General features: G+C 53.7%; 46 protein-coding genes, 1 tRNA gene and 1 pseudogene (1 of these 48 running past the window's edge). 30 read left to right on the forward strand and 18 right to left on the reverse strand.

From position 1 onward, the window contains the following. Positions 1–91: 91 nt before the first annotated feature. The 5 genes from QN378_RS10315 to QN378_RS10335 form a co-directional block, all read right to left on the reverse strand. The gene (locus tag QN378_RS10315) at positions 92–577 is read right to left on the reverse strand and encodes an SRPBCC family protein (RefSeq protein WP_322205900.1); all 486 of its coding nucleotides are present in this window, start codon (positions 575–577) and stop codon (positions 92–94) included. A gap of 20 nt (positions 578–597) precedes the next feature. Then, positions 598–4068, reverse strand: coding sequence for a non-ribosomal peptide synthetase (locus tag QN378_RS10320; protein WP_323551075.1), 3471 nt, complete (start codon positions 4066–4068; stop codon positions 598–600). Then, positions 4065–5024, reverse strand: a complete 960-nt coding sequence (locus tag QN378_RS10325) for a diiron oxygenase (RefSeq protein ID WP_322205898.1) — start codon at positions 5022–5024, stop codon at positions 4065–4067. The genes QN378_RS10320 and QN378_RS10325 overlap by 4 nt, the downstream gene beginning before the upstream one ends. Beyond that, on the reverse strand, positions 5021–5797 hold the full coding sequence (locus QN378_RS10330) for a DUF3050 domain-containing protein (RefSeq protein WP_322205897.1): 777 nt from the start codon (positions 5795–5797) through the stop codon (positions 5021–5023). The genes QN378_RS10325 and QN378_RS10330 overlap by 4 nt, the downstream gene beginning before the upstream one ends. Positions 5798–6621: 824 nt before the next feature. Continuing rightward, positions 6622–7359 (reverse strand): GntR family transcriptional regulator, encoded by a 738-nt coding sequence (locus QN378_RS10335; protein WP_322205895.1) that lies wholly within the window; start codon positions 7357–7359, stop codon positions 6622–6624. A 370-nt stretch (positions 7360–7729) separates the two neighbouring features. Here QN378_RS10335 and lapG point away from each other — a divergent pair, with 370 nt between their 5' ends. After that, the gene (gene lapG / locus QN378_RS10340; RefSeq protein WP_323552983.1) at positions 7730–8389 is read left to right on the forward strand and encodes a cysteine protease LapG; all 660 of its coding nucleotides are present in this window, start codon (positions 7730–7732) and stop codon (positions 8387–8389) included. Positions 8390–8401: 12 nt separating this feature from the next. Beyond that, entirely contained in the window at positions 8402–10348 is a 1947-nt protein-coding gene (gene lapD, locus QN378_RS10345; protein WP_322205893.1) for a cyclic di-GMP receptor LapD, read from the forward strand. A gap of 23 nt (positions 10349–10371) precedes the next feature. On the opposite strand, the gene QN378_RS10350 is transcribed toward lapD, so the two are convergent. The 3 genes from QN378_RS10350 to QN378_RS10360 all read right to left on the reverse strand — a co-directional run bounded on the left by QN378_RS10350 (position 10372) and on the right by QN378_RS10360 (position 12837). Further along, the gene (locus QN378_RS10350) at positions 10372–10710 is read right to left on the reverse strand and encodes a tryptophan synthase subunit beta (protein WP_322205892.1); all 339 of its coding nucleotides are present in this window, start codon (positions 10708–10710) and stop codon (positions 10372–10374) included. 213 nt (positions 10711–10923) lie between these two features. Beyond that, positions 10924–11931, reverse strand: coding sequence for an aldo/keto reductase (locus QN378_RS10355; RefSeq protein ID WP_322205891.1), 1008 nt, complete (start codon positions 11929–11931; stop codon positions 10924–10926). Between the two features lie 219 nt (positions 11932–12150). Beyond that, the gene (locus QN378_RS10360; protein ID WP_322205890.1) at positions 12151–12837 is read right to left on the reverse strand and encodes an HAD-IA family hydrolase; all 687 of its coding nucleotides are present in this window, start codon (positions 12835–12837) and stop codon (positions 12151–12153) included. A 115-nt stretch (positions 12838–12952) separates the two neighbouring features. Here QN378_RS10360 and QN378_RS10365 point away from each other — a divergent pair, with 115 nt between their 5' ends. Together QN378_RS10365 and QN378_RS10370 are read left to right on the forward strand one after the other, a co-directional pair. Next, the gene (locus tag QN378_RS10365) at positions 12953–14446 is read left to right on the forward strand and encodes a YdgA family protein (protein ID WP_322205889.1); all 1494 of its coding nucleotides are present in this window, start codon (positions 12953–12955) and stop codon (positions 14444–14446) included. Positions 14447–14586: 140 nt separating this feature from the next. Beyond that, complete coding sequence (locus QN378_RS10370; RefSeq protein WP_322205888.1) at positions 14587–15525, forward strand: LysR family transcriptional regulator; 939 nt, start codon at positions 14587–14589, stop codon at positions 15523–15525. On the opposite strand, the gene QN378_RS10375 is transcribed toward QN378_RS10370, so the two are convergent. Then, a complete protein-coding gene (locus QN378_RS10375) occupies positions 15522–16874 on the reverse strand; it encodes a PLP-dependent aminotransferase family protein (RefSeq protein ID WP_322205887.1) in 1353 nt (450 codons plus the stop codon). The two genes, QN378_RS10370 and QN378_RS10375, sit on opposite strands and share 4 nt — an antisense overlap. Positions 16875–16968: 94 nt before the next feature. Between QN378_RS10375 and QN378_RS10380 the strand changes: the two genes are divergently transcribed. Continuing rightward, positions 16969–17931 (forward strand): threonine dehydratase, encoded by a 963-nt coding sequence (locus QN378_RS10380; RefSeq protein WP_322205886.1) that lies wholly within the window; start codon positions 16969–16971, stop codon positions 17929–17931. A gap of 187 nt (positions 17932–18118) precedes the next feature. Here the strand turns inward: QN378_RS10380 and cysC are convergent, their stop codons facing one another. Further along, entirely contained in the window at positions 18119–18718 is a 600-nt protein-coding gene (cysC, locus tag QN378_RS10385) for an adenylyl-sulfate kinase (protein WP_322205885.1), read from the reverse strand. Beyond that, positions 18711–19406 carry a sulfotransferase family 2 domain-containing protein gene (locus tag QN378_RS10390; RefSeq protein ID WP_322206965.1) on the reverse strand — a complete coding sequence of 232 codons (696 nt, stop codon included), beginning with the start codon at positions 19404–19406 and terminating at the stop codon, positions 18711–18713. Before QN378_RS10390 ends, cysC begins: the two co-directional genes overlap by 8 nt. 816 nt (positions 19407–20222) lie before the next feature. Here QN378_RS10390 and QN378_RS10395 point away from each other — a divergent pair. Next, complete coding sequence (locus QN378_RS10395) at positions 20223–21953, forward strand: EAL domain-containing protein (protein WP_322205884.1); 1731 nt, start codon at positions 20223–20225, stop codon at positions 21951–21953. 27 nt (positions 21954–21980) lie between these two features. Continuing rightward, on the forward strand, positions 21981–25844 hold the full coding sequence (locus QN378_RS10400; RefSeq protein WP_323549455.1) for a CHASE domain-containing protein: 3864 nt from the start codon (positions 21981–21983) through the stop codon (positions 25842–25844). A gap of 122 nt (positions 25845–25966) precedes the next feature. Here QN378_RS10400 and QN378_RS10405 read toward each other — a convergent pair whose 3' ends face one another. Beyond that, positions 25967–26899 carry a cation diffusion facilitator family transporter gene (locus QN378_RS10405; protein ID WP_322205882.1) on the reverse strand — a complete coding sequence of 311 codons (933 nt, stop codon included), beginning with the start codon at positions 26897–26899 and terminating at the stop codon, positions 25967–25969. Between the two features lie 449 nt (positions 26900–27348). Between QN378_RS10405 and QN378_RS10410 the strand changes: the two genes are divergently transcribed. Then, positions 27349–27891 carry a cytochrome b gene (locus tag QN378_RS10410; RefSeq protein WP_322205881.1) on the forward strand — a complete coding sequence of 181 codons (543 nt, stop codon included), beginning with the start codon at positions 27349–27351 and terminating at the stop codon, positions 27889–27891. 218 nt (positions 27892–28109) lie between these two features. Beyond that, on the forward strand, positions 28110–28508 hold the full coding sequence (locus tag QN378_RS10415) for a c-type cytochrome (RefSeq protein ID WP_322205880.1): 399 nt from the start codon (positions 28110–28112) through the stop codon (positions 28506–28508). 140 nt (positions 28509–28648) lie between these two features. On the opposite strand, the gene QN378_RS10420 is transcribed toward QN378_RS10415, so the two are convergent. Together QN378_RS10420 and QN378_RS10425 are read right to left on the reverse strand one after the other, a co-directional pair. Then, complete coding sequence (locus QN378_RS10420; RefSeq protein WP_322205879.1) at positions 28649–30016, reverse strand: ATP-binding protein; 1368 nt, start codon at positions 30014–30016, stop codon at positions 28649–28651. After that, positions 30013–30675 carry a response regulator gene (locus tag QN378_RS10425; RefSeq protein WP_322205878.1) on the reverse strand — a complete coding sequence of 221 codons (663 nt, stop codon included), beginning with the start codon at positions 30673–30675 and terminating at the stop codon, positions 30013–30015. Before QN378_RS10425 ends, QN378_RS10420 begins: the two co-directional genes overlap by 4 nt. Before the next feature lie 350 nt (positions 30676–31025). Here QN378_RS10425 and QN378_RS10430 point away from each other — a divergent pair, with 350 nt between their 5' ends. Beyond that, on the forward strand, positions 31026–31568 hold the full coding sequence (locus QN378_RS10430) for a cytochrome b (RefSeq protein WP_322205877.1): 543 nt from the start codon (positions 31026–31028) through the stop codon (positions 31566–31568). A gap of 214 nt (positions 31569–31782) precedes the next feature. Here the strand turns inward: QN378_RS10430 and QN378_RS10435 are convergent. After that, positions 31783–31859 (reverse strand) — tRNA-Arg (locus QN378_RS10435). Between the two features lie 351 nt (positions 31860–32210). On the opposite strand from QN378_RS10435, the gene gabD reads away from it, so the two are divergent. The 3 genes from gabD (at position 32211) to QN378_RS10450 (ending at position 36379) form a co-directional block, all read left to right on the forward strand. Beyond that, a complete protein-coding gene (gabD, locus tag QN378_RS10440; protein WP_322205866.1) occupies positions 32211–33653 on the forward strand; it encodes an NADP-dependent succinate-semialdehyde dehydrogenase in 1443 nt (480 codons plus the stop codon). 139 nt (positions 33654–33792) lie between these two features. Continuing rightward, positions 33793–35073 (forward strand): 4-aminobutyrate--2-oxoglutarate transaminase, encoded by a 1281-nt coding sequence (gabT, locus tag QN378_RS10445; RefSeq protein ID WP_322205865.1) that lies wholly within the window; start codon positions 33793–33795, stop codon positions 35071–35073. Positions 35074–35167: 94 nt separating this feature from the next. Next, positions 35168–36379 carry an HDOD domain-containing protein gene (locus tag QN378_RS10450; RefSeq protein ID WP_322205864.1) on the forward strand — a complete coding sequence of 404 codons (1212 nt, stop codon included), beginning with the start codon at positions 35168–35170 and terminating at the stop codon, positions 36377–36379. A gap of 28 nt (positions 36380–36407) precedes the next feature. On the opposite strand, the gene QN378_RS10455 is transcribed toward QN378_RS10450, so the two are convergent. Together QN378_RS10455 and desA are read right to left on the reverse strand one after the other, a co-directional pair. Next, positions 36408–37400, reverse strand: a complete 993-nt coding sequence (locus QN378_RS10455; protein ID WP_322205863.1) for a sensor domain-containing diguanylate cyclase — start codon at positions 37398–37400, stop codon at positions 36408–36410. 137 nt (positions 37401–37537) lie between these two features. Beyond that, positions 37538–38719, reverse strand: a complete 1182-nt coding sequence (gene desA, locus QN378_RS10460; RefSeq protein ID WP_322206964.1) for a delta-9 fatty acid desaturase DesA — start codon at positions 38717–38719, stop codon at positions 37538–37540. 156 nt (positions 38720–38875) lie between these two features. Here desA and dibA point away from each other — a divergent pair, with 156 nt between their 5' ends. From dibA to QN378_RS10480, 4 genes and pseudogenes are all read left to right on the forward strand, one after another. Continuing rightward, positions 38876–40795 (forward strand): phosphodiesterase DibA, encoded by a 1920-nt coding sequence (dibA, locus tag QN378_RS10465; protein ID WP_322205862.1) that lies wholly within the window; start codon positions 38876–38878, stop codon positions 40793–40795. Between the two features lie 84 nt (positions 40796–40879). Continuing rightward, positions 40880–41167, forward strand: a pseudogene (locus tag QN378_RS10470) (TOBE-like domain-containing protein); the annotation flags it as partial. Between the two features lie 68 nt (positions 41168–41235). Continuing rightward, positions 41236–41919 carry a Crp/Fnr family transcriptional regulator gene (locus tag QN378_RS10475; RefSeq protein ID WP_322205861.1) on the forward strand — a complete coding sequence of 228 codons (684 nt, stop codon included), beginning with the start codon at positions 41236–41238 and terminating at the stop codon, positions 41917–41919. A 37-nt stretch (positions 41920–41956) separates the two neighbouring features. Continuing rightward, positions 41957–42619: a response regulator gene (locus QN378_RS10480; RefSeq protein ID WP_322205860.1), complete on the forward strand. Its 663-nt coding sequence runs from the start codon at positions 41957–41959 to the stop codon at positions 42617–42619. 134 nt (positions 42620–42753) lie between these two features. Here the strand turns inward: QN378_RS10480 and QN378_RS10485 are convergent, their stop codons facing one another. Beyond that, positions 42754–43761, reverse strand: coding sequence for an AraC family transcriptional regulator (locus QN378_RS10485; RefSeq protein WP_322205859.1), 1008 nt, complete (start codon positions 43759–43761; stop codon positions 42754–42756). Positions 43762–43887: 126 nt separating this feature from the next. On the opposite strand from QN378_RS10485, the gene QN378_RS10490 reads away from it, so the two are divergent. From QN378_RS10490 to QN378_RS10550, 13 genes are all read left to right on the forward strand, one after another. Continuing rightward, positions 43888–44961, forward strand: a complete 1074-nt coding sequence (locus tag QN378_RS10490) for a fatty acid desaturase (protein WP_322205858.1) — start codon at positions 43888–43890, stop codon at positions 44959–44961. A 353-nt stretch (positions 44962–45314) separates the two neighbouring features. Then, the gene (locus QN378_RS10495) at positions 45315–45827 is read left to right on the forward strand and encodes a DUF3304 domain-containing protein (protein WP_322205857.1); all 513 of its coding nucleotides are present in this window, start codon (positions 45315–45317) and stop codon (positions 45825–45827) included. 520 nt (positions 45828–46347) lie between these two features. Continuing rightward, a complete protein-coding gene (locus tag QN378_RS10500; RefSeq protein WP_323549454.1) occupies positions 46348–48381 on the forward strand; it encodes a DUF2235 domain-containing protein in 2034 nt (677 codons plus the stop codon). A 208-nt stretch (positions 48382–48589) separates the two neighbouring features. Continuing rightward, positions 48590–49171, forward strand: a complete 582-nt coding sequence (locus QN378_RS10505; protein WP_323549453.1) for an alpha/beta hydrolase — start codon at positions 48590–48592, stop codon at positions 49169–49171. A gap of 84 nt (positions 49172–49255) precedes the next feature. Further along, positions 49256–50194 carry a sigma 54-interacting transcriptional regulator gene (locus QN378_RS10510; protein WP_323549452.1) on the forward strand — a complete coding sequence of 313 codons (939 nt, stop codon included), beginning with the start codon at positions 49256–49258 and terminating at the stop codon, positions 50192–50194. 196 nt (positions 50195–50390) lie between these two features. Further along, a complete protein-coding gene (locus QN378_RS10515; protein ID WP_322205853.1) occupies positions 50391–51173 on the forward strand; it encodes a MetQ/NlpA family ABC transporter substrate-binding protein in 783 nt (260 codons plus the stop codon). Positions 51174–51484: 311 nt separating this feature from the next. Then, entirely contained in the window at positions 51485–52381 is an 897-nt protein-coding gene (locus QN378_RS10520; protein WP_322205852.1) for a TauD/TfdA family dioxygenase, read from the forward strand. Between the two features lie 16 nt (positions 52382–52397). After that, complete coding sequence (locus QN378_RS10525) at positions 52398–53279, forward strand: ABC transporter ATP-binding protein (RefSeq protein WP_322205851.1); 882 nt, start codon at positions 52398–52400, stop codon at positions 53277–53279. A gap of 40 nt (positions 53280–53319) precedes the next feature. Then, positions 53320–54174 (forward strand): ABC transporter permease, encoded by an 855-nt coding sequence (locus QN378_RS10530; protein ID WP_322205850.1) that lies wholly within the window; start codon positions 53320–53322, stop codon positions 54172–54174. A 122-nt stretch (positions 54175–54296) separates the two neighbouring features. Then, the gene (locus QN378_RS10535; RefSeq protein ID WP_322205849.1) at positions 54297–55316 is read left to right on the forward strand and encodes an ABC transporter substrate-binding protein; all 1020 of its coding nucleotides are present in this window, start codon (positions 54297–54299) and stop codon (positions 55314–55316) included. A 167-nt stretch (positions 55317–55483) separates the two neighbouring features. Continuing rightward, entirely contained in the window at positions 55484–56602 is a 1119-nt protein-coding gene (locus QN378_RS10540) for an efflux RND transporter periplasmic adaptor subunit (RefSeq protein ID WP_322205848.1), read from the forward strand. After that, positions 56599–57669: an efflux RND transporter periplasmic adaptor subunit gene (locus QN378_RS10545; RefSeq protein WP_322205847.1), complete on the forward strand. Its 1071-nt coding sequence runs from the start codon at positions 56599–56601 to the stop codon at positions 57667–57669. The genes QN378_RS10540 and QN378_RS10545 overlap by 4 nt, the downstream gene beginning before the upstream one ends. Next, on the forward strand, positions 57666–57671 hold the beginning of the coding sequence (locus tag QN378_RS10550; protein WP_322205846.1) for an efflux RND transporter permease subunit. The gene runs 3069 nt beyond the window's last position; the window shows 6 of its 3075 coding nt (coding positions 1–6); its start codon is at positions 57666–57668; the stop codon falls past the right edge of the window. Before QN378_RS10545 ends, QN378_RS10550 begins: the two co-directional genes overlap by 4 nt.

The following is a 57671-nucleotide window of genomic DNA, read 5'->3' on the forward strand; positions in this document are numbered from 1 at the left end:
TGTGAGAGTAGGTCATCGTCAAGATTAAATTCCAGAACCCCTGATCGCTTACGCGTTCAGGGGTTTTGTTTGTGCGCCTAATAAATTTAGCTCATGAGAATAGCTTGAGTACGTTGTTCATTGCATCGTCGGCAAACCCCTGCAAGAACGCTTGAAATGCTACAGGCGAATCAGGCCAGTCAGCAGAGGGTTCGCCCACGATGCTCCAAGTTGCGATGCAATGCTCATCCCCTTGTGGTATTACCGACATGGACGCCCAAAGGTTGCCGACGGGCAATGTGGTGTAGATCAAGGACCACGTCATAAAAAGCGCTACATCGTCACGTGAATTGAGCTGCTCAATGACTACATTGCCGTCCTTGAAAAGCTTTTTGCGCACAGAGCGAACGCCAGTGCCGTTCATCTCGCAAGAATCGAGAGCTGGGATAAATGCTGGAAATCCTGCGAAGTTGCCGACAACCTCCCACACACTTCGCGCATCGCTCGGGATGCTTACAGCAGATACTACTCGCTCATTATCCAGATTTTTGATCAGCGTATCGGGCCGCAGAAGGCCTAGACTATTGATCTGATTCATTTTTTTCTCCATCAGAATGATTAGATAAAGTCGATTTCTTTCAGGTAATCGCAGCCTTTGCGCAACAGCGCATCGGTCTTCAACGGATAACGCTCGCCCATCTCCTGTATACCGGCTTGAGCGTTCTCGTACTTGATCGTGGAAATGTCGCCGATGTCTTCTTCAAAGCCACCGAGATAGAAGCCCAAAACGCCGAACAGCGCATTTTGGCTATCCACTCGACGCAGCTGTTGTTGCCATTGGGCGACACCCACCATTTGGAAATCTCGGCCTGCCGCGCGGAATGCAGCCACATAGCGACTCCAGCTCAGAGGCTCAGGATTATGCAGATTGAATATCGCGTGATTGGGCTGATAGCGCCCGGCTTGGAAGCCGATAAAGCGAGCAAGAAAATCCACCGGCATCAGGTCGAAATTCATGGCGAACTCTGGAACCTGGCCAAGCTGGATTGACCCTTTAAGCATGAGCATGAGCCGATTTTTATGAGGCTGACAAACGCCGGTTACACTGTTGAACGCAATATTGCCCGGCCGGTAAATATTCACCCAAGCCCCTTGGTCCCGAGCACTTTGAAGAATGCGCTCAGCAACCCACTTAGAAAGGTTATAGCCGTTCTTGATATAGATAGGCGGAGTGCTAGCAGCTGCCTGTTCTAGTACATTGCCTACTGTGTCGACTGCACTAGACGCCGAAAGCGTCGATATGAAATTAAAGATCTTCTTGCTGCGGCCCTCACACAACCGCAAGCATTCAAAAATGGGTTCGACGTTGTCTTTGATCAGCGCTTCATAGTTCTGGACATGGTTAACATTAGCCGCGCTATGCACCAAAACCCCGAAGTCACAATCAATGCGCTCATACACTTCAGGACTTAGGCCCAATAGCGGCTGCGTAATGTCAGCGGGGTAGACAGTCACTCTGCTGAAGTCCAGATGGTCCAAGCGATTTTCCCTTAGCGCCTGCGCGAAGCGTTCCTGGGCGTCTAGCCCGCCGCTTTCACGGACTAAGCACACTATCCCGGAGGCTCCCCATGCCAATAGCGCTTCTACAATGTGTACCCCGAGAAAACCGTTAGCTCCCGTGACCACAACCTTGTGTACATCGCCTAACTGACTAACGGGCACACTCGTCAATTCAAGGTCAGGATTGGCGTCTCGCAGCGCTCGCGGGCTGACGGTATAGCTAGACGATTGGGTGCCATCGTTATCGATAAGCGCTGCTAACGTGAGCAACGTAGGAGCCTCAATAAAGCGATTGATCGAGACACTGCGTCCAAACTGTTCGCGAATGTCCAGTAGCATCTGTGACAGCAGAATCGAGTGACCTCCAAGGGTAAAGAAACTTTCATCAGTGGAAATGTCGCCCGCTGGCATCTCCAGCAAATCAGCCCAGAGATCCAACAACTGTCTTTCAACCAATGTCTGCGGCAAACGCCGCGCCAATCCGTCAACGAAACTCACGGGTAGCTCCAGCAACGCTTTGCGATCAACTTTACCGTTGCTGGCGAATGGCATGTTCATCAATTCGGTGTAGGTCGTGGGTCGCATGTAATCCGGTAATTGCTGTTCAACATGTGTTCTGAGCGATTGGCGAGAAGGTTCTGCCTCGCCTTGAGGTTGCGCGACAAACGCCAGAATGCGTTGCTGCGCATCAATCACCACCGCAATCTGTCGATACAGCTGACTGGCGCGCAGGCAATGTTCAATCTCTTCAGGTTCGACTCGAAAACCGCGAATCTTCACTTGATTGTCGCGCCTGCCGCACAGCTCGATACCCTCTGCAGTCCACCTCCCGATGTCACCGGTGCGATATACCCGTACATTTCGGCCGTCCGGCATTCCAAGCGTAGGATAACGATCTTCGGTTAATGTCGGATTGTTCAGGTAGCCCAGACATACCCCAGGTCCAGCAATAAACAGTTCGCCAGGCGTATTTTCCGGTACTGGCTGAAGTTGCTCATCGAGGATGTAAATTTGGCTGTTTGCTATCGGCTGGCCCAAGTTTCGATTGCTGCTTCCCGGCTCGAAGAGCCTCGACGTAATCAGCACTGTTGCTTCGGTGGGGCCATACAGGTTGTAGAAACGGCATTGCCCGGCGAGCCGCTCAATGACGTAAGGCTCGCAGACGTCCCCCCCAGTCATGAGGTGCTCAAGACCCAGCGGTTGATCCAGCGGAAGGATGCTCAGCAACGCAGGTGGTAAAAAAGCATGGCTGATGCCTTGCTTAATCAGGTTGATCAGCAACAACGGATCGCGCCGCTGATCTTCGCTGGGTACCACCAGTTCCGCGCCACTGAGTAGAGTCGGAAAAATGTCGATCACCGATGAATCGAAACTCAGCGTCGAGAATTGAAGCACGCGGCTATCTTCGGACAGGCTCACATGCTCGGCGTACCAGGCTGTGAAATGGCTAAGATTGCGCTGACTCAGCAGCACGCCTTTGGGGTGCCCGGTGGTGCCGGAGGTATAGAGCGCCATGCATGGCGCGTTGGAGGCGGGTCTTTGGCGCATGAGTGAGCGAGTAGGATCGGTGTCGTCTGCTCCCAATTGGCTTATATCTAATCCCGGCCATTGATCACTCAGGGCACAGTGCCCGTCGTGCAGTAACAATATTGCGCCCGCATTTTCCAAGATATAGCGCTGACGTTGGAGTGGTTGACAGGGGTCTAGTGGCAAGTACACAGCACCGCTGCCAAGAATCGCGAGAATACCTGCAAACAATGCCGGTGACTTCGGCAAGCAAATGCCAACCACGGGTGGGCTTTCATCGGGCGCCAACATGCGTTTTGATAACAAGGCCAGAAGCCGTTGCTGGATTGCCAGGCTATGCGCATGCAGGGTGCCGTATTTGATTTTACGGCCTGCGATGTCCAGCGCGGTCCGCTCGGCAAACCGTAAGAAACTCTGATCCAGTCGCTCCACTAAGGGTATTTCGGCTAGGGCCAACAGGTGCAGTTGATCGGTGCGGTTGAAGTGATGATCGAAGGCGAGCTGCTCAAGCATCTTTAAGCCGTGTTGTTCCGCTAAGTGCGAAGCTCCGGCTAAAGGTGCGCGAAGAAAATACCCCCCGTCACGGGCCAAACGACCGATATCTACCGCGACCGTATCCACCAGCGTCGCAATGGCTGAGTCGCGTAGCATTCGGCCATTGCCCGAGCAATCAGCTGTAAGTGGAATTCGCGATATCAATCGTTGCGCCTTGGCCGTACCGAACCAACAGAGCAATTCCAGCCGCGGTAAACCTTCCTTTTTGAGCGGGCCCACACCGACGCGGAGACTCAAACGGGCCTGCGCGGTGAAAGCTGTTTCCTGCGCTAAAGTCAAAATAAGGCTCTGGTCTTCAATGAGCAGGCACCCTTCGCTAAAAAGGCAATGATCAAGATTTTGCTCTGCCGTTAGGCGGTATACACAATGCCCATGCTGCTCCAACTCCATAGCTAACTCATTCAAAGCCAGGCTATGACCTAAGAGTGCAATCTCCAGACGTTTCATAGCGGGCTCCCTTGGTTAACCGAGTGGCTTGGCAGATAATCCTTTAGCGCTCGCCGGACGCAGGGCGCATCCAGCATCGAGCTGCTTTTGAAGAAGCGCACAATGTTGCCCACCATCGGGTGATGGCGATTAATCGGAAAGGTCACTGCCTGGGTTTCGTTTATGAGTTGTTGCTTGATCATGTCGGCAATGGGCAGATGATCAATCAAGTCGTAATCGAAGCCTTTCTGGATGTCGTTGATCAGGTATTGCCGGATAAAGACCGGCATGATCTGTGCGATGCATTCGCGATCCAATTCTGGTGTAGCGTTCCAATAAATGCTCACCAGTCGCGACCAAAAACCGGAATGTCTACCTTCGTCGAGCAAATGGTCAGCCATCAGCCCCTTGATCGATTGCTTCACTGAGTCGTCTTTGGCAAAGGCGGCCACATCGTTGGTCACCGTATTCTCGGCGATGGCCACGCAAATCAGTTCTACGGCACCGCGCAGGTGTTCGGGGGCTAAAGCCAGTGCACTCGGAATGGCTCTGCTCAATTCAATTTCACCTGGCAAATCGATCGGCTTAATACCGGTCAGGGCAATGGTTTGTTGCATGAAATCCATCGCGACCAACGCGTGGTAATCCTCATCCACTACAACCGTCATTGCGTCGTAACGGCATGCAAAGGGGAATCGAATCGGAAAGCTATTTTTGGCGATACAACGGGCTGTTTTATCGACGATTTCCGTCTCGAAAATCACAACATCGTTAATAAATTTATAGAGGCTCTGCACCAACGCAAAATCACGCAGGTGAGGACATTCGCGGCTAAACGTTTCACTGAGTACTAAGGGCTGGCGGCTCAACGGATAAATCAGTTTTTCGTCGTTTTCGACCACTCGGCGGGGGCGTGTGCGAATCGTTGCGCGCGCCTCCCAAGTATCGGCGAATGACACATAGTTTTCGGCGTTCATGCGTTGGCCTCCATTTGTTCGGTGCGCATGCTGACGCGCAGCCTGTCCCAAAACACGATCCGGCTCTCTACGGCTGCAATGGCCGATTCGTAAACCTCGCGCTGACGTTGCTCGTCGCCGTCAATCAGGCTTGCTAACAGTGCTTCGGCTGCCGGGCCGTGGTCTTCGGCGTCGACTTCGATGTGGCGTTTCAGGTAATAGCGCAAGGTGGGTGCTTGCTCGGCGGTGATGTTCCAGTCGTCGAGGATGCGCTTGAACATCAGCGGAATGACGCTCTCCCGGCCATGTAAGAAAGCGGCGGCGACATGGTGGACAGGGGCACGTAACGCAGTGTTGAGGGTCTGTTTGACGAAGCCGCATGCGGCTTGCCCTGCATTGACACTACGCAGCGCAGCTTCATAGCCGACGCCCTTCTTTTGCAGCTCAACAAAACGCTCAATCGGGTGAGTATTGGCGCCGACCTCCCGCATAGCGTCCAGGTACAATTCGAAATGGCTACAGTGACCTTGGGTCAGCGTGTTGTCCGACTCCTCACCCAGCACGATCTCATTGATCAGTCGCGCAGCCTTCGGGTCTTTCGGAGGTAACCACGGCAGCTGCATACACGTCAGCTCTTGCTGCAGCCGCTTGGTCAAAGACATGAAGTCCCACACTGCAAATACATGCGTTTCCATGAAACGTCTTAGTACAGCGATCGAGTCTATTTCCGAAAAAATAGGGTGAGTGCCAAGTTCCGATTTTTTACAATCGAGAATATATTTTTGTCCAGTCATGAAAGAGTCCTTAGTTGGAAAGACAAGTCACTACTAAACCAGGTAGTCATAACAGCGTAACGATACCTGTCCATGTTAGGGGCAAACTAAACTATTAGGGCATTACCCTAATATAAACTGTGGGCTCGCGCAGTACCCTTATCTAGAGCCTTGCCAGTATTGCATAACGTCGAAACGGTACGGTTCGCTGCGAAGCTTTACTAACTACGAATAAAACTTAAAACACTTTAAAAGCGGCAGGCAAGTATTTTTTAAATTATTTTTTATTCGATGTTTTTCGAATGATAGTCCCCTAATAAAATCAATTGGCTTGGTTTTATTTGGGTGTGAGCCTACCTTCCGACGTATTAAAGTCAGAACAGTTATTAATGAGTAAATACTGCACCCATCATTGCTCAGTGGCGAAAAGTTATATTTTGATATTTCGGGCGACTGGCTTTGCCCGTTCGACAAGCTCCTTGGATGTCTCCATGTGTTTGAACATCCTGCGGGGTGCCAGCGAAATCTGCCTGTAGGCAATTACCCTCTGGCTATCCATGCCTTTTATTACCAAGGTCCAATCTTTGTCTGATTGCGGGCACACGCTTTCCTGCACCGGAATAAAGGCTGCGACAGTAACGAATGGATCGGAGTCGCAATGTCGCCGATAAAGAAAGGCGTGCAATGCTAAATGTAAAGACGACAGTGAAGCTTATTTATCGGCGGGGCGCCGTAAATATGGGGGCGTCCCGTGATTCCCCGGTTCGAGAACCGCAACCAACCCGGCGGGCTCTGTCTATCGCCAGCTCCGTGCAAGCATCAATATCGTCTCCGGGCGCAAACAGTCAGATACGGTTTCCTTTGCGCTCGCCGACAGTTCTCGCAGACACCGGAAGATTGTCCTTTAGGTATCGATTAATCGCGTCCACGCCACGATTTAGGTGGCGCTCCAACAGATTCACAGCTTTATCGGTCGCCTTTTCAGAAACGGCATTCAACAGCGCCCAATGGTCGTCTTGCGCCAGTTTTCCTAGGCCCATGGCCGAAAGATTGAATCGCAGAAACCGCTCCTCTTCTTTGAGGCCTTCATCAATCAGGCGTAACAGTTTCGTATTAGGCGCTTTGGCATAAAGTGCCATATGGAAAAGACGGTTTAATCGGCCCATCTGGCTGTAGTCGATTTCGACTTCAAGCATCTCGATAAAACCACTTGCAACGGCGATATCGTGCTTGTCCAGCAACGGGATCGATAGCCGCAGTGCTTCGGACTCCAGCAATCGTCGCAGTCCATACGCCTGCGTCGCGTCGTCGCCCACCAGTGGAGCGACGACGGCACCTTTATGTGGTTCAACGCGCAATAGTGATTGCGCTTCCAACTGACGTAACGCTTCTCGAACCGGCATGCGGCTAACGCCAAATAACGTAGCCAATTCTTGCTGGCGTAGAGCCATGCCGCTGGGAATGCGGCCATCCAGAATGGCGTTGCGCAGCTTTTCCTCAATGACGGTTCTGGCTAGGTGAGACGGCGGTTGCTCATGTCCCAGGATGGAACTCAAATAGGTCTCGTTGTCAGGTTTTTGCATACCCATACTCCTATAGCAATGGGGTCAGTGGATCGATCCTCACTAGGAAGTGCCAGGATGCTCGTAGAGCTTTTTAAAAATAGCCGGTAAATGGTCGGCAGCTCGATTTTATTTGAGCGTTTCTGATTCAGAAAAAATACAGAATCGTTTCCGCTCCGGCTAACCGCGTGATCAGGTGCGAAAAATAGTTTACAGCGCGTTTTTAAGCCCTCGCACACTAGACATCTGGTGAGCGCTGATTGAGCGATGCCATTGTTTTCTGCAGGGCAAACCCGCACCATCCAGCAGTTACCGGTACCGTACGGACTAACTCCAAGTGGCGGCAAGTTTTCCTTCTAATTGGTCGAGAGGCGCCCGACGTTTTGGGTGTTTGACCTTCTTCGCGCTGCTTCTGGTCGGTGCAGTCTGGGCGAGCGGCCTGGAAGTCGATTGGAATTTTCGCGCTATCAGTCGTAATGCTGAAACGTTATATGGTCCTTTAGGTGAAGGTCGTTATCGAATAGACGCTTGGCAGCGGCTATTGTCGACAGAGAAACAAGCCAGTGAAAAAGAAAAACTCGAAGTAGTTAATCAATTTTTTAACCATCAGATCCGTTACGTAGAAGACATTGATAATTGGCACCAGGTCGATTACTGGGCTACCCCTATTGAGTCGCTTTGGAAGGGCGCCGGTGATTGTGAGGACTATGCGATCGCCAAGTATTTCAGCCTTCGGCGCTTAGGAGTGCCAAACGACAAATTGCTGATTACCTATGTTAAAGCCCTGCGCTTGAACCGTGCACATATGGTGTTGACATACTACTCAAGCCCTAATGCCGAACCGCTAGTACTCGACAGTCTCATCAATGAAATCAAACCAGCCAGCCAACGAATTGACCTACTGCCGGTCTATGCCTTCAACGCCGAAGGTCTTTGGTTGCCAGGCGTCAAGGGTAATAAAAGGGTGGGTGATACGAAACGATTATCACGCTGGCAAGATGTGTTGAGAAAGATGCACGCCGAAGGTTTTCCGGCCGAGCCTGATCTCTAGGGGAGAGTCCTGATGTCTCTGTTTAAACAGTTAATGCTAGCAATCTGCCTTTTTCTGGTCGTCGCCTTTAGCGGCAGTTTCATGGTCAGCGTTGAAAGTTCGCGGGCGCAATATGTAAATCAATTGCGCTCCCATGCGCAGGATGCTGCGACTTCTCTGGCGCTATCGCTGACGCCTAATATAGACGACCCAGCAATGATTCAGTTAATGGTCACTTCTATCTTCGATAGTGGCTATTATTCGAGTATTCGTGTCATAGACCTCGCCACCGAAAAGGTCATCGTTGAGCGCTCCGGCGTAGCCGACAGCGCCTCCGTACCGACTTGGTTCGTCAAGCTAATAGGTCTTGAAGCAGCAGGCGGTGATGCCATTGTCAGCCGTGGCTGGCAGCAAGCGGCTCGCGTCGAGGTTGTTAGCCATCCGATGTTTGCATTGGCCAAACTTTGGGACAGTGCGCTGGGTAGCCTTGGTTGGTTACTGGCCTGCGGTCTGGTCAGTGCGGTGTTGGGCGCTTTATTATTACGCCGACAGCTTAAACCCCTCGATTACATGGTTGCGCAATCTCACGCCATCGCTCGACGTGAATTCCTGAGCCTGCAGGAACTGCCGCGCACCCCCGAGCTGCGTAGAGTGGTCCAAGCCATGAACCAAATGGTTGAGAAACTTAAAGCGCTGTTCCAAGAAAACACTGATCGCAGCGAAAAACTACGTATTGAGTCTTATCAGGACAGTCTTACAGGCCTAGCCAATCGTCGCTATTTCGAAATGCAGCTCAACGCTCAACTCAGCAATCAGGAGGACGCCCGCTCGGGTTATCTATTGTTGTTACGTATCCAGGACCTGGCCGGCTTGAACCAGCGAATGGGCGGCAAGAGCACGGACCAGCTGCTTCAGGCGGTCAGTGAGCAACTTATTCGGCAATGCTCACATTACCCGGAAACCACGAACCGGATTACCCGAATTAGAGGGGGTGAGTTTGCCGTCTTGGCCCCCGGCATGATGAGGGCCGAAGCCCTGCAATTGGCGCAAGATCTGGAAGGCTCGCTGCTAAGTCTCCAGGCCACCGGAGCATCGGACGTTAGTCCCGTGGCTCATATTGGTCTGGCGCCCTACAGCCCTGGCGACTCGCCGCAAACACTGCTGGGACTAGGGGATCAAGCGTTATCTCAAGCCGAAATCGAGGGTGAGCGCAGTTGGAGTTGTATCGAACACAGTGCAGTCGTCAGTTTGGGCGACGATCAGCATGCCTGGAACTCGTTGCTAGATCAGGCGCTGACTCAGCGGCGTTTTCAGCTGTTTTTCCAGCCTGTCGTAAGCAGCGGCAATCCGGAACAGGTGCTGCAGTACAAAGTGCTGTCCCGTCTGCTGGATGACCAGGGGCAGACGATTTCCGCTGGGCGGTTCCTGCCGTGGCTGGAGCGCTTCGGCTGGTCGATGCGCCTGGACCAGCTGATGTTAGAGCTAGTTCTGCAGCAGATGCCTCAGCATGAGCAGGCGCTGGCCTTAAACCTCTCAGCAGCGACGTTGGCTGATCCTGTGGCGCTGAATAAAGTATTCGAAACATTGAAACAGCATTCGCGATTAGGAGACAGATTGACGCTTGAGGTGGGTGAGGAGCAATTGCCCTCGCAAGAAGTGCTTGAGCAACTTTCCCGTCGCCTGCGCGAGTTGGGATTCTCACTGGCGGTGCAGCACTTCGGCGGTCGTTTTAGCATGATTGGCAACTTGGCCCAGTTGGGACTTGCTTACCTGAAAATAGACGGCAGCTATATTCGTGCCATTGACGAAGAAAGTCACAAGCGTCTGTTTATCGAAGCCGTTCAGCGTGCCGCGCACAGTATTGATTTGCCACTAATCGCCGAGCGTGTTGAAACTGAGGGGGAATTCAGGGTCATTCGCGAGATGGGTATACAAGGCGTACAAGGTCAGCTATTTGGACGGCCGGCGCCATGGAGTTAAACGCCACGAGGATTGACCCCCTATCAGATCAAACCTGTCTCATCATCGTTTATTAAATGACTCAAGCCGCCGAGGGCTTCGCGGGCCTGGGTCCGATCCATCACCTTGGCTTGTGCAGCTGGCGGTAAATCGGTGACACGAATTACCCCCTTGCGGGTCAAAACCTGAATTAAGTCATCAAGTACCCGAATCATCTCCATGTCGCTTTGCTTAAGTTGACTCAAGCGACTATCTACCACTTTGTTAGCGTACCAAGCTTGGATTACATGGTCGTCGGGCGGCAACATATCAGTCGATTCGGCAAACGGCGCAGCCTCTACACGAACAAGTACACCCTGAGCATCGCGTTGAACGTAGAGCATTGGAAATCCCTCATCGAATTGAACAGATGACCGCGTCGGTGCTTACAGCATAGGCGTTTGGCGCAAAGATGCTGAGTCGATGCACGAGGGGTAGGAATGATACTTTTTCTGCGGGGGCCAATTTATTCGAGAAGGGAAAGCGCGCTATACCTCACTCACTGCGCTGCTGTTTCCGAATAAGCTCGGCCCCATAGACGCCGAATCATTAACCTATCAACGCACAACTCGACCCGACACAAAATGCGCAACGTCGTTGTAGCCCGGTGTTGATGCGTGCCCTGGTGTCACCAGCGAATCAATGAATGCTTCGTCTTCCGTGGTGATTTTGACGCTATGGGCTTTGATGTACCCGTCCCACTGTTCCTCGGTGCGCGGCCCAACGATGGCAGACGTAACCGCCGGATTATTCAGCACCCAGGCTATAGCGAACTCGACGATGCCGACGCCTTTCTCTTGGGTGTACGCCTGAATTTTCTGCGCGATACGCAGCGACTCAACCCGCCACTCGGTTTCAAGAATGCGCTTGTCCTGACGTCCCGCTCTGCTGTTGCTGTCAGGCGTGACATTCGGTGCATATTTGCCACTCAGAACTCCACGGGCTAAGGGGCTGTACGGTACGACACCAAGACCGTGGAAGGTGGCTGCCGTAATTTGTTCAAGCTCGGCCTGGCGATTGGTTATGTTGTAGAGCGGCTGGGTGATCACCGGTTTATCCACGCCCAATCGCTGGGCGATATTAACGATTTCAGCAATACGCCAGCCTCGGAAATTGGACACGCCCCAATAGCGGATCTTGCCTTGACGCAGCAAGTCGCCGATGGCCGAAACGGTGACCTCCAGCGGCGTAGTGTGGTCCTCGCGGTGCAGGTAATAGATGTCCACATAATCGGTGCCCAACCGGCTCAAACTAGCGTCGATGCAGTTGAATATATGCTTGCGACTCAAGCCGCTGTTGTTCGGCGTGATGCCGGGGTGAGGGGATCCGACCTTGGTTGCCAAGATCCAGTCGCTGCGGCGTGACGCAATGGCCTCACCGACGATCTCCTCAGAACGCCCATTGTTATAAACGTCCGCTGTATCAATGAAATTGACACCTTGATCCCAGGCTTTGTCGATAATGCGCAGGGACTCTTCGGTGCCGGTTTGCTCACCAAACATCATCGAGCCTAGGGTCAACGTGGACACGCGTAGGCCGGACTGGCCGAGAATTCGATAAGTCATGCTCAAGATCCTCTTCAAATGGTGTTTAAAGGAGGCAACGGAGTTGCGGCGGATTATCGTAACCACCGTCCTCAATCCTTCTACCTTTGTCAAATACCGCAAAGCGATGCTGACTATCGATTGCTATATCGCATTTTCCTATCGTTTTAAAATGAGCCGGGCAGACGCCTCGGGTTGAAGGCAATGCAGATACTGGGATTATGAGCTGACGATATGTTCTTAAAACTCAGGCAAACCCCACGCTGCTAGCGGAAACTCCTCAAGCGACTGCAGGCACAAATCGGCATGACGGTATTGCTCGATAGGCATATGTGAGTCAGGCACCGCGACCGCAAACATCCCCGCAGCTTTGGCCGCCGTTACGCCAAACGGAGAGTCTTCGAACACCAAGCAATCCATTGGGTCCACGCCCAGGCGGCGGGCCGCGACCAAGAAAATATCAGGCGCAGGTTTAGCGGCACCGACTTCCGGGTCGTCAGCAGTCACAACCGTTTCGAACAGCTCGAACCATTGGCGGTGCAAGGTGGTTTTAGCGTTGAAATAATGAATCGATGAGCTGGTGCCTACCGCGATAGGGATGTTGTGCGCCGCCAAGTGACGGACCAGCGCCTCGGCACCTGCCATAGCGGCGGCGTGCGGAAAACGTTCGTCCAGCAGCGGTTCGCGAACGGTCAGGAACTCATCGATGGACAGCGGTAAGTCCAGGGCGCCAATTACGTAGCTGGCAAAATCCCGCGCGCCACGGCCAATGGTGTTCTGCTTAAGTGTCCAGTCAAACGAGCGACCGTAGCGGTTTGCAATCATGTCAGTGACTTCGGTGTAAATTCCCTCGGTATCCAACAGCAGACCATCCATATCGAAAATAACAGCCTTGATGGAGCCAAATTTCTGGAACTGCTGAGTCATTTCATCTGATCCCGTTTTCAAATCCGGACACCAGCCTACCTTCCGGGGGAAGACCGTGGCTAGCGGCGGATGATAATCTGCTCCGCTTACCGATAGCCAAGCACGCGGGAGAAAGATGAAAAAATCAGTGAAGATTGCAATGGGCGTTGTCATCGCGGTTGGTGCATTGAGTTCTGCCGGGGCTTGGTACACCGGTACTCAGCTGGAAGGCGTTTTGCACACGGCAATCGCCGAGGCCAATCGCCAGATTAAATCCTCCCTTAACGGTTTTGATGGCAGCGTGACGCTGGAACTGGTCTCCCTGGATCGCCATGTGTTTAACAGCACAGCGCACTACCGGGTAAATATCAAAAGCGCAAAGCTGGGCAAAGGTAACGAAAATATTGAGCTGTTGTTCGTCGACAATGTCGAACACGGGCCGCTGCCATGGTCGCGGGTGAAGTCGTTAAACCTGATGCCGATCATGGCGGCCAGTAATTACGAGATCGAGAAAAACTCGGTTACCGAAAAATGGTTCGCCCTGACCAATGGGGCCGCACCGCTTAAAGGTCACACCGCTATAGGCTATAACTACTCCACTGAAGGCACGCTTGAGCTTCTGCCTTTGGATATTGATTCGAAGAGCGGCACGTTTAAATTCTCCGGGATCAATCTGTGGTTGCAGGCCAGTGCCAACGCCGAAAAAGTTAAAGTCACGGGCCTACTCGACAGCTTAATAGCCAATATGCCTGCGGAGCAGGGCCAGGTAAGTTTCAATATTCACAACTTATCCTTTAATACAGGCGGGACCAAAGGCGCTTCAGGTTTCTACCTGGGACACAGCGACTTTAAAATTGCCCAGTCAGGCATCCAGATCGGTGATAAACCGCCGGTGGAACTCAAGAATTTTGTCAATACCAGCTTGGTGCAGGAAGAGGGCGGTAATCTTTCTGCGCAAGTGGCCTACGATATCGACATGATTAACTATGGCGGCAAGGACTTTGGTACAGCGCAAATGTTGTGGAAGTTCGGCAACTTTGACGTAGCATCGACTCAATCGCTTTACACGCTTTACCAGAAAAAAATTCAGCCGCAACAACAAGCCGCCGCCATGGCTGGCGTACCATTAAAGTTGCAACTGAGCGATGCTGACCAGGCGCAGATGAATACTGAATTGGCGAAACTGTTGGCCGCCAAGCCGCACATTGAGCTCGAAAAAATCTCACTTAAAACTGCCAATGGCGAAAGTCATTTAAGTGTTGCTATGGACTTGAATAATCCAGGTTTGCTTGACCAGCCGGTGCCTGATCTGGTCAATAAAATGCTCACCAAACTGGATGCCAAATTGCTGTTGTCCAAACCGATGATCAAGGATCTGGCCACCCAGGTAGCCGCCCTCAACGGTCGGACCGATCTGAAGGTCATCGAGCAACAGGCGCAGGGAGCAAGTGAGGCTGTGGGCGTTATGGCAGTCATGTCGCAGTTAGCCAAGGTCGAAGGTGAAAACGTAGTCTCCAATTTGCACTATGCCGATGGCATGGCGGACTTTAACGGCCAGAAAATGACGGGCATACAGTTGGTTAATTTGATCGGGAGCAAATTTACCGCAATGAGTGGCGCAGGGCAGTAAGCGATACGCAAGAACTCCTGCGGGGGTGGAGGTGAACCTTGTTTTTTGCAAGGCCATGGGCTGGCGATACGCCTTAGGTATTAGTGTCAAAAGCTGTCTCGTCAGGTAACATTTTCCCGCGTTCGACTTACGGGATTCCGATGGACACCTTTCAAAATATGCGTGCTTTCAGTTTGGTTGCCCAGACAGGAAGTTTCACCGCTGCAGCAGAGCTTATGGACAAAACAACGGCCAATATCTCCAAGGCCGTTTCCCAATTAGAGGCTCACCTCCATACCCGTCTCCTCAATCGAACCACTCGGCGAATAGCCCTGACGGAAGCCGGAAAACGATATTTGGCTCGTTGCGAGCGCATCCTCGAAGACATTCTAGATGCTGAAACCGAAGCCAGTGTCGCTCAAGCCAAGCCGGCCGGAAATCTGAAAGTGCATGCCATGTCGGGCGTCGGCACCCATTACGTGATTGCTGCCATTGCGCGCTACCGTGAGACTCATCCAGAAGTAACTTTTGATCTGACCCTTTCCAATAAGCTCCCGGACTTGCTGGAGGAAGGCTTTGATGTCTCGATTCTGATCGCTAGCGACCTACCGGACTCTGGCTTCATTTCGCAGCGACTCGGCATTACCTATACTATTCTTTGCGCTTCACCCAGTTATATTGAAAAAAATGGTCAGCCGAGCTCGCCTGCAGAGTTGCTTGAACACGATTGCTTGCGCATTGTTAACGCTGCGATTCCTCAGGAAAAGCTGATTTTCAACGGCCCGGATGGCGAGGAAACGGTGATCATTTCTAGGTTTCCGTTCCATGTAAACACTGCTGATGCCATGACAGTGGCCATTCAAAGCGGCATGGGCATCGGCGTTCAGCCGGTCTCTTCGGCGATTGATGGCCTGCGCAACGGAACGCTGGTTCGGATCCTGCCTAGGCACCGGTTGCAAGAGACGAACCTCTATGCGGTCTACCCGTCACGGCAGTTTCTGGATGCGAAAATCAAAACCTGGGTCGAGTATCTGCGTGAGTCGGTCCCGCTTTTTTTAGCTGCACATGAAGGCGACTTGAAGACTCACACGGTCTATTAGGCAGGCTGTCTTGCGACAATTCTCGCGACCCGTTCCAGCGCAATTTTTAGCTGCGACCTGTCACTCGCGGCACACAAGCTGATGCGTATCGCGTGAATGTCGTTTTGCTTTACCGCGAACACCTCCGCTGGCACTACGTCGACGAGGTCTGCGCGGCAGGCTTGGGTTAGCGTCATCGACGGCAGGTCGCTAGTGATCCATACATGGGGAGAAGGGTTTAGTTGCTGGTACAACGCGTCCCCAAGAATTTTCTTCGCTAAACGCCAACGCTGGATAGTTTCTTCTGTCTGCCACTTCAATCGGCGCTGTGCGGTACCGTCGCTTATCCACTGACTGGCGATGCCCAGACACAGCGGTGAAATGCCCCAATGAGTGGCCTGTGCGTGGGGATCGATTAGTTCGAGAACCGATAGGTCGGCCGCCATCCAGCCGACGCGCAAACCGGGCGCCACTGTTTTTGACAAGCTGGTGACCAGCAGGCCGCGCTTGCCCAGCAGTCGGATCAGTGGCGGCGTAGTGGTCAGTGCGCCGTATACATCGTCCTCAATAATCAACAAGTCGTGCTGGTGTGCGACCTCGGCGATTTCCAATTGGCGTTGTAATGACATGATGGTCGATGTCGGGTTCTGCAGCGTGGGTGTGAGTACTACGACTTTTGCGCCGGTCGCGCGCGCCATGCGATCAAGCTCGTCTGGGATGATGCCGTGGCGATCAAGGGCAATTCCATGCAGCGGTAAACGTAATTGGCGACCCGCCGCCTTGATACCTGGTGCAGTGAACGCCTCCACTAACACCGGCTCACCTGGCTGACAAAGCGACAGCAATGCCATGAACAACCCGTGCTGAGCTCCGTTGCAGAGCATGACGTTCTCCGGCGGCACGTTCAGGCCCCGAGCGTTCAGCCACGCCGCGCCTTGAGCTCGACCGAACGCTAAATGGTCTGCACTCAGGTAATTTTGTAGCTGTTGAGCTCGTCTGCCGTTGATAAGGTTGGAGAGGGCAGCCACTTCGTCCTGGCTGTCCTCATTGGTGACTGGCACGTTGGTCGATAAATCAATCACGTCCGAGCGCTCGCTGGGTTGCTTAAGCCGAAACAGCGTCGCTTCCTTGCTCCCGGCCAGCACATAGGTGCCTCGTCCTACTTCACCCGAGACCAAATGCCGACGCGCCGCCTCGCGATAGGCTTGCATCGTCGTGCTCGGGTTTAACCCCAGATTCCAAGCCAAACGTCTTTGCGGTGGCAACCGTTCACCCACGGTAAGCTCACCGCTTTCTATCGCTTTGGTAATTGCCTCCACCAACGCCAAGTATTTTGGTTGGCCTGAATCCTTTAGAGTCGGCGTCCACATTTATTGTTGCTCATGCAATATAAAATTTAACCCATACAATGCTCTGCGCCTAAGATCAGGTCAACCCGCCTCACTTACCTAAGCACGGTGCTCTATGTTTGACCTTATCGCGTTGCGCCAAGCTGCACATACTATCCGCCCCTTTATTCCTGCGACCCCGCAGTACGCCTGGCCACGCTTGGCTGAACGTTTGGGTTGCGAGGTGTGGGTCAAACACGAAAACCACGCACCGACTGGCGCATTCAAAGTGCGTGGTGGTTTGCTCTACGTTAAGGGCTTGCTCGCGCGCAAACCAAACGTGACTGGGTTGGTGACGGCCACCCGTGGCAACCATGGACAAAGTTTGGCGATGGCGGCCCGAAACGCAGGTCTGCCAATCATAGTCGTCGTACCCCTAGGCAACTCCCAGGAGAAAAACGCCGCCATCCGCGCTATGGGCGCACAGTTGATTGAATACGGCCAGGACTTCGATGAAGCCCGCACCGAAGCGGCACGGCAGGCAGAACAACACGGTTACGAAAGCGTCCCTGCGTTTCACCCGGATTTAATCCGAGGCGTTGCGACCTACGCACTGGAATTGCTGGAAGCAGTACCGAATTTGAAAACTGTCTACGTCCCCATCGGCATGGGTTCGGGCATTTGCGGGTTGATCCAGACGCGGGATTTGCTGGGTTTGAAAACCGAAATTGTCGGCGTCGTCTCCGAACATGCTGACGCCTATGCCCTAAGCATTGAGCAAGGGAAAATTATCGCAACCGACACGGCCAATACCTTCGCCGACGGTATAGCCTGCCGCATCCCTTTACCGGAAGCATTCGAAATAATCCGCAACGGTGCGGCACGGATCGTTCGCGTCAGCGAACATGACATTGCCAGCGCTATCTGCATTTTTCACGAAGACACGCATAACACCGCAGAAGGGGCCGGGGCAGCGGGGTTGGCGGCGCTGGTGAAAGAGCAGAGTCGGCAGAATGGGCAGAAGGTTGCCGTGATATTGAGCGGGGCGAATATTGATCGTGAAGTTTTTGGGCGGGTACTGGGTGGCGCAGTGAACTAACTTCGCCGCCTATTGAAGCTGCTGCGCAGCAGATACGGTCCCAGTGAGGCGGGCTTGCTTGCGATAAACTGCGTAACAATCGTAAATCAAGTCGCTTGATTTTCAGTTGGAGCTGGCTTGTGTGTTCGGGGCGACGTTGTTCTGTCGCGGTTAAGTTCGCCCCTAAACCAGCTTGTAAGCCTGTTATCTAAAGCCCGACATCCAACTGCTTTGCCAGCTTTTCAATAAACTCAATACAGTCATTTGAGCTGGTATCAACTACAAACTCTGGCGTCAGAGGCGCTTCGTATGGGCTGTCGATCCCGGTAAAGTTTGTGATTCGTCCTTCTTTCACTGCTCGATAGAGACCTTTTGCATCACGGCGGGCACATTCGGAAAGAGGGGTGCTGACGTGAACTTCATAGAACTCATTGTCGGCAAAGCCTTGCCTGCTAGCGTCCCGATCTGCGCGAAATGGCGAGATGGCAGAGACAATAACAATCAGACCTGCGTCCACCATGAGTTTGGCCACTTCACCGATGCGCCGCACGTTTTCATGGCGATCTGCGTCAGTCATGCCCAAGTCTTGGCAGAGTCCTTGGCGCAGCCGATCACCATCCAATAGATAGCTGTGCATGCCACGGGCTTGTAAGGCTTGATCCAGTTGGTTGCCCAATGTGGATTTGCCCGCACCGGACAAACCGGTAAACCAGACGCAGCAAGCGCGTTGCTGCTTCATGCTCGCCCGAAGTGCTTGGCCGACAGCCAGTTTGGGCGCGATGATCAGGGGTAATACATTATTATTCATAGGAGAAAAGTTCGTAATCACGGGCGTATACCTCGCGCACTTTGCGCCGGGATGCAGCAGAGCAAAAGTCGCGGTTTTCGTCGTGTTTTCCTGGGCTACGGTTGATATGCTGGAGCTCGGCTTTAACATTCAAGTGTTCGCACAGCGACAGAAAATCGGGGATGAGGCTTTCTTGCCGGCCAATGAAATCAACGTCTATTGAACCTATCGAGTTTTCTAAAAAACGATGCTGTGGGACGAAATGTATTTGTTTTGAAATGTTTTCCGGGTGCAGCCAATTGTCGATAAACGCGTCGAAACTGGGGTATTTATTGACCAGCTCAAAGGCGGCTTTATCACGCCGTTGAGTATTGTTTAGCAGGTAATTATAAGCCGACCAAGCGCGTTGCAACGGATCACGCACGAAGCCAAATTTTAGATAGTGCGCGTAACGTTCTGGGAATTGCTTCTCATACCAATACAGCGGCATGTGGCCGGTAGGGGTGTCGCCAAAAAGCGACATTGCGACGCTGCTGCCCGCGCATTTGGGGACGTGGATGAACACGCATTTAAGCTCGTCGAAGACCTGAGGAAATCGGATTCTGCCAGAAAGCGCTTTATCCACGACCTGCCTGTCAATTATCGAAAGCCGCTCAAGCAATAATTCTCGCTGCACCTTTGGAATCAACTTCCAAAACAAGCGGGTCATAGCGGTGGCCTGTAACTTCGGATTAATTAGTCGCCATGATACAGGCAGGAAATTCCGTTCGGTAATATTTGCACACAATTTACACTCAAATTGTAGCCGGCGGAAAATGTGAATTTTTCGTCAAAAAAATATTAGTAATTGTAGGCATTAGTGAGCGACATCGGCCGTCGCTGCATCGCCATCGTAGACGGTTTTTGTCGCTGCTTTGATCACATCAGGTTGCTACCAATGGGCCGAGGACGCTGATGGCTCATGTGTACCGCATCGGGTTGTGAGTCCCCGGAAGGGGCACGATTTACCGAATCTTACGGGCAAAGAATGGGCGTTATTTGAGGAGTTGCAAGATTAGCCGGATTCGGGGCGGGTTGTGATTGAAGCAGTAATGGGGTTGGATGTGTAGAGCTGGCGTTGCGCGAGCGGTGTGATTGCTTTGAGCGTGTTCGTCACCGTAGACGCTGCAGAAGACTGCTATGGTGGTGTGCCACTCAACAGACCATTCGCTCTGTGGATACTGCTCAAGTTACTGAATTCACTGATATGTTTCCTTTGAAAGAACCGCCGAGCTGACGTGTACAGATGGCGCTGCCGGTTGTCGACGAAAGGTCTGAATCGTCAATCACGCACATGCTCGTTTGGATACCTAAACCTATGAATGCGCTGTGCAGCATGCTATTTATGATCAAGAAAATTAAGTGATATCAAAATGGCATCATTCTAGAGGTGAGCCTTTTTGCCTGCTATTCAGCTGTACCGACAAACACTCACGATTAATTTATATCCGCGACGGCTCTTCGGGTCCGAGTCAGGAGCAACTGCATGCGCAATAAAATATTTGGCGAACCAGTCATTCTGGTGGTTGACGATCAAGCTACCGACATCAGAATTCTGACAGAGGCGGTGCGCGATCTAGGTCAAGTATATTTTGCTATCGATGGTTGTTCCGCATTGGAAGCAGCCCGGCGCTGGCGACCCGATGTCGTTTTACTCGACATCCAGATGCCAGGTATGAATGGTTTTGCGGTGTGCAAAGCGCTCAAGTCCGACCCGAAGACCTGTGACAGTGCTGTTATTTTCGTGACCTCCCACACGCAAACTGAAAACGAGCTAAGGGCCCTCGATTACGGCGGTGTCCATTTTTTGCAGAAGCCGCTAAACATTCCGGTAGCTCGTGCGCACATCAAGGCGCATATCGCACTTCGTAGTGAAGCAAAAAAACTCGCCAACCATGATGCGTTGACTGGACTTCCCAACCGTACCTTGTTGTACGACCGCACTGATCAGGCGATGCAGCAAGCTCGGCATAGCGGAGGACAGGTCGCCTTGCTAATGATCGATTTGGATAATTTCAAAGCGATCAACGATGCTGTCGGCCATGCGATCGGTGATGGGGTATTGCAGGTGATCGCCACTCGCTTGAATGACTATGTGCGGTCGATCGACACGGTTAGTCGCGAAGGCGGGGACTCGTTTATGGTCCTTATGCCGGAAGTCGAGAATTTCGATGCGGTGGGTGATTTTTCTGCGCAGCTGCTCTCGATCATCAGCAAGCGGATTTGTGTTGAGGATCTGTACTACGAAGTCTCGGCGAGTATTGGCATTGGTTTGTTCCCAGATGATAGTGACACGCTGGAGTCGCTGTATTGGCATGCCGATACAGCCATGTATCAAGCAAAGCAACAAGGTAGAAATCGCTACTGTTTCTTTTCGGCAGAAATCGAAATCAGTATGCGTACCAGGCACCGGCTTGAGCTCAGTATGCGAAGCGCTCTAGAAGATGGTGACTTTCAGGTGTTCTACCAAACTAAGGTGGACGTCAGGACCCGCCAAGTAGTTGGCATTGAGGCGTTGGTTCGATTGTGCCGTAGTGGCGTCGTTGTGCTTCCAAATCAATTCATTCCGCTGGCAGAGGAAACGGGATTGATCATTCCCATTGGGGAGTTTGTTCTCAGGCAGGCCTGTTACGACACCAAGTCGCTGTTCGAGCGCGGTCACGCAATTCCGGTTAGCGTCAATATTTCAGCCAAACAATTTCAGGTCCGCTCATTCCTTGAGACGGTTAAGGCCGTTCTCGAAGAGTCGGGGCTGGAGCCCAACATGCTGGAACTGGAAATAACAGAAGGTGTTTTAGTCCAGGATATCCATACCACCTGCGAAACACTGTCGGCGCTGAGGGATATGGGGGTACGCATTTCGGTGGATGATTTCGGTACGGGATATTCAAGCCTCGCGTACTTGAAGCGCTTTCCTGTAGACACTTTAAAAATTGATCAAAGCTTCGTGCGGACCATGATGGAGGACAAAAGCGATGCAGCCATCGTTGCCACGATTATCAAGCTCGCCCAGGTCCTTGGGCTGGAGCTGGTCGCGGAGGGTGTAGAAACCGAAGAGCAGGCGCAGGCGCTCTTATTGTTGGGCTGTCATGTCATGCAAGGCTATCTCTATTGCCGTCCTATACCGTTTCTCGGACTGTCTGTTCTCCTCGAAAAGGCAAATAGTGGAGACGGTCAAGGCCCCGCGCTTGCTCATGAAAAAGGGCCTGCGCAATGACGACGGTTTCTGTTGGAATCCAATAAGATGAACAAGAGTAACGGCGTGGCCCTCATCAGCCTTGGGGGGTTCTTGACGCTGTTGATTGGGTTATTGACGACGGCTTTATGTACGTGGGGCTTACGCGAGGCCAATGACACTCAAACGCGAGCAGCGGTCCAGTTTGAAGCACTCAAAGCAGCCGATGCGGTGTCGGATCGATTGAGGCTCTATGAGTACGGCTTACGCGGCGCGCGCGGGGTCGTGTTAACTGCGGGCGAGCATCTGATTACATACGACGCGTTCCACCGTTACAGCCGGACGCGTAACCTGAGCGCCGAATTTCCAGGAGCAAGAGGCTTTGGCTTTATTCGTAGGGTTCCGATGGCGCAAGAAAAAGCATTTCAGGCGGCGGTAAGAGCCGATGGACAGCCCAACTTTTTAATCAGGCAGCTTATCCCCCAGCCAGATGACCGTTTTGTAGTTCAGTACATTGAACCTTTAGATCAAAACCGGCGTGCTCTTGGCCTTGATATCGCTTCAGACCCTAGTCGTCGTGAGGCTGCGTTAGAAGCTATCCGTACCGGCAACGCGCAGCTCACTGCACCTATTACGTTAGTTCAGGCTAATGACAAGCAGCATCAAGGTTTTCTGATGCTTATGCCCATCTACCGAGATACGTTGATTCCTTCTAGCATCGCTGAGCGTGAGCAGAGTGCATTTGGCTGGAGCTATGCCCCATTGGTGATTGCCGACGTACTGGCAAGTTTCCCCGGACAGAATGATTCGGTCCATTTAAGGTTGATCGATATTACGGTGCCGGGGCAGGAGATAATGTTCTACGACAGCGGCACCGATTCGCCAGGTACACAAAATTTTGTCGCGTATAAATCCCAACTTAATCTGTACGGACGTCATTGGCGGCTTGAAATTACTCCTCACCCTGCATTTATTCAAGGGTTGCATTTAGTATCGCCTAACTTGATATTGTTCCTTGGGGTGTTCATTACCTTGTTGTTCACCGTACTCGTTGGCCTTGGTAGCGTAAGCCGTCAGCGGCGATCGTTAGTGGCTGCCCAGCAGACTTGGTTAGCGGCGATAGTTGAAAGCTCCTCAGATGGCATCATCGGGAAGACTCTTGACGGCATTGTGACAAGCTGGAATAAAGGCGCCGAGCAGTTATTTGGCTATACCTCTTTAGAAGCGGTCGGTCAGCCGCTGGCCAAGCTGATTATGCCAGACGGTTATGAGCGAGAGAAAATCGATATTCTAGAAAAAATCAGGCGGGGAGAACATATATCGGGCTTCCAGACTAAACGTCTGCGCCAAAATAAAAGTTTGATCGATGTCTCGTTGACCGTCTCCCCTATCCGTGATGAAACCGGATTAATTATTGGGGCCTCTAAAACGGTACGTGATATCACCGCTGAAAAAAATACCGAAGCAAAAATCTTAGAGTTGAACTCAAGTCTCGAAGAGCAGGTCATCCAACGCACATCACAATTGAGCGAGTTAAATATGCTGCTCGCCAGTGTTTTAGACTCCGCGTCTCAAGTGTCGATCATCGCAACGGACCTTGATGGCGTTATCAAGGTATTCAATAAAGGTTCCGAGAGGCTATTAGGTTACAAGGCCGAGGAGATGGTCAACAAGCACACACCATCGATCATTCACGTGCCCGAGGAAGTTGCGGCCCGCAGTTTGGAGTTAAGCGCGGAGTACGGGCAGTCTATAGATGGTTTCCGTGCACTTGTGTACAAGGCGAAAATCGAAGGGATAGCGCAAACCGATGAGTGGAGTTATGTACGCAAGGACGGTTCGCGTTTTCCGGTGATATTGGTCATAACCGCGATGCGCGATGTTAACGGTCAGCTCAGTGGCTACTTGGGTATTGCGATAGACATCACCGTCCGGCGAGAGTTGGAATCCAGCTTACGGCTCGCGAAGGAACAAGCGGATACCGCCAGTGCCGCCAAATCTTCTTTTTTGGCAAATATGAGCCACGAAATACGCACGCCGATGAATGCGGTATTGGGCATGTTGCAATTGGTGCTGCACACCGAAATGAATGTTCGCCAATACGAATATGTGACCAAGGCACAGACTGCCGCCAAGTCCTTGCTGAGATTGCTCAATGACATCCTTGATTACTCGAAAATTGAGGCCAACAAGTTACAACTGGACCTGCACCCCTTCGAGCTTGAGACGCTATTGTGCGATCTCGCCGTGGTATTGGCGGGCAACCAAAAGGTGGAAGCGGTCGAAGTGATGTTCGATCTTGATGTCGGACTACCCAAAGCGTTAATTGGAGACAGTTTTCGTCTACAGCAAATCTTGATCAACCTGGCGGGTAACGCCCTTAAGTTTACTTCCAGCGGTCAGGTAGTCATTAGCGTCAAAAAACTTAGTGACTCGTTGGAGGGAATCTGTCTACGGATTGCGATTACTGATACCGGAATTGGCATTAGTCCAGAACAGCTCGAACGAATATTTGATGGGTTTACGCAGGCCGAGGCGTCTACTTCTCGCCGTTTTGGTGGAACCGGATTGGGGCTCGTGATCTGCCAAAACATGATCAAACTCATGGGTGGCGTACTTAGAGTGGACAGCCAGCCAGGTATAGGCAGCCGCTTCTGGTTTGATGTTGCGCTGGATATCGCAAAAGGGACTGAGCTGCTGGCCGAAGAGGTTGTCGGCATCCCCACAATGCGTATTTTAATTGTCGACGACAACGCTATTGCCTGCGAAATACTGATGCATACCGTCACCGCTTTGGGATGGCAGGCGGATTGCGTAATGGATGGGGCGCTTGCAGTTGAGCGTGTCCGGGAGGCCCGAGAGCAAGGGCAAGGTTATGGCGTCGTCTTGATGGATTGGCGTATGCCGGGAATGGACGGTCTAAGCGTGGCTGAAGTCATTCGTCGCCAAGGTAGCAATCAGCCTCTGCCTATCGTGATTATGATCACCGCCTATGGTCGGGAGGCGCTTAACGATATCTATCAAGAGGGCAATGCACCTTTCGTTGGGATGCTTACAAAACCCGTAACGCCTCGGCAGTTGATTATCGCAATTACGGATGCGGTCAATGGAGCTCGGATGCCACACCCGGGAGCTTATTTTCCGGTATTTAAAAGTTCGACGCGTCTGGCGGGACTTCAGTTGTTGGTCATAGAAGACAACATGATCAATCGACAGATTGCTGAGTCGCTGTTTAGTAACGAAGGCGCTACTGTTAAATTGGCCGAGAGCGGCATTGCAGGCGTCAACCGGGTAATTGCAAATTCTGAGGTTTTCGATGCAGTGTTGATGGATATGCAGATGCCAGACATCGACGGCCTTGAAGCCACCAGGCGTATCCGTGCGGACCCGCGGTTCGCTAATCTACCCATCGTAGCGATGACGGCGAACGCGTCGAGAGCTGATCGAGAGCTGTGTCTTGCGGCGGGCATGAATGAACATGTGGGCAAACCCATAGACCTTGAGCAATTAATTGCGACCTTGTTATCTCAGACCGGGAAGTTGCCTGTTGGGGCGATCATGGAAGCGAAGTTAGAACATGACTGCATCCTGGAATCACGCGCGTCCGTGGCTCGGCGCATGGGGGGTAACCTTGAGCTGATTAGAAATGGACTAAAAGATTTTGGTTATGACATGCACCAGCAATTAGCGAAACTGCAATGCCTAGTTGAGAGCCAAGACACGACAGGTGCAAGGTCGGTCCTGCACGCTATCAAGGGCAGTGCGGGGACTATGGGCGCAATGGCACTATCATTACGAGCGGGACAGTTGGAGTCTCAGCTCCAGCCAGATGTTCAAGCGCTGAGCGATGTCCTGACAGTCTCGGGGCTTGAACAACTGCACGAGTTGATGATCCTTAGCCTTACACAAATGAATGTCCAATATGCAGGATGAATTTTCATTTTAGCGCCTGTCACCACGGACTTTCCTCCGCCTGTTAGTCAACGTCGCGGCAGTTGAAGAACCCGAGATGAAACTGCAGTCGTTGGTACACGCTATAATTAAGTTCAACTGAATCAATGGTCCAGATCTGGGCGGCTCCACGGGTCAACATGGGTCATCAAATTCAATACCCGATGGCGCTGCATTACATTCTGCCTCGCCGCTACTGCAATGGCGTGACCTTGCTCAACCGTTAATGAGGCATCAACTTCAATATGCGCATCTACCACGATCATATCGCCCATTTTGCGGGTGCGTAGATCATGTACGCCTTTGATACCTGGCGTTTGTACTAGCGTCTGGCGGATAGTGGTGACCTCCTCTTCATCCGCGGCACGATCCATCAAGTCATGCAGGGAGTCCCACGTGAACTTCCACCCCATACGTGCAATCATGCCCCCCACGATAAGGGCTGCAATAGGGTCGAGGATGGGATAGCCCGCCAAGTTTCCGGCAATACCGATACCGACCACTAGCGATGAAGCAGCGTCAGAACGCGCGTGCCACGCATTTGCAATTAATAAGCTCGATTTTACTTTTTTGGCGACAGTCAGCATGAAGCGAAACAATAGCTCTTTTGTGATCAGTGCAGCCCCGGCGACCCATAAGGCTGCAACATGCGTCGTTGCGATAGACTCAGGCGTTTCAAGCTTTAGCACGGCAGCCCCAATCATCCCGATTCCCACCCCAAGCAGCAGTATGCCTAGAACCATCGACGCTGCGGTTTCAAATCGCAAATGCCCATAGGGGTGACCTTCGTCGGCGGCGTCCTTGCTCTTGCGGCTTGCGAACAACACAACAAAATCAGCGATCAGGTCTGATAAAGAATGTACCCCATCGGCAACAAGGCCTTGGGATTTCGACAAAATGCCTACCGCGATCTGAGTGAACGAAAGCGCTATGTTCACGACGACGCTTACCCATGTACATCTAGAGGCCGCCGCCGCTCGCTCAGCAGAGCTATACGAATCATCCTCATGATCGTTAGAGAAATCTCTATAGTTCATTGCTTCGTTTTCCGTTTGAAAATGATACTCATCCCGTGACGACGGGGAGTAATGAATTAGGTAATGGAGGGCTTTTGTTTTAATGTTCCATTAAGCCTAAAGCGTGAGAGTAAGTTTGCGCAAGCAAATATCCACGTCTGCGGGTAAAAATAATTCGCCTCGTACATTAAAGAAAGCGCGAGTATTCAGGATGTAAATCTTAATATTTCTCATGCCTTGTTCTATGGGCGCCACCGGCGGCGTTATAACGCGTATTGGACGATGTAAATTTAACCAATATGAGTGGTGCTACATAGTCGTGGGGTTAAAGAGTAAGGGGTTGTCTTAGTTGCGATTAACTAAAGAATCGTGGGCACCCTCGTCTATAGATCGGAATTTCCAGTCTTAAGGTGCGCTTAAGGTTGGGCTGCGAGTTTGGTGTCATGTCCGACCGCACTTGAGGCAAGATCATGAACAATAACGCCCGGTATCATGACCTGACCATCGCGATGCACTGGGCAACGGCCTTGTTCATCGTGCTGGCCATAGGTTCGGTATTGCTCAGAGACACTGTCGAAGACGATGACTGGCAAAGCTTCTTGCTTAACCTGCATCGCTCCATGGGTGTAGCAATACTGTTGTTGGCGATTGTTCGCCTGTTAACCCGCCTGATCGCAAGCTCCAGCAGCGTTAACGCCGGGTTGCCAAAATCCGTTCGCCTTGCCGCTAAAGCAGGTCATGGCGTCCTGTATCTTTTTTTGTTGGCCCTGCCTCTTACCGGATGGTTGCTAACCAGCGCCCAAGGTAAAACTTTAAGTTTTTTCGGGGTGTACGACCTGCCGATGCTCGTTTCTAAAAACCGTGATCTTGCGGACCAATTAGGTGGAATCCACGAAACTGGCGCTTGGATTTTTATCGCTTTAATTGGGATGCACATATCCGCTGCGCTTTGGCACCACTTCTGGCGTAAAGATCAGGTGCTGCGCTCCATGCTTCCCGATTCGTCCCAATGACGCTGCCATCAGCAACAGTGACTGAGAAACTTCATGGAAAATAACGATGGCAACCGTCTACGTGCTGGTTCGCGCCTAGGCGACGGTACATTGCTGCTGCACACCCAATACAAAAGCAGTGATATTAACTATCACAGCACGGGTCGAAACCCATCAGAGAATAACATGGTGCTATTGATGATAAGGGCGGCCCTTTGACGACTACGGGAGGGACGAACATGCGCCATTCGAAAGCTAAAAACCTATGGCCTATGTTAGCGGTAGCTTGGCTAGCCAGTGCGGGGTTGACCCCCGTCGCACGCGCAGCCGATATAAGCGCCGGCGCTGATTCCTACGATGCCCACTGTGCAGATTGTCATAGTCTCGCTAATCCGATGAGAAACAAGAAAGGCCCTGGGCTTTTCGGCGTCATCGGGCGAACGGCGGGCACCGTCCCTGGTTACGCAAAGTATTCCGACGCCTTGAAGACTGCCAATCTTAGATGGACGCCCGACAAGCTCGACGCTTACATCACCAATTCAAAAGCAACGGTGCCTGGTACAACCATGAAGTTCAGGGGCATAAGAGACGCGAAAGAACGCGCCGATTTGTTGGAGTTTCTCTCGACGCAAAAATGATTGGCTAGGCAGCGTCATTGAAAAACCGGCTCTGAGTCGGGAGCAGTTGCCGTTTCGGTAAGTTGTGCTGAGACGGTAACGATCCTTACTCAGCGCACTCGTGGCCTCACAGATTTCGCTTTAAGTCGTAATCGTCAATATCAACCAATTGGTATTTTCAAGCTCGCGCGAAGTCCACCGGCCGCCAGGTTGTCGAGGCTTATTTCACCGCCGATAAGCAGTGCAACTTTCGTCACAATGGCCAGCCCGAGCCCCACGCCCTGATCATTGCCTCGACTGTAGAAGGGTTCAAACAGTCGCTCTTTTTCCATTTCATCGATCCCGGGGCCCTGATCGTCAACAGTCAACCGATAATGATTATCTGAAAAAGACAGGCCCACCGTAACCTGACCGTTTTTAGGCGAAAAGTTAACTGCATTGGTGATGAGGTTGTGCAGGGCGATATCGATGGCCGCAAAATCAACGCGTACTTCGCGTGTTTCACCGACGCATTCATAGGATAGCTCCAGCCCTTTGTTCAGAACCCAGGGTGTCAGCTGGACGAGACTTTCGCGCACTGCATTCACTAGGTCCACGGGCGTTTTGCTGACCGGCGATGGATTTGGCTCCAGGCGGGCGATGGTAAGTAATTGATTGATGAGCCGGGTGGTACGATCGACGCCAATGATCAGGTAGCTTAGCGATTCGCGCCGCTGTTCTTCGTTGCGAGCCTCCAGTACGTTTTGCGCATGAACCCTGAGAATTGCCAATGGAGTGCGCATCTCATGGGCAGCGTCGGCAATCAGTCGCCGTTCACGGTTGAGCAAGTCCTGAATTTGCCCTAGTAACCTGTTCAAGGCGGCCTGCATCGGTTCGAGTTCGCTTGGCAGTGGCGATAGGCGCAGCGGCTGTAACGAGCCCGAGTGTCGCTCCCTGAGGGTGCTGGCAAAGTTGGCCAACGGCTTGAGCCCCCACCCGATTGCGAGCCAGATTGACACGATGAGCAGTAGGCTACCGATTAGATTGAGCCATACCGTGTGACGGACGATGCGGTTGACCAAATCCGAACGAACATCATCCCGTTCTCCTACCCATATTTGCAGCCCTTGTTCTGGATCCTTCAGCACAAAAGCGCGCCACTCATGTTTGTTGATATCAACTATGGCGCTGAAGCCGGTTCCTTCCGGAGGGCCGATAAAGTCGGGCGAACTGGCGGTTTGTACCAGCAAGTTGCCGTCTTTGTCCCATACTCGAAAGGCAATCTTGCTTTCGTAAGGGTGCCCGTTGCCTCTTGGCTCGGCTTGGGCCAGCGCCTGGTTGAATGCCTCATAGAGTTGCTCAAGCTGCGTATGCTCCAAGGGCATGCGCATGACGCCCTCGAGCAGCCGCGCATTTTGCGCCAGTTGAGCATTGTAAATTTCGGCAATTTCGTGGTTGCTATCATGCGCGTTGAAGAGGGTCAGGACCAATAATCCGGCCAGCAGAAGCCCGATGATCAGGGTTAGGGTGCGCTGACGAATCGAGTTCAAGAGCGCTCCTCCACGAGATAGCCGACACCTCTAATGGTACGAATCAGATCGCTTGAGAATTTTTTGCGCAGATGATGGATATGTACTTCGAGAGTGTTACTTTCGGCCTCCTCGCTCCAGCCGTACAACAATTGCATCAACCGTTCGCGAGTCATCACGCGACCCGGTGGCGAGAGCAGCTCGTATAGCAACTGGTATTCTTTGGGCGTTAGTGCGACCGGCTCGTTATTGTAGCTAACCAGTTGTGTGCTGGGGTTAAGGCTTATGCCTGCGTGCTCAATCAGCAACTTCGCCCGGCCAGCACTGCGACGCAATAACGCGCGTAACCTCGCCTTCAGTTCAGAGACGTCGAATGGTTTTACCAGATAATCATCGGCGCCAACGTCCAATCCTGCAATCCGATCTTCGGTAGCTTCGCGTGCAGTGAGAATGAGTACTGGCAGATTCGAGCCGCTATGGCGCAGACGACGCAGCACCTCAAGGCCATCAAGTTTTGGCAGGCCAAGGTCGAGAACTGCCAGATCAAATGTTTCGCTGAGCAGTGCATGCAGAGCGCTACTTCCATCTTTGAGCCAGTCGACGGTATAGCCCTCTCGACTAAGGGCCTGATGGATACCTTCGCCAAGTGCAACGTCGTCTTCGATGAGCAGCAAACGCATGGTATCTCCGTTATTTGAGCTTCTTGTTTACATCGGCTAGCAATAGCGGTCTTCTATTTTGCACCCAGCATCTACCTGCTCATGACCTGAGCGGCACTGCGTCTGGAAACGATCAATGCGTTTCGAGCGTCAGCATAGTGCCCTTGAGTTACCCCAGAAATGAAGCGTGTCGATCTTTCAGGAGTTAAGTCTGAACCTTTGCGCAGATGCTTGTTGCGCTTTGCCGGAACCATCATAGCCAAATGCCCGTTAGGTTCGTAATCCCTGAGTGCGGTCTGGCTGTGTCTTCAGACAGCCTTAAGACTGTGCGCGGATAATACGTTTTACTTTTAACCTACCGAGTCTCACCTATGAAGCAAGCCGCAATTTCATCACGTTATGGAAAGCTATCAATAACGCTGCATTGGTTAATGTTGGCGCTATTCGTAGGCGTTTATGGTTGTATTGAAATCAAAGGCTTACTGCCAAGAGGAGACGCGTTGCGAGGGCTTTTTCTGGGTCTGCACGGGCTTTTTGGGCTGTCGATTTTTGCGTTGGTCTGGATTCGGCTACTGGGGCGGTTGAGCCCTGCGCCAAGCATATCGCCTACGCCGCCTCGGTGGCAGACAAGCGTTGCTCACCTTATGCACCTGGCCCTTTATGCATTGATGATTGCAACCCCAATCCTTGCCTGGCTGATGCTCGCAGCAGCAGGTAAGCCTGTTCCGTATTTCGAATTTTTCCTCCCGGCGCCAGTGGCCGTCGACCCGGCGTTCGCCAAGCAGCTCAAAGGCTGGCATGAACTGCTCGGCAATGCCGGTTACTGGCTGATTGGCTTGCATGCTGCGGCAGGGCTGGCTCATCACTATCTGATAAAAGATGACACGCTCGAACGCATGCTCCCGAGGCGTTAATCCTGACGTGGATTTTCCAAGGCTTTAAGCTGGGCGGCATAGCTTGTTATGGCAGATCTGTGCTGCTCAATGGCCTTTGTAAGGCAGGCTGCACTTTTTGATGGTTGCCATTTCGACCATTCTCGCCACTCATAAGTGTGGCAAAAACGACTTTCAGGACTAGGACAGGTTTCTGTCAGGAGCGCTATCCCCTTGTAATACAAGGGAAAGAAGATGGTGCACCAGGCGGGATTCGAACCCACGACCACTGCCTTCGGAGGGCAGTACTCTATCCAGCTGAGCTACTGGTGCGACGCGGGCGCCATGATACTCATCTGGCTGCCGGGCGTCCATGCTGGCGAGTGTTGTTGTTGATATCGCACGTTACCGGATGTAAGGGTGACGCTTATCCGAAAATTTCGACGTTTTTCGCGTTTTCGTTCTTTTTTTCGAACAGACTATTGTCCTTTACCCCAGTAGACCCTAGGATTCGTTTGAGATTTCAAACGCTTTTGGCTGGATGCTGAAGCGCACGGTCTACACAAGGTGCGCGCTGAGTACTGAGTACGGTGAATGATTTCCTGGCGGCAGCCTTTATATAGGCGCCTTTGAACAATCAAAAAATTCGCTCCGCGTCTGCGCGGCGCTGTTTAGGAGGCCGATATGCAGCTTAAAGATACCCAATTGTTTCGCCAGCAAGCGTTTATCGATGGCGTTTGGCTGGATGCGGACAATGGTCAGACGATCAAAGTGAACAACCCGGCCACTAACGAGATTCTCGGGACTGTGCCGAAGATGGGTGCTGTCGAAACCCGTCGTGCGATTGAAGCGGCCAACAATGCGTTGCCGGCCTGGCGTGGACTGACCGCCAAGGACCGTGCGAACAAGCTGCGTCGTTGGTTCGAATTGATTATTGAAAACCAGGACGACCTCGCTCGCCTGATGACCCTTGAACAGGGCAAGCCGCTGGCCGAAGCCAAAGGCGAAATCGTTTACGCCGCCTCCTTTATCGAATGGTTTGCCGAAGAAGCCAAGCGTGTCTATGGCGACGTGATCCCTGGTCACCAGCCCGACAAGCGCTTGATCGTGATCAAGCAGCCGATTGGTGTGACCGCTGCGATTACCCCGTGGAACTTCCCGGCGGCGATGATCACCCGTAAAGCTGGCCCGGCGTTGGCCGCCGGTTGCACTATGGTTCTCAAGCCGGCTTCACAAACTCCGTTTTCGGCGTTGGCGTTGGCTGAGCTGGCGCACCGTGCTGGCATTCCTAAAGGCGTGTTCAGTGTTGTGACCGGCAGTGCCGGTGACATCGGCGGTGAGCTGACCAGCAATCCGATCGTGCGTAAATTGTCCTTCACCGGCTCCACCGAAGTCGGTCGCCAGTTGATGGCTGAATGCGCCAAGGACATCAAGAAAGTGTCCCTGGAATTGGGCGGCAACGCGCCGTTCATCGTGTTCGACGACGCCGATCTGGATAAGGCCGTCGAAGGCGCCATCATCTCCAAATACCGTAACAACGGCCAGACCTGCGTCTGCGCTAACCGTTTGTACATTCAAGACTCGGTTTACGACGCGTTTGCTGAAAAACTAAAAGTCGCAGTGGCCAAACTCAAGATCGGTAACGGTCTGGAAGACGGCACAACGACTGGTCCGTTGATCGACGAAAAAGCCGTGGCCAAGGTCAAGGAACACATCGCTGACGCCATCAGCAAAGGCGCCACCGTTTTGCTAGGCGGCAACAGCATGGAAGGCAACTTCTTCGAGCCGACCATTTTGGTCAATGTGTCCAAAGATGCGGCGGTGTCCAAAGAAGAAACTTTTGGCCCCTTGGCACCGCTGTTCCGATTCAAAGACGAAGCTGAAGTCATCGCCATGGCCAACGACACTGAGTTTGGTTTGGCGTCGTACTTCTATGCCCGCGACCTTAGCCGCGTGTTCCGTGTATCCGAAGCGTTGGAATACGGCATGGTCGGCGTCAACACCGGGCTGATCTCTAACGAAGTCGCGCCATTTGGCGGGATCAAGGCGTCGGGCCTGGGCCGTGAAGGCTCCAAGTACGGCATCGAAGATTATCTGGAAATCAAATACCTGTGCCTGGGCATCTAATTCTGTCAGCACAGTAGCGTCACGTACTGAACGGGTAGCCGGGAGGATGCAGCAGTCGATCATCGAATGCTGCTGCGCCCTCAAACTGGCTACTTAATCCTTGAACCACGCCGCCCGATGAGCGGTGAATGAGGAAATCATGTCCCAAACTAACGAATCCTTGATGCAACGTCGCAACGCCGCTGTGCCGCGCGGTGTTGGCCAGATCCATCCGATTTTTGCTGCCTCGGCGAAAAACGCCACAGTCACCGACGTTGAAGGACGTGAGTTCATCGACTTTGCTGGCGGTATCGCGGTACTGAACACCGGTCACCTGCACCCGAAAATCATTGCGGCTGTACAGGCACAACTGACCAAGCTGACGCACACCTGCTTTCAGGTTTTGGCTTATGAGCCATACGTAGAGCTGTGTGAGAAAATCAACGCTCTCGTGCCAGGCGATTTCGCGAAGAAAACCCTGCTGGTTACTACCGGTTCCGAAGCGGTAGAAAACGCCGTCAAAATTGCCCGCGCCGCCACCGGCCGCGCCGGTGTGATTGCGTTCACCGGTGCTTACCACGGCCGCACCATGATGACCTTGGGTCTGACCGGTAAAGTCGTGCCGTACTCGGCGGGCATGGGCTTGATGCCAGGCGGCATCTTCCGCGCATTGTTCCCGTGCGCACTGCATGGCGTGACGACTGACGACTCCATCGCCAGCATCGAGCGGATTTTCAAGAACGATGCCGAGCCACGTGACATCGCCGCGATCATCATTGAGCCAGTCCAAGGCGAAGGCGGTTTCTACGTCGCGCCGAAAGACTTTATGCTGCGCCTGCGTGCGCTGTGCGACAAACACGGTATTTTGTTGATCGCTGACGAAGTGCAAACCGGCGCTGGCCGAACCGGCACGTTCTTCGCCATGGAACAAATGGGCGTTGTTGCTGACTTGACCACTTTTGCTAAATCCATCGCTGGCGGTTTCCCACTGGCGGGCGTTTGCGGCAAAGCTGAGTACATGGACTCTATCCTGCCTGGCGGTCTGGGCGGTACTTACGCCGGTAGCCCGGTTGCTTGCGCCGCTGCACTGGCGGTTCTGCAGGTGTTTGAGGAAGAACACTTGCTGGATCGTTGTAAAGCCGTCGGCGAACGCCTGGTGACGGGTTTGAAGGCCATTCAGGCCAAACATCCGGTAATCGGTGAAGTGCGGGCCCTCGGTGCAATGATTGCGCTGGAGTTGTTCGAAGACGGCGACTCACATAAGCCAAACGCTGCGGCTGTTGCTCAAGTCGTCGCCAAAGCCCGCGACAAGGGTTTGATCCTGCTGTCGTGCGGAACATACGGCAATGTGTTGCGTGTTCTAGTGCCGCTCACTGCCGATGATGTGTTGTTGGACAAAGGTTTGGCGATTCTTGAAGAGTGCTTCGCCGAACTCGTGTAAAACGTGTTCGAGTAGACAGAAAAAACCCGCCGCGGCGGGTTTTTTCGTTTCAGACGTTTGCTAAGGCACAGATTCCGTCATCGGAGAGTATTGAATGACCGCTGTAGATTTGCCCGCTGCACCGCGCGTATTGATCGCGGATGCAGACCCCGCGGTGCGTAATGCGTTGATTGAACTGGTCCTGAACGTGCGCGGTGATGCGAGCTTGGAAGTATGCGCAGATGGACCGCGTGCGTTGGAGTGGCTTGACCGTCACCCCGTCAACCTGATCATTGCCGATTGGGATTTACCGGGCACCGATGGTTTGAGTTTGTTGCGCGGAGTACGACAGCAGCAGCAATGGCCGGCTGTCCCTTTCATATTGCTTAGCAACCGCAGCGACAGTGCCAGTGTGCGCGAAGCAGTTCTTCATTCGCCCACGGCTTATCTGACCAAACCCCTGAACCTGAATGGCTTGCGTCAGCGCCTCGAAAGTTTATTGCTGCCCGCAGGTGAGTACATTACCCCCGAAGCTCGCGCGCTCATCCGCGGTATGACCCTGTCTCAATTTCTGGAAAAGCGCCGTGAAATTGCTGACGGCGCGCCGTTGTCGTTGAATGTGCGCGAAGCGGTTTCAAGCAGCCAAAATAAGACGGGTGTTGATCTGATACTGCTGGAAAAAGCGTTACACGTAGATCCGCACGTTACCGCCGTTTTGATTGCTGCCGCCAACGGTGCCGCGCAACACATGGGCAAAGTGTCCCAGACTTTGTTACAGGCTTTGAGGTCGCTGGGCCCAGCAACGAGCGTTAACCTGATTCTTGATTTGGCCACCAAGCAAAACGCTGTGCTAAAGAACGATCTACTGATTGGTTATGCCCGCAGACTATGGTCATCATCGCGGCTCACTGCCCATTACGCACAGTCCTTGGCACGACTGCTGGAGCTGGATCAGGAACGCTGTTATTGCGCGGGGTTACTGCACAACTTGGGTGATCTGACGGTGCTGCGGTGCATGCAGGAGTGGATATCGGCGGGTGGTCAACTCGACGAAGACGCCGTGGAGTTAGCGCTTACGCATTTCAGCGCTGGTTTTGGTTCCGCCCTACGCACTCGCTGGCGCTTGCCTCTGGAGTTGCGAGAGTTGGTTGCGGCGGTTTATCAATTCTCGGCTGGCGTTCAATCGCGCGAAGCCTTGGTGATGGCGGTCGCAGCACAATTGGCACAGTTAGGCCCGGAGGAAGAAGTCGACACCTTGGCTAACAGCAAGGCTGCCCGCCTGCTAAAAGTGGGGGCATCGGAATTAAGTCGGTTGCGCAAAAAGTAAGCGTGTTTAGCAAGCGTGCATGAGTGGGTTACACCAGCACAATTTGATTTTTTCCCTGACGCTTGGCCTGATACATCGCTGCATCAGCTCGGGCGTAAAGAACCTCCAGCCCGGTATCGTTGTCGTCCAGGTTGGTCAGGCCTTGGCTGACGGTGATGCCAAACGCGTGGTCATCGCATTGAAAACTCAAACGCTGAACCTCCCGTTGCAACCGTTCAGCGATTTGCTTGGCCATGTCCGGTGCGCAGCCTGGAAACACCGCGGCAAATTCTTCGCCGCCAATACGCCCGAACAGATCGCCCCGGCGTAGCGCAGATTGCCCGCATTCAGCAATGCGTTGCAGCACTTGATCGCCTTCCTGGTGGCCATAACTGTCATTGACCAACTTGAAGTCATCAATGTCCAGCAACAAGAATGCGAGTGGGCGTCCCAATAAACGTGCTTGTTCGAACTCATGCTGGGCGCAATCGAAGAAATGACGACGGTTGCTGCTTTGAGTCAAAACATCGGTAGTTGCAAGGCGTTGAAGTTCGCCTTCTAGCTGTTTCTTCTCAGTAATGTCTTCAGCGATGCCCACCACTGTCAGGCGATGATCACGCTCCTGACGGTTGATGAAGCATTTGTCGCTCAACCATCGAACCTGACCATCCGAGCGAATGATCCGGTACTCCCGGTCTTCGACAGACCCTTTGTCCAAAACCTCCATTAAACTTCGTTCGGCATAGTCCAAATCGTCCGGATAAATGCTGTCGCGCCATTCGTTGTAGTCGGCCAGCAAGAGGCCTGCCGAGCGACCGAAAATTTGCTCGTACGCAGGGCTGACATAAATCATTTGCTGCGTTTCCCAGTCGAACGCCCACAGCACGGCGTTAACGCTGTCCAGCAGGGAGCTAAATAGTTGTTCGCGCTCACTTAAGCGCGCAACTTCAGCCTGAGCATGCATTAACGCAAGCAATGTTTCGGCTGCCGCCGGTAGACCGATAGGTAAGGGGCTAGCCGTAAGGAGTATTGGGTTATCCATGGGCACGGCATCTCGCAAAGACGTGCGGCGCTTAGCCACAACTAAACCCACTGAATAGCGAGTTGAGGTTGAGATTGATTGTAGGAGACGAAGTTCCAGAAGGCGCGCGCTCGATTAGAGCGCGCCGATCAACGGTGTCAGACAGAGGGGCGTAGCGAGTAAGTCTTTAATTGATTGGCAAAATCACGCAGGGACTGGATGCCACTGGCTTCGGCTTCATGCACCCAATCTTTGATTGCAGCCAGCATGTCATGCCCGTTAGTGCTGGTTTTAAGCCATATCTGTTGCAGCGCCAGACGTTTTTCGTAAATCACTTTCAGCGCGTGGCTATGCTCCAGCATTGACTGAATGTGCAAGTGATGTTTCTCGTCGAGCAAGCTGGTCTCGCGTGATAGCAGCCGCTTGGCGCGATGGAACTGATGACGTACCGACGCATCCGCTTTGGCTAGTTCTTGCGCAACCAGCGGGCCAATGACCAATTTGCGGTATTGGGCCATGATCTGAAAGCGATTGTTCAGAATTGCCATCGCAGTGTCCATGTCCAGCGAGCCTTTACCTTCTACCCGGTGGGCGATAGGCGCGATGCGCTGAACCTTGGCCAAATGCAGAAGGCTAAACAGTTTGATCCAGGCATAGCCGATGTCGAATTCCCATTTCTTGACCGACAGCTTGGCGGAGTTGGGGTAGGTGTGATGGTTGTTGTGCAGTTCTTCGCCGCCGATCAAAATGCCCCACGGCACCAAATTGGTCGCTGCATCACGGCATTCGAAGTTCCGATAGCCCACCGCATGCCCCAGCCCATTGACCACGCCAGCCGCCCAGAAGGGAATCCACATCATCTGGATTGCCCACACGGTGATGCCGATCACGCCGAACAGCGCCACATCGATCACCGCCATAAGAGTGATGCCCAAAACGGGAAAGCGTGTGTAAAGATTGCGTTCAACCCAATCATCGGGACAATTTTTGCCGTAGATGCGTAATGTTTCCGGATTTTGAGCCTCCGCGCGGTACAGCTCTGCACCTTTACGCAGCACGGTGGATAAGCCTAGGATCACCGGACTGTGGGGATCATCGACGGTTTCACATTTGGCGTGATGTTTGCGGTGAATAGCAGTCCACTCGCGCGTATTCTGTGCTGTGCTTAACCATAGCCAGAAGCGAAAAAAATGTTTGAGGCCTGCGTTGAGTTCCAGCGCACGGTGGGCGGAGTAGCGATGGAGATAGACCGTGACGCCAATAATGGTCACATGGGTCATGATTAAAGTGACTGCGACCAGTTGCCAAACCGATAGGTCAAGTAGACCGTTGTTCCACATAGCCTTGGTAGCCCTCAAATAGCGCCTGATAAAGGTAGAAACAGCAACGCGCATTATCACCAAGCCACCAGATAAAACCAGTCGCCCTTTTAGATAAGAGTCGCAGAATGTTTCTACTCTATAATCCGCGCCTTTCGTGAGGATTTTCGTATATTTATGTCACTTTCGTCCCGGGACGCTTTACGCACGGCCCTTTTCTACACATTGCTGTCGATTTTGTGGCTTGAGCTCAGCACGCTTGTACTCCCAGTGCTTATCGAAGATCCCGTTGGATTGCTTCGTTGGCAGCTAATCAATGGGTGCGGGTGGATGGTTTTCAGCGCTGCTTTCGTCTTTTTTGCTCGCGCCCGTTTGCTGAGCATCATGGGTGTGGGCGCTCGCTTGGGTCAGCAGCAAAAAGATCAGGAACGCCTACGCCAAGCCGCCGTGGTGTTCGACAGCACCAGTGAAGGGGTGCTGGTCAGTGACAGTGACGGTTTGATCGTCCATGTGAACCGCGCCTTCATGGAAATTACCGGGTATCAGGAGTCGGAAGTGCTCGGCTTAAACCCGAATAAATTCAAGTCTGGGCGCCATGATCTGGCGTTTTACCAAACCATGTTCAAGGCGCTGCATGACACGGGCCAATGGAGTGGAGAGATCTGGAATCGGCGTAAAAGCGGTGAGGTTTACCCGCAATGGCAGAACATTCGCAGCATCAAAAATGACAGCGGCGTCATTACACATTACGTCGCGGTGTTTTCCGACATCTCTGCGATCAAACGCTCGCAAAGTGAATTTATGCACCTTGCGCACCATGATCCGCTGACCGATCTGCCAAATCGTCTGTTGTTTACTGATCGCACCCGTCAGGCCTTGGCGCATGCCCAGGCCCAAAAGCGTGGCTGCGCCCTATTGTTGATAGACTTGGATCACTTCAAAAATATCAATGACAGCTTGGGTCATAACGTTGGCGATCAAGTACTAAAAATCGTGGCGCAGCGGCTTCATGCCTTATTCGACAGGGGTATGACCTTGGCCAGGCTCGGTGGCGATGAGTTTGCCGTACTGGCTGAGAATTGCCAGCAAGTCATGCAGGCCGCAGACCTGGCTCAGAAAATCGTTGATGGTTTAAAAGAACCCTTCATGGTTGACCATCATCAGCTATTTGTCAGCGCGAGTATCGGCATCAGCCTGTTCCCCAACGATGCGCTGAATGCTGAGCAGTTGTTGCGCAATGCCGACTCGGCGCTGTTCAAGGCCAAAAACAACGGTCGCGAAGGGTATGCGCTGTATACCGAAGAACTGACAGCTCACGCCCAGCAAAGGGTCGAACTCGCTGGTGAGCTGCGCCGCGCCATCGAGCAAGAAGAGCTTCGAGTTTTTTATCAACCGGTACACGATCTTTATAGTGGTCGCATGCTTGGAGTCGAAGCGCTGGTGCGTTGGCAGCATCCCGAACGCGGTCTGGTGTCACCTGGTGAGTTCATTCCAATTGCCGAACAAAGCGGCCTGATTGCAGATATCGACGCCTGGGTTCTAAAAGCCGCGTGTCGACAGATGCGTGAATGGCGAGAATCTGGATTCGATCTCGAATTTGTCGCGGTAAACGTTTCCAGTCGCGTGTTTAGTCACAGTGATCTATACCAGCAAGTGGCACGGGTATTGAGCGAGACTGGACTTGATCCAGCGTGTCTGGAACTGGAAGTTACTGAAAGTGCGGTCATGGAAGACCCTGAAATGGCGCTCGAACAGCTGCACCGCCTTCGTGAATTAGGCTTGCGACTCGCAATAGACGATTTTGGTACGGGCTACTCGTCGCTTTTACGCCTCAAGAGTATGCCGGTACATAAACTCAAGATTGATCAAGGGTTTGTGGCCGGGCTTCCTCATGACGAAGATGATGCCGCCATTGTTCGAATCGTTATCGCGTTGGCGCGGGCGCTAGGCATGAAGGTGCTGGCTGAGGGCATAGAAAGACCTGAGCAAGCTAGTTTCCTGTTGGAAAATCACTGTGAGCTTGGTCAAGGCTATCTATTCGGTCGCCCACAGCCGCCGGAAGTTTTGTACAGCACGTTGCTACAACTGCCCCGCTAGTGCGCCGATTCAAGATTTAGAGCTGCGCAAAGCGCTCTACGTTGCCTACTGCTTACCTGAGCATCAAATGTAAAAACTTCAATACCTTCAAGAGATTTTGTTTGTCACTTCCTTGGTGATTCCAACCGGTTACACCTTGGCGAAGACAATCACGTATTGTTCCGCCCTCATGCAGTGGCGCTTTTCCGTCATGAGCTGGAAGACCACCATGCGGCAAAGGTACGCGACATTCGGCCATTGGGCTCGACCACGCGCGTGACGTTAGAGGTCGAAGGTCAGAGCGAATTGATCGAAGCCGAAGTGGTTAAAGACCATGACAGCCTCACGGGCCTGGCGCGCGGCGAAACGTTGTTTTTCAAACCTAAGGTCTGACAGAAGCTGACCGACAGTTAATTGATCTGAGCGGTTGTTAGCAATACACGGTAAATAAGGGAGATGGCATGAATGGAGCGTTATGGCGAGGCCGGCTACTGAGCAATTATTGGTTCAGTAATTTGCCCGCAGCTTTACAAGATGGCGTGCTCGACGCGGCAAAGCAGCGTCGCTTGACACCCGGCAGGCTGTTGTTCCGGCGTGGTGATCCGCCGTGTGGTCTGTATGCAGTACTAGAAGGCGCAGTTCGGGTCGGCGATGACCAAGAGCACATAAAGCCGACCGTGGCTTCGTCAACAGACCTGCCTTTCTGGTTCGGCGAGGTGTCGTTGTTTGATGGCTTGCCGCGTACTCACGACGTGTATTCCCATGCGCAGAGTATTGTTTTGCATATACCTCAAACGGATCTAGAGCGACTGCTGGGAAAAAATCCCTCGTATCGGCGTCAGTTCGCATCATTGTTGGAGCAGAAGGTAAGGATGCCTGAAGCGCAACTGGAACAGCACCACCGTCTGCCAACTGTAGCCCGCGTGGCTTTTTTTCTGCTACTGATCAGCCAGGGTTATGGCTCGCTCAATGGGTCGCCCTGGTTTATCCGGCTGCCATCGACGCAGTTGGCGCGCTGGTTAGCCCTTTCAAAACCGACGCTGGTTAGTGTTCTTCACGATTTGCAGGCGCGGGGCGTGGTGAAACTAAGTTCTGATGACATCGAAGTCCTGGATTTTAATAAACTGCGTGCGGCAGCTAGTTAATCGGCTTAGCCTATTAGCACGATTAATGAGGTGCGCCATGCGTTTGCTGTTAGTTGAAAACGATGCCAATACGGCCAATCTTCTGGCCAAAGGATTGGGCGAGTCCGGGTTTGTGGTGGATGTCGCGCATAACGGGTTGTCAGGTCGCCACTTTGTCGAAGAGCACACCTACGATCTGGTCATCTTGGATGTCATGTTGCCAGGTCTTAATGGCTGGCAATTGCTGCAACTGATCCGTCAGCGAGGCACCACGCCGGTGTTGTTCCTTACTGCTCGCGACGCCATCGAAGACCGGCTGCGCGGTTTGGAACTGGGCGCAGATGATTATTTGCTAAAGCCGTTCACCTTCGAAGAGCTGTTAGTGCGAGTGCGTACATTGTTGCGACGGGGTCCTACCGGCACTGCCGACAATTACGCCATCGCCGACTTAGAGATCGACGTACAGCGGCAGAGGGTTAGTCGCGGCGGGCAGCGGATCTCCCTGAGTGATCAAGAATTTGAACTGCTGCAGTTGCTGGCAAGCCGTCAAGGCGACGTGATCTCTCGCTCACTGATTGCTTCGCAAGTGTTCAATAACGACAGTCAAAAGGTCGAAATCGCAATACACCGGCTACGTTCGAAAATCGACGAACGCTACGTACCAAAACTGATCCATACCATGGGTGGTGTGGGGTATCAGTTGGCGGTGCTGAACGGTTGAAAACCCTCTGTGGCGCAGAAACGCGACCCCGCAGGCGCCAACTTGGCGATGGGCGCGCGACGCGGTTTATCTGAAGTACCGCGTCTTTCGGGAAGCTTTCTGCCACGCCGCCTCTATTACACAGGGTATTTGATTTACCTGCCCAGGCCGTCGCGAAACTGGCTCGGTGTCTGTCCGGTCCAGCGTTTGAAGGCGCGACTGAAACTGCTGGTGTCAGCAAAACCCAGCAGGTAGGCGATTTCGCTCATTGATATGCGCGGCTCACGCATGTGCTGGATCGCAAGATTCTGTCGACACTGATTCAACAGCAAATCATAGCGAAAGCCTTCGTCGGCCAAATGTCGTTGCAAGCTGCGCAAGCTTAGGTGCAAGGTTTGCGCGATGTACTCGGCAGACGGTTCACCGTCGGGTAATTGTGCTTCTATCGCAGCGCGAACCCGACGTTCCCAAGTCATCGGTTTGAGTTGTTCAAGGGTGCGCTTGAGCACCGCTTCATTGTGCTCGGCCAATTCCGGGTTGCCATCTTCCAACCGACTGTCGAAGTCGATAGACGAAAACTCCAGAAGGTTTTCTTTAGCGGAAAACATGATTGGAGCGCGAAAAACATCGTGCCAGGGCTGTGGGTCCAACGGTTCGGGCCGCTGAAGGTGCACTGCCAGCGGAACGTAGTCACGGCCCAACCGGTTGCGACAAGTGCGCACATATATCGCCGCAAAGGCATCAATCGCCTCATTGGCGGGCTCAGGGTTACCTTTGGCAGCGCTGAAGCGAAACTCATATCGCTCAGCGTTCCGACGCAGGTCCAGCGCCAGCACATCGCTAACCACCTCGTGATAACGCACGATACGCGCGAACACTTCCTGCAGCGTGCCGCTGGCTACCAACGCATAGCCCAGCGCATGAAACGTAGTTGGGCTGACGAACCGCGATACCCGCAAGCCAATCGCTGGGTCGCCGCTGGCTTGAACGGCTAACTGCCATAGACGGGTAGTTCCGGTCACCGGGTAACGCGCATTTGGGTCATCCATCAGCTGCGGATCCAGCCCGGCGGTTTGGCACAGCGCCACGCTGTCGAGGCCAAGAGCGTCGAGTTGCTTGCGCAGGGCGCGAGTCCAGCTGGCGAGCGTCGTGGTTTCAGTCATAACAATTGGCGCGTGCGGTCAATAGGTTGGCGTTTGCGGTCGGGCGAGGTCTCGCCCATGGGTGCACTGTGTGATCCATCGGTAATCCCTTCGATAACGCTAGCTCAATAACCAGAGGATGGAAGCATGCAGGGTACTTCTGCAAGTCCCGACAGACTGAATGCACAACAGCGATCAGCGCATATTCGCGCGGCAGTGATGGCCCGTGGCGACCAATTGCGCCAACGCTACCCGATCCTCAAACACCAGGACGCCATCGGTGTCGGCATTTTGACCTTTGCCCTGAGCGGCATGCTCGCAAGCGCAGCCCTCTATATCGCGGGATACATGGCGTGGTGGGTGTGTTTGCTGCTAAACGCCTTTCTCGCCTCGCTGACCCATGAGTTGGAACACGATCTGATTCACAGCATGTATTTTCGCAAACAGCGCATCCCGCACAACCTGATGTTGGCGCTGGTCTGGATGGCACGCCCGAGCACCATTAACCCGTGGATCAGACGCCACCTGCACCTCAACCACCACAAGGTATCCGGCACCGAAACCGACATGGAAGAGCGCGCCATCACCAACGGTGAGCCTTGGGGTTTTGCGCGGCTGCTGATGGTGGGCGATAACGTCATGTCGTCGCTGATTCGCATGCTCCGGGCGAAAACCTGGTCGCATAAGTTCTCGATCCTCAAGCGCACGCTACGCGTTTACGCGCCGTTGGCCCTGCTGAATTGGGGCACCTGGTACGTGTTCCTCGGGTTCCATGCGGCCAATGGCATCGCTCACGTATTCGGCGCGCCCGTTGATTGGTCGGCTAATACGCTGGCGGCGATGCATGTGGTCGATATTGCTGTGGTGGTACTGGTCGGCCCCAACGTGTTGCGCACGTTTTGCCTGCACTTCGTCAGTTCCAACATGCATTACTACGGCGACGTGGAGCTGGGCAACGTCATGCAGCAATGCCAAGTGCTCAATTCGAAATGGATGTGGCCGTTGCAGGCGTTCTGCTTCAACTTCGGCAGCACCCACGGCATTCACCATTTTGTCGTAAAAGAACCGTTTTACATCCGCCAGATGACCAGCCCGGTTGCGCATAAAGTCATGGCTGAAATGGGCGTGCGGTTTAATGATTTTGGTACGTTCAGCCGGGCGAATCGGTTTGTTCGGGTGAAAGAAACTTCAACTGACTCGGTGACAGCAGCGCAAGCCTGATCGGGAGTAAGAGGGCGGGCGGTAGTCTTTTTGTCACAGAGTGTGGATAGGATCTGATAAAGGTTTTGTGGGCTGCTTCTTAGACAGGGAGCGGCCCTTTTTTATTCTGCGGTTTTGACTCCTCTCTTCCTGGCAATTGCCTGTTTCCGCCGGCCATACGCCGAAATTAAGCGCATTTGAAATGCTTATTCCGCAATTTCGGAAATTTCCCGCAAATAAACGCGCCTCAGCCTACATACCTCCGACCACTGCTTGACCAACCATGCTCGTCGACACCTTCCGAAACAGAAAGGACAGCCGATGGCGAGCTTGCAGCATCTCCAAACAAACCCTATCCCACCGACTAAAGCGCAATGGCTGACGACCTGCGCGTTGAGCGCAATGATGCTGCAAGCGTGCAGCCAATCATTACCCGACCGCCTCGGCGCGCCCATCGAGGGCTACAGCCACACCTCGGCGGCCTCAATTACTTCATGGTCAACGGCAATGGCGGTCCGAACATCGGGCCTTACGGCGGGGGCGGCAGCCAGAACTGCTGCGTGACCCTGCCGCGGCAATGGCACCCCGGCCTGACCGTGGTGGTGGAGTGGGAGAAAGATCCGACGCCCCACGCCTATGCAGACTGGCCTGAGCCTCGATTCTCCGATGCGTGGCATGTTCGGATGAAAAAAGAAAAGACCAACAACACCCGCCACCGCGCCGTCGTGGAGGTGGCGCCGTATGAAGTGCTGGGCGTCGTTGACGTCCATTTTTTGCCTTGCGATCAAGTCGCCGTCTCGGCGGTCGCGGCCACGCCTGGCCATGCCAAGTATCCCTTCAGCTACCCATCCAAAATGGAAGAACCTGCCGTATGTCCAGCACCTTGAATTCAGCTTCGCAACGCCCCGCGTCGGCGTCTTTAACACCGACGCCGCCCTTCAAAAAAGAAGGCCTGTTACCTCGCAACCACTTAGACGTCGGGCTCAATTACCGCACGCAAATCCGGCCCGAGATTCTGGCAGGCTATGCCGCTGAAAAAGCCGCCAAAGCAGAGGGCCGCACCTACCCTGGGCCGCCGTGCATGAAAGCATTGAATATCAGCCTGTGTTTCGACGGCACCAACAACCACGAACCTTCGGACAAACTTGCCCAGCCACCCACCACCACCAATGTGGCGCGGCTTTACCATGCCAGTCTCGGCGACAGTGCGAACGGCGCTGAAAGCCGAGCGAACAGGCTGGGCTTTTATCGGTATTACATGCAAGGCGTGGGCACCGAGTTCAAGGAAATCGGCGAATTTGAACCGGATGAAAACGGGCTAAAGACGGCGATAGGCGGTGAAAACCGGATCAACTGGGGCATCACTCGGCTCTTGGATGCCGTTGGCAGAGCTGTGGGGATGAACGTTTGCAATCTCCAGACGCTTACGCCTTGGTTAAACAAATGGGCACCTCGGTCACCGAAGACATGCTTGGCGCCTCACTGCTCAAGGATGGATTCATCCGACGCCAGCAAGCCCTGCAAGCACCGTTGCTGGCCCTGCAAAAAAAGGTCGACTACGTGCATGCGCGCAAGACCGTCCCGCGCATCATCGGCATGCGCCTGTGGATCTATGGTTTCTCTCGGGGCGCTGCCGAGGCCCGGGCGTTCGCCAACTGGCTGGAGGCACTGACCAAGGTCGAGGTGGAGGGCGAAACCTGTTACCTGTTCGCCGGAATCCCCATCAGCATTGGCTTCATGGGGCTGTTCGATACCGTGGCCTCGGTGGGCGTGGCCTACGTGGCCCCGTTTGCCGCCGGGCACATGGGCTGGGCCGATGACTCCATGCGTTTGCCGGAGTCGGAGAAGTTTCTGGAGCGCTGCGTGCATTTGGTCGCGGCTCATGAGCAGCGCGGCTGCTTTCCACTGGATTCAATTCGGCGCAAGGACAATCCTGACGATCCGAACGGCGCGTCAACCTACCGTAAGGGAACGTTTGAATACCTGTACCCCGGCGTCCACTCGGATGTGGGCGGTGGTTATGCGCCGGGTGAACAGGGGAAGGCGGTAGCGGGAGGCAAGGATGTGCTGTCGCAAATTCCGCTACATCATATGTATGCGGAAGCCTACGCGCTTGGCGCGCCTTTGCAGGCGCCGCCGTTTGTTCTCAGCCCTGAACAGAAAGAAGACTGGCCTTGGCTGGAGATGTCAGAGAAGGCTTTCAGAACCTTCGACGTCTCCGAAACCCTAACCCACCGCTTCAACACCTGGCTCTCTTTCCACAAAACCGGCCCCCTCAAAGAAGCCATGGAAAGCGAACTGGAAATGCTCACTGCCTGGCGGATCAATCGCTATGCCAGTTACAGGTTCAAGCACACCGCCGCTTACCAGCATTTTCAGGGCAAGGACATGACCCCTCCGGAGCGCGGTGCATTCAAAGCCCTGCACCAACGACAATTCGCCGAAGAAAAAGCCATCCATGAGGGCCGGCCATTGCGCGAGTTGTCAGGTACGACGTTGGCAACCCATGAGGAACACCTGGCGATCAAACTGGCCTATGAACAACGTATCGGTGCTGAAAAGCCGACGACGTTCAACATGCGCAAAGCCTTCGAACCCAGCCTTGACCAAGCGCAAATGGACAACGCCATGGACGAGTTTCGCCGTGACTACGTGCCCTCTTTTTGGGGGCTGTCGTGGGACGCCGATACCGTTAGCCTTGCCACCCTCGCCCACGTCACCCTGGGCGGCTGGGTGTACTTGACCAACGAAGAGGACGAAGCCGAGGAATACATTCGAATGCGCCGAAAGGCCAATATCGTCTTCAACAAGCTCTACGCCCCCCGCAGTTTTGAAATCCTCAGCGATAGAGCGCAGACCCTGACCGATTTTTTCGACGAGCAGGTCCACGACTCCCGCGCCTGGTTCATGAACGCCGCCCTGGGCGAGCGCGAGTTATTCACCGATTACTTCCGCTACCGCTGCATTTTCTTCGACAACGAGTCGAGCAAGGCCCTGTCACCTCTGGTGTCCACTGAGCAAGTGATCGGCGTCGCTGTCGCGGTCGCCAGCATTGGCCTGAGCATCAAGCGTCATGACCCCCGTTATCTGGTGGGGTTGTTGGCACCGTCGTTTGGGATTCCGGTGTTTCGAGGCAAAGTCGGCCTGCCGGGCATCAGCGCCTTCGACACCCTGACCGGCATGGCCCTGCCCATGCTGAGCAACCTCGACAACCTCCGCGCCTTCGGCAAAGACACCGGCGACGTACTGAAACTGGTTAACGCCTTGCCGATTCCGCCCACCCTCAGCGAAGAAACCGCCACCACGCCAGAGCTTAAAGCCCTGCTCAACGCCCACAAAACGGCGAAGGTCGCAAAAATGGCCAAAGACTTGTTTGACAGTCTTCCCGCCGAAGAGAAAACCAGTTGGTTGGACCAAATCAAAGGCGTCGCAGCCGAGTAAATCCCGAGCCACTGTAGGAGGGGCCGCCACGTCTTCGACGCTGTGCTGTCGCGCAGAAAACGCCCGGTCTCTGGTCGAATCGCAGTCTTTGGTAGTACCTACAGTGGGTTATTCTTTTACGATCTTAATAAATAGTTTTTTATTCCTAAACGAATATATCCCCCGTCTCTATACTTTGCCCTTGAACGCAACGTGCAGGAGATGCCCCATGCGCAACGAATCGATCCGCTATCTGATAGTGCCGGGCTGGCAAGGTTCGCCAGACGATCACTGGCAGACGCATTGGCAGCACAGCTTACCCAACAGTGCGCGGGTGGAGCAGGCCGACTGGCTTAAACCGCGCCTTGAAGACTGGGTGGATGAGTTGCAGTGTGCAATTACCGCTGACAGTACGCCGGTGATTCTGATTGCTCACAGCTTGGGTTGCATCACCGTTGCGCATTGGGCTGCGTTGGCGTCCCGGCAATCGCTGCAACAGGTGCGCGGTGCCTTACTGGTCGCACCGGCCGATGTCGAGCGGCCGACGTGCGCGCCCGCGCTACGTAACTTCGCGCCGATTCCTACTCAGCTACTGCCGTTTCCCACTCAGGTGGTCACTTCGAACAACGACTCGGCGGTTAGCACCGAGCGCGCCCTGACGCTGGCGCTTAATTGGGGGGCTGAGGTGGGCGTTCTTAGTGGGGCAGGGCACATCAATGTGAAGTCTGGGCACCGACGCTGGGAGCAGGGATTCGCCTATTTATACCGCCTGCAAAATCGAATCGAATTGCACACGCTTCGCCGCGCTTGAATCTAAATTTCTCGTCGGGCCGTTTGGCCCTGCTGTTTACTTTTAACGCTTGAGCCGCCGTAAGGGCTCAGGCGGGAGTTCGCCATGAGCCTTCACGAAACTTTCGGCCAGCCATTGCTGACCTTTCCCGATGCAGAAAAAAGCCCGCTGAGCATTCGTGCCAAAGCCTTGGTCTTTGTCGACCCACGCTCACGTCAATTGCGCGAAGAGCTGGAAAGTCTGGCTCCCCGAAGTTTGCCCGTATTGATCCGGGGCGAGACCGGCAGCGGCAAGGAACTGCTGGCCCGGCATATTCACCGTGGCAGTGATCGGGCGGGGCTCTTTGTTTCGGTGAATTGTGGCGCCATTAGCCCCAGTTACGCCGATGCCGAACTATTCGGTTATACCGCCAGCGCACACAGCGGCACAGTCAGCAGCCGCGCGGGTTGGTTTGGCTCGGCCAATGGCGGAACTTTATACCTGGATGAAATTGGCGACCTCCCGTTGCCAATTCAGACCAAGCTCTTGGCCGCGCTGGAAAACCATGAAGTGACTCGCGTCGGCGCCCAGCAACCGAGCCCGGTGGACGTGCGTTTGGTAGCGGCCACCAGTATCGATCTGGCGCAGGCGGTGGCAGTCGGGAAATTCAATGAACGACTTTTCCACTATTTGAGTGAAGGCAGTCTTGAGCTGCCTGCTTTGCGCGAGCGGGTGGGGGATATTTTGTCGTTGGCCGAATACTTTCTGGGTATCTACAGCCAGCGCCTGAACCTACCCGTGCCGTTGATCAGTGAAGCTGCCCAGCAGGTGCTTGAACTGCATAGTTGGCCCGGCAACACTCGTGAGCTTGAAAATGTCATTCACTTTGCACTGTTAGTAAGCAGCGGCGACGAGGTACTTCCTGAGCACCTCAACTTACCGGACGCTATAGGCCCGGTTAGCCAGATCAGAAGGCGAGCTGAGCGATTATTTGCCAGCGCAGAGGGCAGCCAACTGGCTGAATTAAAACAATTACTCGCTGAGCTAACCAAGCGTGTCACTTAGCGGCGAAGATAATGGCGTTTAGCTGTCATTCGCACTAAATAGCATAACGATCATAGTAAAAATTATTGTCATGGAATAACAAATATCGGTAATGTCCGCTCCACGCCGCCGGTCTTTAGTCGTGAAGCCAGACCGGTGGCAAATCTATCTAAACGCTGTCAACGTTGACGGCTGCGATTTTCGCTAAGGACTCTGCATGAAAAAGACGTTGTTATTGACCGCTTTGGCGGCTGCATTTTCGATTGGCTTGGCCCACGCCGGTGAAAAACTGGTTGTCGGCGCAACAGCCGTTCCCCATGCCGAGATTCTTGAGTTGATCAAGCCTCAGCTGGCCAAAGAAGGTGTGGACCTGGAAATTAAGGTTTTCAGCGACTATGTTCAGCCGAACGTACAAGTATTCGAAAAACGTCTAGACGCTAACTACTTCGAAACCAAGCCTTACCTGGACGGCTTCAACACCGGCAAGAAAGCTAACTTGGTGACGGTAATCGGCGTTCACGTTGAACCCTTCGGCGGTTACTCGAAAAAATTCAAAAGCTTGGCTGACCTGCCAGACGGCGCCACCGTTGCTATCCCGAACGAAGGCAGCAACGCTGGTCGCGCCCTGCTGCTGCTGCAGAAAGCTGGCTTGATCACCCTGAAAGATCCAACCAACGCCTTGGCAACGCCGAAAGACATCGCGACCAACCCCAAGCACCTGAAATTCCGCGAGCTGGAATCGGCCTTGCTGCCACGCGCGCTGGATCAAGTTGATCTGGACATGATCAACACCAACTACGCGTTGGAAGCAAAACTGAACCCTAAAAAGGATGCACTGATTCTTGAAGGCGCCGATTCGCCTTACGTGAACTTCCTGGTGGCTCGCCCTGATAACCAGAACAGCGTCGCGATTCAGAAATTGGCCAAAGCGCTGACCAGCCCTGAAGTCAAAGCGTTCATTGCCAAGAAGTACGACGGCGCGGTACTACCGGCGTTCTGATACAGATTCAAGCAATACTGTTTTTACGCCGACGGCTTACACAGCGTCGGCGTTTTTGTTCGAATCAGTAGGAGCGAACTTGTTCGCCAAGCGGCTTACCTGAATTACCAAGTGGCGTCTTTAGCTAACAAGTTGGTCCCTAAAAAAAATACCGTGTTTACGGTTGAGTTGCGCACTGACGAATGGGCACCGTCTTTCAGTTGCTAGCGCTTCCAGTGCTATTGATATGCACTTAAAGTATTTAAATTAAGTTTTTTATAGCTATAAAGTTCCAACTCTTATTCGCCCAGTCATTCGGAGTCGGAGTTTTCATGTCAGCAGCCTCCCCAGTTTCCTCAGCCAAAAACGCAGTCAGCCAGGCATTTGACGTTCGTCCCTTTGAAGGGAAAATTGGTGCGCAAATAGTGGGGCTGGATTTGTCTCGTCCACTCAATGACGACGACTTCGCCCGCATTCACCAAGCGCACTTGGACTACCACGTCATCGTTTTTCGCGACCAACACATCACGCCGCAGCAACAGATCGATTTCAGCCGCCGTTTTGGCATCCTGCAAATCCACGTGCTCAAACAGTTCTTGTTAGCCAATCACCCGGAAATACTCATTGTCTCGAACATCGTCGAAAACGGTCAGCCGTTAGGTTTGGGCGATGCGGGCAAGTACTGGCATTCGGACCTTTCTTACAAAGAGCTGCCAAGCTTGGGCTCGATGCTTTACGCCCAAGAGCTGCCCAGCGAAGGCGGCGACACCTTGTTCGCCGACATGCACCTGGCCTGGGACACGCTGCCGCAAACGTTGCGTGAGGCGGTTGAAGGCAAGGTGGCGGTGCATTCCTATACCGCGCGTTACGCCGAAGGTAAAAACGCCGCCAGCTGGCGCCCGACACTGACCGGCGAGCAGCTTTCGCAGGTCGCCGAAGTCACCCACCCGGTGGTCCGCACGCACCCAGAAACTGGCCGTAAAGCCTTGTTCGTCAGCGAAGGCTTTACCACACGCATCGTCGGCTTGCCCGAAGACGAAAGCCGCGCCTTGCTGGATCAGCTCTACGCCCACAGCATTCGCTCAGAGAATGTCTACCGGCACCAATGGCAGCCGGATGATTTGGTGTTCTGGGATAACCGCTCATTGATTCACTTGGCCACCGGTTGCCCGCCTGAACTGCGCCGCAAGCTGTTGCGTACCACCATCCAAGGTGATGCATCGTTCTAATCGAAGGAGCCGCGTAATGAATGCTGTTTTGCAAAGCCACACGGCTAGCGAACGCTTGACCCTGCCACAGATCAATCAGCCCACCGCTGAAGCACTGTTGCATGTCCAAGGCGTGAGCTTGGAATACCGCACGCCTGAACGGGTCGTGCGGGCGACCCATCAAGTGAGTTTTGAAATCGATCCCGCCGACCGATTCGTTCTGCTCGGTCCATCGGGTTGCGGCAAGTCGACACTGCTCAAAGCCGTCGCCGGGTTCATTCAGCCCAGCGAAGGGCAGATCCGCTTGGCGGGGGTGCACGTCACCGAGCCTGGGCCGGATCGGATTGTGGTGTTTCAGGAATTCGATCAGTTACCGCCCTGGAAAACCGTGATTCAGAACGTGATGTTTCCCTTGCTGGCTTCGCGCACGTTGAAGCGCCGCGAAGCCGAAGAGCGGGCGCGTTATTACTTGGAGAAAGTCGGCCTCAGTGCTTTCGCCGATGCCTACCCGCACACCTTGTCCGGTGGTATGAAAGCCCGGGTCGCCATTGCCAGGGCGTTGGCCATGCAGCCAAAAATCCTGCTGATGGACGAACCCTTCGCCGCGCTTGATGCGTTGACCCGCCGCAAGATGCAAGAAGAGTTGCTGGAGTTGTGGGAAGAGGTGCGGTTTACCTTGATGTTTGTCACCCACTCCATCGAAGAAGCGTTGGTCGTTGGTAATCGAATTCTCTTGCTGTCACCCCATCCAGGCCGGGTCCGCGCGGAAATCAACAGCCATCAATTCGGCCTGAAAAGCCCCGGCAGCGCGGATTTTCAACGCACCGCGCAGCGCATTCATCGCTTGCTGTTTGATGAGGGTGAACCTGAGCCGGTCGAGCGCGACGTGCGCTTTCAGGATGTTCACATCGCTTACTGACGCCCCCTTATTTCAAGGGCCTCCCAAGAGAATTCGAAACATGACCATTCGACAGGAATACGAGGTCACGCTGGAGCCTTTTACTCAAGAGGATCTGGTGAGTGACATCCCGTTGGCGCAAAAGATAGGGCAAATGAGCTGGGTGCGTAAATCAGTGATCCTCATTGCTCTGGCGCTGATCTGGGAGCTGGCGGCGCGTTACACCAACAATGACCTGTTACTACCCGGCGTGCTGCAAACCGCCAGCGCGTTGTATGACGGCATCATCACCGGGGAGCTGCTCAGTAAGGTGGGAATTTCTTTGTCGGTCCTGATCAAGGGCTACTTGATTGGCATCGTCCTGGCGTTTGCGCTGACCACCCTTGCTGTATCGACACAGTTGGGCCGCGATTTGCTCAGCACCCTCACGGCGATGTTCAATCCCTTGCCCGCCATCGCGCTGTTGCCCTTGTCACTGCTGTGGTTCGGCTTGGGCCAAGGCAGTCTGATTTTCGTGTTGGTGCATTCGGTTCTATGGGCCTTGGCGCTGAACACTTACACGGGATTTCTCGGGGTTTCGGAAACCCAGCGCATGGCGGGGCGCAACTACGGTCTCAAGGGTTTGCGCTTCGTTGGGTACATTTTGATTCCGGCAGCGCTGCCTTCGATTTTGTCCGGTTTGAAAATTGGCTGGGCATTCGCTTGGCGCACCCTAATTGCCGCCGAATTGGTATTTGGTGCCCAGTCGGGAAAAGGTGGTTTGGGCTGGTACATCTATCAAAACCGTAATGAGCTTTACACCGATAAGGTCTTCGCCGGGCTGATTGCAGTCATCCTGATTGGACTGCTAGTGGAAAACTTGCTGTTCAACAATATCGAACGCCTGACCATAAAACGCTGGGGCATGCAGCGCTAATACTGGCTTTTTTTAAGCTGTTGTTATTCCAAAATCCTATTTATTTATCGCTGATAGCTAACTGTAAGCTATATGCGTCGCCGGACTACCGGCCTGTCGTATTCATTCTTGGTGAGAATTTCATGGCCACATCGTTCAAGCGTCCGGCGCTTACCACCCTCGCGGCAACGCTCAGCCTATTCGGGGCACTGCTCAGCGGTGGTGCGCACGCTGAGGGCAAAATCAGCATCGCCCAGCAGTTTGGTATCGGCTACCTGATTCTTGATGTCGTCCGCGATCAGCACTTGATCGAAAAGCATGGCAAGGAGCAGGGGCTGGACATCGCGGTCGACTGGAACAGCATCTCCGGTGCCACCGCCATGAACGAAGCCTTGTTGGCAGGTGCGCTTGACGTAGTGTCAGCTGGCGTGCCGCCGATGCTCACGGTCTGGGACCGAACAAAGGGCAAGCAGAACGTCAAAGCCATCGCCTCGTTGGGTTCGATGCCTAATTACCTGCTCAGCATCAACCCAGACGTGAAGACCTTGAAAGACTTCACCGATAAGGACCGGATTGCCGTCCCGGCTGCGGGCGTAGGCTTCCAGTCCCGGACGTTGCAGATCGAAACCGCCAAAGTGTTCGGCAAGGCTGAGTTTAAAAAATTCGACAACATTTCGGTCAGCCTCCCGCACCCGGATGCAACCGCCGCGCTGATTGCGGGTGGCTCTGAGCTAAACGCTCACTTTTCTAGCCCGCCGTTCCAGTACCAGGAATTGGAAAACCCGAAAGTCCACAAGGTTTTAAGCTCCTATGACGTGCTCGGCGGTCAGGCCACGTTTAACGTGCTCTACACCACCCAGAAATTTCATGACGAAAACCCAAAGACCTACAAAGCCTTTTACGACGCGCTGGCTGAAGCCGAGCACATCATCAAGGCTGACAAGCCCGCTGCCGCCCAGACTTACGTACGCGTAGAGCAGTCGAAATTACCCCTGGCTCTGGTGGAAAAAATCGTCGCTGATCCAGAAATCGACTTCACCATCACGCCGCAACGCACGTTTATCTATGCCAGCAAGTTGCAGGAATTAGGCGTATTGAAAAACAAGGCTGACAGCTGGAAAGACTACTTCTTTGAACAAGTGCACGGCACGCCGGGTAGCTGATATCAGTGTCTGTCTGGACTCGCGTGACACCCACTTATTTCCATGAGCTTTGAGTTGTGTCAGTGACGGAACCCTGATCTACGCTCACAGTCGCATACCTCAGATTTAGATGTGATTTCTTACAACCTGTACCGCGTGTCTGTCATGGCATTTGCAAAGGAGCCTGCATGCCCGTTCATCGATCAAAATTTGCTGTGATCAGCTTGAGCGTGGTGCTTGGCTTATTGGTCGGGTGCGGGGAAAAAAAGCCGCAGGAGCCGCAACGGCCAAGGGTTTATGTCCAACAGGTGAAGACGGCGGACTTCGCTGCCGCCGTGTCGCTGACGGGCGATATTGAGGCACGGGTGCAGACTCAATTGTCGTTCCGAGTGGGCGGCAAGATCATCCAGCGGATGGTCGACGTTGGTGATCGGGTGTCGGCCAAGCAAATTCTCGCCAAATTAGATCCCAAAGACTTACAAACCAGCGTTGATTCAGCCGTCGCTGCCCAAGCCGCTGAGCAGGCTCGGGTCCAACAGACCAGCGCGGCATTTGTTCGTCAGGAAAAATTACTGCCCAAGGGCTATACCAGCCGCAGTGAGTACGACTCGGCTCAGGCGGCGTTGCGCAGTAGCCAGAGTGCGCTGAAGGCCGCTCAAGCGCAGTTGGCTAATGCCCGTGAGCAGTTGAGTTACACCGCACTGGTGGCAGACGCGCCGGGCATTATCACGGCGCGGCAGTCGGAAGTCGGGCAGGTGGTACTGGCCACTGTGCCGATTTTTGGCCTGGCGCGGGATGGCCAGCGCGACGCGGTATTCAATGTCTACGAATCGCTGTTCGTCGATCCTCCCACCGACCAGACGGTACAAGTGACCTTGCTCGATAACCCCACTGTTAAGGTGATCGGCAAGGTTCGCGAAGTCACCCCCGCCGTCTCTGCGCAAACCGGTACGCTGCAAGTCAAAATCACCCTCACCCAATTACCGGCGGGTATGGAACTGGGCTCGGTGGTCAGTGCCGCCCTGAGCGTGCCGGCCAAAGCCAGCGTCCAGCTGCCGTGGGCGGCATTGACCAAAGGCCTCGGTGATCAGCTTGGGCAGCCCGCCGTTTGGGTGGTCGACGACCAAGGAATCGTCAATTTGCACGCGGTCAAAGTCAGCCGTTATTTGACCGGCAGCGTGATTATCAGCGAGGGGTTGAGCGGTGGCGAAAAGGTAGTGGTTGCCGGGGGCCAACTGCTGCACCCGGATATGCAGGTTGAAATTGCCCAAACACCGCAGCCCGCGACCGCGAAGGTGCAGCCATGACGCGCCTGACCCTGATGGTGCTGAGCAGCCTTATGATGAGCGCTTGTAGCAAGTCCGAACCTGCGCCCGAACCGGCGCGTCCGGTGCTGTATATCGAGGTCCAGCCGGCATCTGTGGAGAGCCTTGGGCGTTTTGCGGGAAATATTCAAGCTCGCTATGAGAGCACGCTGGGCTTTCGCGTGTCGGGACGTATAGCCCAACGCAGTGTGGATGTTGGTAGTGAAGTGAAGAATGGTCAGTTATTAGCGACCCTTGATCCCACGGATCAGCAAAATAACCTGCGTGGCCGTCAAAGTGATCTGGCGCGAATCGAAGCGCAGTGGATCAACACCCAAGCCAATGCGCGTCGTCAGAGAGAGTTGTTCGACCGAGGCGTCGGCGCTCAGGCACAGCTGGATATTGCCCAGACTGATTTACGCACCATCGGCGCTTCGTTGGAGCAAGCTCGTGCGGCAGTCACGCAGGCGCAGGACCAGCTTAATTACAGCGACCTGCGTGCCGATCATGCGGCGGTGGTGACTAACTGGAAGGTCGAGGCCGGGCAGGTGGTCAGCGCCGGTCAAGACGTGGTGACACTGGCCCAGCCTGACATCAAGGAAGCGGTAATTGATCTACCGGCGTCCTTGGTGGATACGCTGCACAAGGGCGTGGAGTTCAAGGTGGCGGCTCAGTTGGCGCCTGACATCAGCACCACCGCCACGTTGCGCGAAATTGAGCCACAAGCCGAGCGCTCGACCCGCACCCGTCGCGCCCGCTTGACGCTAACTGAAACACCCTCCGCGTTTCGTCTTGGCACCGCCATCAGCGTTACCCTCTCCACGGCCATCGAGCCCCGCGTGCAGCTGCCTATTAATGCTGTACAGAACGTCGATGGTAAGACGCAAATCTGGATCGTCGACGTGCAGAACCAGACCGTATCTCCACGTGAGGTCCAGGTCATCAGCCGGGAGGATGACAGCGTGGTGTTGGCGGCTGGAGTGAAGGCTGGTGAGCGGGTGGTCAGTGCGGGTGTGAACAGCCTCAAACCCGGCCAGAAAGTTAAAATCGATAAGGACGCCCTACGATGAAA

This window comes from Pseudomonas sp. 10S5 (assembly GCF_035019745.1).
In the GTDB taxonomy this organism is placed as follows: domain Bacteria; phylum Pseudomonadota; class Gammaproteobacteria; order Pseudomonadales; family Pseudomonadaceae; genus Aquipseudomonas.

What these genes read in the sequence shown, in the direction of transcription:
- QN378_RS10315 (WP_322205900.1), bottom strand. Translation starts at nt 577, where the DNA reads ATGAATCAGATCAATAGTCTAGGCCTTCTGCGGCCCGATACGCTGATC.
- QN378_RS10320 (WP_323551075.1), bottom strand. Translation starts at nt 4,068, where the DNA reads ATGAAACGTCTGGAGATTGCACTCTTAGGTCATAGCCTGGCTTTGAAT.
- QN378_RS10325 (WP_322205898.1), bottom strand. Translation starts at nt 5,024, where the DNA reads ATGAACGCCGAAAACTATGTGTCATTCGCCGATACTTGGGAGGCGCGC.
- QN378_RS10330 (WP_322205897.1), bottom strand. Translation starts at nt 5,797, where the DNA reads ATGACTGGACAAAAATATATTCTCGATTGTAAAAAATCGGAACTTGGC.
- QN378_RS10335 (WP_322205895.1), bottom strand. Translation starts at nt 7,359, where the DNA reads ATGCAAAAACCTGACAACGAGACCTATTTGAGTTCCATCCTGGGACAT.
- lapD (WP_322205893.1), top strand. Translation starts at nt 8,402, where the DNA reads ATGTCTCTGTTTAAACAGTTAATGCTAGCAATCTGCCTTTTTCTGGTC.
- QN378_RS10350 (WP_322205892.1), bottom strand. Translation starts at nt 10,710, where the DNA reads ATGCTCTACGTTCAACGCGATGCTCAGGGTGTACTTGTTCGTGTAGAG.
- QN378_RS10355 (WP_322205891.1), bottom strand. Translation starts at nt 11,931, where the DNA reads ATGACTTATCGAATTCTCGGCCAGTCCGGCCTACGCGTGTCCACGTTG.
- QN378_RS10360 (WP_322205890.1), bottom strand. Translation starts at nt 12,837, where the DNA reads ATGACTCAGCAGTTCCAGAAATTTGGCTCCATCAAGGCTGTTATTTTC.
- QN378_RS10365 (WP_322205889.1), top strand. Translation starts at nt 12,953, where the DNA reads ATGAAAAAATCAGTGAAGATTGCAATGGGCGTTGTCATCGCGGTTGGT.
- QN378_RS10370 (WP_322205888.1), top strand. Translation starts at nt 14,587, where the DNA reads ATGGACACCTTTCAAAATATGCGTGCTTTCAGTTTGGTTGCCCAGACA.
- QN378_RS10375 (WP_322205887.1), bottom strand. Translation starts at nt 16,874, where the DNA reads ATGTGGACGCCGACTCTAAAGGATTCAGGCCAACCAAAATACTTGGCG.
- QN378_RS10380 (WP_322205886.1), top strand. Translation starts at nt 16,969, where the DNA reads ATGTTTGACCTTATCGCGTTGCGCCAAGCTGCACATACTATCCGCCCC.
- cysC (WP_322205885.1), bottom strand. Translation starts at nt 18,718, where the DNA reads ATGAATAATAATGTATTACCCCTGATCATCGCGCCCAAACTGGCTGTC.
- QN378_RS10390 (WP_322206965.1), bottom strand. Translation starts at nt 19,406, where the DNA reads ATGACCCGCTTGTTTTGGAAGTTGATTCCAAAGGTGCAGCGAGAATTA.
- QN378_RS10395 (WP_322205884.1), top strand. Translation starts at nt 20,223, where the DNA reads ATGCGCAATAAAATATTTGGCGAACCAGTCATTCTGGTGGTTGACGAT.
- QN378_RS10400 (WP_323549455.1), top strand. Translation starts at nt 21,981, where the DNA reads ATGAACAAGAGTAACGGCGTGGCCCTCATCAGCCTTGGGGGGTTCTTG.
- QN378_RS10405 (WP_322205882.1), bottom strand. Translation starts at nt 26,899, where the DNA reads ATGAACTATAGAGATTTCTCTAACGATCATGAGGATGATTCGTATAGC.
- QN378_RS10410 (WP_322205881.1), top strand. Translation starts at nt 27,349, where the DNA reads ATGAACAATAACGCCCGGTATCATGACCTGACCATCGCGATGCACTGG.
- QN378_RS10415 (WP_322205880.1), top strand. Translation starts at nt 28,110, where the DNA reads ATGCGCCATTCGAAAGCTAAAAACCTATGGCCTATGTTAGCGGTAGCT.
- QN378_RS10425 (WP_322205878.1), bottom strand. Translation starts at nt 30,675, where the DNA reads ATGCGTTTGCTGCTCATCGAAGACGACGTTGCACTTGGCGAAGGTATC.
- QN378_RS10430 (WP_322205877.1), top strand. Translation starts at nt 31,026, where the DNA reads ATGAAGCAAGCCGCAATTTCATCACGTTATGGAAAGCTATCAATAACG.
- gabD (WP_322205866.1), top strand. Translation starts at nt 32,211, where the DNA reads ATGCAGCTTAAAGATACCCAATTGTTTCGCCAGCAAGCGTTTATCGAT.
- gabT (WP_322205865.1), top strand. Translation starts at nt 33,793, where the DNA reads ATGTCCCAAACTAACGAATCCTTGATGCAACGTCGCAACGCCGCTGTG.
- QN378_RS10450 (WP_322205864.1), top strand. Translation starts at nt 35,168, where the DNA reads ATGACCGCTGTAGATTTGCCCGCTGCACCGCGCGTATTGATCGCGGAT.
- QN378_RS10455 (WP_322205863.1), bottom strand. Translation starts at nt 37,400, where the DNA reads ATGGATAACCCAATACTCCTTACGGCTAGCCCCTTACCTATCGGTCTA.
- desA (WP_322206964.1), bottom strand. Translation starts at nt 38,719, where the DNA reads ATGTGGAACAACGGTCTACTTGACCTATCGGTTTGGCAACTGGTCGCA.
- dibA (WP_322205862.1), top strand. Translation starts at nt 38,876, where the DNA reads ATGTCACTTTCGTCCCGGGACGCTTTACGCACGGCCCTTTTCTACACA.
- QN378_RS10475 (WP_322205861.1), top strand. Translation starts at nt 41,236, where the DNA reads ATGAATGGAGCGTTATGGCGAGGCCGGCTACTGAGCAATTATTGGTTC.
- QN378_RS10480 (WP_322205860.1), top strand. Translation starts at nt 41,957, where the DNA reads ATGCGTTTGCTGTTAGTTGAAAACGATGCCAATACGGCCAATCTTCTG.
- QN378_RS10485 (WP_322205859.1), bottom strand. Translation starts at nt 43,761, where the DNA reads ATGACTGAAACCACGACGCTCGCCAGCTGGACTCGCGCCCTGCGCAAG.
- QN378_RS10490 (WP_322205858.1), top strand. Translation starts at nt 43,888, where the DNA reads ATGCAGGGTACTTCTGCAAGTCCCGACAGACTGAATGCACAACAGCGA.
- QN378_RS10495 (WP_322205857.1), top strand. Translation starts at nt 45,315, where the DNA reads ATGGCTGACGACCTGCGCGTTGAGCGCAATGATGCTGCAAGCGTGCAG.
- QN378_RS10505 (WP_323549453.1), top strand. Translation starts at nt 48,590, where the DNA reads ATGCGCAACGAATCGATCCGCTATCTGATAGTGCCGGGCTGGCAAGGT.
- QN378_RS10510 (WP_323549452.1), top strand. Translation starts at nt 49,256, where the DNA reads ATGAGCCTTCACGAAACTTTCGGCCAGCCATTGCTGACCTTTCCCGAT.
- QN378_RS10515 (WP_322205853.1), top strand. Translation starts at nt 50,391, where the DNA reads ATGAAAAAGACGTTGTTATTGACCGCTTTGGCGGCTGCATTTTCGATT.
- QN378_RS10520 (WP_322205852.1), top strand. Translation starts at nt 51,485, where the DNA reads ATGTCAGCAGCCTCCCCAGTTTCCTCAGCCAAAAACGCAGTCAGCCAG.
- QN378_RS10525 (WP_322205851.1), top strand. Translation starts at nt 52,398, where the DNA reads ATGAATGCTGTTTTGCAAAGCCACACGGCTAGCGAACGCTTGACCCTG.
- QN378_RS10530 (WP_322205850.1), top strand. Translation starts at nt 53,320, where the DNA reads ATGACCATTCGACAGGAATACGAGGTCACGCTGGAGCCTTTTACTCAA.
- QN378_RS10535 (WP_322205849.1), top strand. Translation starts at nt 54,297, where the DNA reads ATGGCCACATCGTTCAAGCGTCCGGCGCTTACCACCCTCGCGGCAACG.
- QN378_RS10540 (WP_322205848.1), top strand. Translation starts at nt 55,484, where the DNA reads ATGCCCGTTCATCGATCAAAATTTGCTGTGATCAGCTTGAGCGTGGTG.
- QN378_RS10545 (WP_322205847.1), top strand. Translation starts at nt 56,599, where the DNA reads ATGACGCGCCTGACCCTGATGGTGCTGAGCAGCCTTATGATGAGCGCT.